Below are 54,040 nucleotides of genomic sequence, written 5' to 3' on the forward strand. Positions count from 1 at the left end.
TCCACCCCGAAGGGCTTCATCGTTCGACTTGCATGTGTTAAGCACGCCGCCAGCGTTCGTCCTGAGCCAGGATCAAACTCTCCGTGAATGTTTCCCCGTAATCGGGGTGACACCACGAGAGCGGAACAGTCGGAGGAATAATCCGACCGTTCACAGCGTCCTCGCTGTGCGCCTGCCAGTCAGTGACCGGCAGGACTTTTCAAAGGAACCTCGTCCCAGCTGATGCCGGAGACGGGGTATCAACAAATTTTGGCGTTGATTTTTGGCACGCTGTTGAGTTCTCAAGGAACGGACGCTTCCTTTGTACTCACCCGCAGAACATTCTCTGGGGCTTTCCTCCGGGCGCTTCCCTTCGGTATTTCGTGTTTCCAACCCTACCAGATCCGTTTTCCGTTCCGTTTCCGGTTCGGATTTCATTTCCGGTGGCCGTTGGAGGGCCTTTGCCTTTCGGCGTGTCCACCACATTAACCGAATCTCCCGGCAACTCATAATCGAGATTCACGGGTTCGAATTCCGGCATGCGGGCACGCCGAAAAGACCCCGTCGAGGGAGATCGTAATGAGTGGTTTGGCCGCTTCCGGTGGTTGGCTCAGAGCCAGATCCGGCTTCAGCGGCTCGGGCCACATTACGGATCCCGTAGGGGCGCGTCAAGTTGAGCGGCGGCGCGGCGTGTGGGCCCGATAAGGGCTCACCGTCGGGTCGTTGGCCACCCAGAAGCGCCAGGGGTGGACGCCGCCCTCGCCGGACACTCCGGTGCGTGGACCGTTGCGTACCTGGTCAGCGGGGACGGGGGTGCCGTGCAGGACTCTCAGCGGGGAGTCCGTGCCGGCGCAGGCGTCGGTGCCGTCCAGGGATCGGTCCACGGCGAGGGCCGTGGCCATGCGGGCCGGGCCTTTGGCCAGTTCCTTGTCGTGTCGGGCCGATAGTCGACGTTCGCGGGCCAGTTCGGCGCCTTCGGTGATCTCGCCGGCGCGGAGCAGCACGGCGCTCGCTCGGCCCTCTTCGCCGCAGACCAGGTTCATGCAGTGCCACATGCCGTAGGTGAAGTAGACGTACACGTGTCCGGGGCGCCCGAACATCACGCTGTTGCGGGCGGTCCGGCCTCTGAAGGCGTGGGAGCCGGGGTCGTTCGCACCGTCGTAGGCCTCGACCTCGGTGATGCGGAGCTCGATCGGCCCGTCGGGGGTGTGCCGGACCAGCGTGCGTCCCAAGAGGTCGGGGGCTACTTCCAGTACGGGTCGGTCGAAGAACTCACGTGCGAGGGGCGTACGGTCAGGGGCCGCGATCATGCCCTCCGAGGGTAGTGGAGCGGGTGGGACAGGGCTCGGCGGAACCGGGCGCGGGTGTCCCGCGTTTGTAGTCAGCAGTATCAGCAGTGGTCGTACACGTTCGTACACGGAGGAGATCGGGTCATGGGGTTCAAGCGGCTGTTGGCGAGTCTGGGTGCGGGCGGGGCGTCCGTGGAGACGGTGCTCACCGAGGTCAATGTCGTACCCGGTGGTGTCGTTCAGGGTGAGGTACGGATCCAGGGCGGCTCCGTCGACCAGGAGATCGAGGGGCTTTCCGTCGGCCTGCAGGCGCGGGTCGAGGTCGAGGGGAACGACCAGGAGACGAAGCAGGACATCGAGTTCACCAAGGTGCGGCTCGGGGGTGCGTTCGAGCTGAAGGCGCAGGCCGTGCACGCCGTGCCGTTCGGGCTCGAGATTCCGTGGGAGACGCCCGTCACGACGATCGACGGGCAGCAGCTGCGCGGCATGAACATCGGGGTGACGACCGAGCTGGAGATCGCCCGGGCCATCGACTCGAGCGACCTCGACCCGATCAATGTGCACCCGCTGCCGTCCCAGCAGGCGCTGCTCGACGCGTTCATCCGGCTCGGCTTCCGGTTCAAGAGCGCGGACATGGAGCGCGGGCACATCCGGGGCACCCGGCAGAAGCTGCCGTTCTACCAGGAGATCGAGTTCCACCCGCCGCAGCAGTACCGGGGGCTCAACCAGGTCGAGCTGAGCTTCGTGGCCGACGACCGGGAGATGGACGTCGTACTGGAGATGGACAAGAAGCCGGGGCTGTTCAGCGAGGGCAGCGACACGTTCCGCTCGTTCGTGGTCGGGCACCACGACTTCCAGGGCACGGACTGGGCCGCGTACCTCAACCAGTGGCTGTCCGAGGTCGGCAGCAAGAGGAACTGGTTCTAGGGTTTCAGGAGCAGGGCCGACAGGCTCTGTGGGACCAGTGTTTCCGTAGAGAATCAGGAGGTGTCGTTGTGACCGAGCAGCCCCAGAGGGCGTCGCTTCCTCATGACTTTCATCCGCAGGTGCCGTCGTTCACCGTCGTGAGCCAGGACTTCGAGCCGGGCGGGACGCTGGACGACGCGCAGGTGTACGCGGCCGGGAACACGTCGCCGCACCTGCGCTGGGAGGGCTTCCCGGCGGAGACCAAGAGCTTCGCCGTGTCGTGCTTCGACCCGGACGCGCCGACCGGCAGCGGGTTCTGGCACTGGAGCGTGTTCGACATCCCGGCCTCGGTGACCGAGTTGCCGGTGGGCGCCGGCAGCGGCAAGTTCGAGGGGCTTCCCGAGGGCGCCGTGCAGGTGCGCAACGACTATGGGACGAAGGAATTCGGGGGCGCCGCGCCGCCTCCCGGGGACCCCGCCCACCGTTATGTGTTCACCGTGTACGCGGTGGATCAGGAGAAGCTCGGCCCGGATTCGGATGCTTCTCCCGCTTTCGTCGGGTTCAACCTGCGGTTCCACACGATTGCCCGGGCCCAGGTCATCGCCGAATACGGGGCGCCCGCCGAGGGCTGAGCCACAGTCCAGCGTTCACTGAACGTTTGCCCGCCTCTGGTCATGGAATTGATCAGAGGCGGGCATTTTTGCGTGGGGCTGCAGTTATTGCGTTGTCCATCTCGGCGTGCACGGCCAGAGTTGACGCACGGACGCCGAGTGGTGATCCGCTGCGTACGGGAGGTGGGCAGGGTGCGGGACACACTGGTGCTGAACGCGAGCTTCGAGCCGCTCTCCACTGTGACGCTCAATCGAGCCGTCGTGCTGGTGCTGCAGGACAAGGCCGTCGTCGAGCAGGTCCACCCCGAGCTGCGCATGCGCGGGGCCGAGATCGACATCCCGGTGCCCCGGGTGATCAGGCTGTGCAGGTACGTCCGGGTGCCGTTCCGAAGACGCGCGCCGTGGTCCAGGCGGGGTGTGCTCGTCCGGGATCAGCACCGGTGCGCGTACTGCGGCAAGCGGGCGACGACCGTCGACCACGTGGTGCCGAGGTCGCACGGCGGCGCCGATTCCTGGCTGAACACGGTGGCGTCCTGCGCCGACGACAATCACCGCAAGGCGAACCGGACGCCCGAGCAGGCAGGGATGCCGCTGCTGCGGCAGCCGTTCGAGCCGACGCCCGCCGATGCGATGCTGCTGTCGCTCGGTGCCGGCGGGCGGGCCGGGCTGCCGGAGTGGCTGGCGCGGACCGCCGCGTAGGGGCATGACCAGGGCGAGGGCCCGCCGACCTCCTGGTCGGCGGGCCCTCGTCGTGCACGGCGGGGAGCTAGTCGATCGGCGGCTGTTCGCGGCGCGGCTGGGGCGGCGTCGGCATCACCGGCGGCGTCTTCGCGTCGCTGCCGCCGGGCGTGGCGCCGAAGTTGCCGAAGGCGCCCGAGAGGCCCTTGAGGGCGTCGCCGATCTCGCTGGGGACGATCCAGAGCTTGTTGGCGTCGCCCTCGGCGATCTTCGGGAGCATCTGCAGGTACTGGTACGAGAGCAGCTTCTGGTCCGGGTCTCCGGCGTGGATGGACTCGAAGACCGTACGGATGGCCTGGGCCTCGCCCTCGGCGCGCAGGGCCGCGGCCTTGGCCTCACCCTCGGCCTTGAGGATCGCGGACTGCTTCTCACCTTCGGCGGTCAGGATCTGCGACTGCCGGATGCCTTCGGCGGTGAGGATCGCGGCGCGCTTGTCACGGTCGGCGCGCATCTGCTTCTCCATCGAGTCCTGGATGGAGGTGGGCGGCTCGATCGCCTTGAGCTCGACGCGGTTGACGCGGATGCCCCACTTGCCGGTTGCCTCGTCGAGGACGCCGCGCAGCGCCGCGTTGATCTCCTCGCGGGAGGTCAGGGTCCGCTCCAGGTCCATGCCACCGATGATGTTGCGCAGGGTGGTGACGGTGAGCTGCTCGATGGCCTGGATGTAGCTGGCGACCTCGTACGTCGCGGCCCGCGCGTCCGTCACCTGGTAGTAGATGACGGTGTCGATGTTGACCACCAGGTTGTCCTGGGTGATCACCGGCTGCGGCGGGAACGGCACGACCTGCTCGCGGAGGTCGATGCGGTTGCGGATCGAGTCGATGAACGGGACGACGATGTTCAGGCCCGCGTTCAACGTGCGTGTGTAGCGGCCGAAGCGCTCGACGATGGCGGCGCTGGCCTGCGGGATGACCTGGATGGTCTTGATCAGCGCGATGAAGACCAACACCACCAGAATGATCAGGACGATGATGATCGCTGACATCGAGTCTCCCGTGCCCCTCGTACCGTTCGTACCGTCGTGGTTCCGGCGCGCCCGCGCCGGAAGATCATGAGGTCTTGCGCGTCGAGTGTGTCAGAACTGCCCACGTGGCGGGGCTGGTTCGGGCCACATGTCGGTTCACATGACGATCGCCGTGGCCCCCTCGATGTCGACCACGTCGACCTGGCGGCCCGGCTCGAACGCCGCGTCCGCGTCGAGGGTGCGGGCGGACCAGATCTCGCCGCCCAGCTTGATCCGGCCGCCCTCCTGTCCGTCGACGCGCTCGACGACGACGGCCTGCTTGCCCTTCAACGCCTCGATGCCCGTCGCCAGTTCGGGTTTCTGGGCGCGGTGCCGGTTGGCCACGGGGCGTACGACCGCGATGAGCGCGCACGAGACGACCGCGAAGACGATCACTTGGAGGACCACACCGCCGCCCATGCCAGCCGTGACGGCGCCCGCGACGGCGCCGACGGCCAGCATCCCCAGTTCGGGCATGGCGGTGATGACGAGCGGGATTCCGAGTGCGGCCGCCCCGATCAGCCACCACACCCATGCGTCGATGTCTGCCACACGGCCATGGTAGATCGGCAACTGCCGCGCGGACAGGGGCCGTCCGGTCCGCGCGGGGGCGCGAAGAGGCTCAGCTCAGGGGCAGGCCGGTGGCAGTCCAGCGGCCGTTGCTCTCCTCGACGACCAGCGGGAGGCCGAAGCACTTGGAGAGGTTGCGGGAGGTGAGTTCGAGCTCGATGGGGCCCGCGGCGAGGATCCGGCCCTGGCGGATCATCAGGACGTGCGTGAAGCCGGGGGCGATCTCCTCGACGTGGTGCGTGACCATGATCATCGAGGGGGCGATCGGGTCGCGGGCGAGGCGGCCGAGGCGGCGCACCAGGTCCTCGCGGCCGCCGAGGTCGAGGCCCGCGGCGGGCTCGTCGAGGAGGAGCAGCTCGGGGTCGGTCATCAGGGCCCGGGCGATCAGCGTGCGCTTGCGCTCTCCTTCGGAGAGCGTCCCGAACTTGCGGTCCAGGTACTCGTTCATGCCGAGGCGGTCGAGGAACGCGCGGGCGCGCTGCTCGTCCACGTCCTCGTACTCCTCCTGCCAGCCGGCCGTCATGCCGTACGCGGCGGTGAGCACGGTCTGCAGGACGGTCTGGCGCTTGGGCAGCTTGTCGGCGAGCGCGATGCCGGCGACGCCGATGCGCGGGCGCAGCTCGAAGACGTCCGTACCGGGCTTGCCGAGGGTCTCGCCGAGGATCGTGGCGCTGCCGCTGCTCGGGTAGAGGTAGCTCGAGGCGACGTTCAGGAGGGTGGTCTTGCCCGCGCCGTTGGGTCCGAGGATGACCCAGCGCTCCCCCTCCTTCACCGACCAGGAGACCTGGTCCACCAGAGCCCGGCCCTCGCGGACCACGGATACGTCCTCCAGCTCCAGTACATCGCTCATGAGCGCGTTGTCTCCCATTGCAGTCTCGTCTGTTCGCCGCGTCCGTCGTGCCTTCGCACAGTTCCTGCTCGGCACGGCCCCCAAGGAAAACTTACGCCACCGCCCCAGTGGTCCATTCCATCGGTCTGGCTTTTGGCGGCTTTGCGGGCTTCTAAGGTGGGGCGCATGCTCACTGAACCACGCTCCGGACGCCTCGCGGCCTGGGGAAATGCCCTTCTTGGCGGATTTGTCGGGCCCGATGACGCGGCTCTCGCGATTGTCGGCGAGGACGCCTCTCACCGGGTGGCGGGCCTTCCGGGCGAGGACGGGCCCGTCGGTCTGACGCTGGCGCTCGGCCGGCTGCGGGCGCTGGGCGTCGGTGGCCTGCGGGTGGCGCTGCCCGCGCCGGGCCATCCGCTGGGGCTCAGCGGGCCGCCGGAGTTCAACGCGCGGGCCCTGGAGGCCGAGGAGGCGGTGGTCTGTCACGGCGCCGCGCTCGGGCTGGTTCCCGAGGTGTACGAGGTCGGTCCCGAGGGCGATGTGCACGCCGAGGTGATGTGGCACTGCCTGCCCGTGCGGGAGGCGCCGCCGGCGGATGTGCCCTCGCTCTCCGAGGCCGAGCGGGAGCTGGCGGAGGCGCTGCGGGACGCGACCGAGGTGCTGACGCGGCTCGACGTCGCCGGGTCGGGCCCTGTGTCCGAGGCCGCGGTGGACGCGTACCGGGCGCGGGCCGAGCGCGGGCGTGAGGCGTTGGCGCCGGGGTATCCCGGGCGGGCCGTGCGGGTGCTCGAGCTGGCGCAGCGGGTGGGGCTGCTGATCTCCGTGGCGTACGAGAGCGGGCACGGGGGTGCGGTGAGTGCCTCGGAGATGGGGGCGCGGGCGCTGGCGCTGCGCCCGGTGGAGCGGACGGCGCGGCGCGCGCAGGTGGCCGCGTACAACGCGTTCGTGGAGGAGCGGGAGCGCGGCTGAGAGCAGGGCTCAGGGCAAGGGCGAGAACAGGGAGAGGCCCCCACGGACCGGGTCCGTGGGGGCCTCTCTGTGCCTCGGGGGCAGCGAACCTCAGTTGTTGGCCGCGGTGTTGCCGAAGGCCGGGTTCAGCAGGCCGATCACGTTGACGGAGTTGCCGTCGACGTTCACCGGGACGTGGACCGGAACGCCGACGTTGTTGCCCGAGCCGACGCCCGGGGAGTTCGCGGCCACGCCGTCGGCGTTCGAGTCGGCGAAGGCGGCACCGGCGGAGGCACCCGCGGCGATACCGGCGACGGCGACGGCCACGGCGGCCTTCTTGGCGATGTTCATGAGAAGCGTTCCTCCAGATATTGCGGTCCGACCCCAGCCGCGGGGTCGCACGCTGAGAAACGCGCGGGGCGCGCGACAGACACGGGGCGACCCCCGGATCCGCTCGATTGGATCAATAGGCCGACGAATCGACCAGTCGCGCTATCGAACGGGAGAGCCACTCCGGACGAGACGGGAGAGCCGCCCCGGAAAGGCGGACCGGCCCCGCGGGGAACACCCCGGGGGCCGGCGAAGCCTGAGCACGCGTCAGCCGTTGAAGCCGTCGTTCGCGAACGCCGGGTTGAGGGCGCCGATCACCGTGGCGGTGTTGCCCACGGCGTTCACCGGAACGTGGATCGGGACCTGGACCAGGTTGCCCGAGCCGACGCCCGGGGACTTCACGGCGTGGCCGTGGGCCTGCGCACCGTCGGTGGCAGAGGCGAGGCCCGCACCGGCGGCGACAAGGCCACCGGCCACGAGGGTGACGGCCGCGGCCTTCTTCAGGTTCTTCACTTCTGGATCCTCCTAGCGGTCGCCGCGACACGACCGCCGCAGCACGCATTGGAGAACGCGGCCCAGCCCGAAGGGATGCGCCATTCGGGGGACATCTACACGACGGTATGAATTCCAGAACGGAGTATGACGCTCCATATTGCCGCCGCTTCGGTGTGCCCGCGCGGCCCCTCAGCCCGTGACGCCGTGCCGTACGGCCCACAGGGCGGCCTGGGTGCGGTCCGCCAGGTCGAGCTTCATCAGGATGTTCGAGACATGGGTCTTCACCGTCTTCTCGGAGAGGACGAGGGCGCGGGCGATCTCACGGTTCGAGCGGCCGTCGGCGATCAGGCCGAGCACCTCGCGCTCGCGCTCCGTGAGGGAACCGCCTCTCCCCTGCCCGTTGTTGCCGTCCTCCTGGGCGAGCAGGGCGCCCGCCACCTCGGGCTGCAGCAGGATGTGGCCCGCGTGGACGGAACGGATGGCGCCGGCCAGGGCGTCGGGGTCCACGTCCTTGTACACGTAACCGGCGGCGCCCGCGCGCAGGGCGGGGACGACGGTGCGCTGCTCGGTGAAGCTGGTGACGATCAACACCTTGGCGGGGTTGTCGAGTTCGCGGAGCCGGCGCAGCGCGTCGACCCCGTCCATGACCGGCATCTTGACGTCCATGAGGACGACGTCGGGCTTCAGTTCCTCGGCGCGGGCGACTCCTTCGGCGCCGTCCGCGGCCTCGCCGACGACCTCGATGTCGCCCTGCACCTCCAGGAACGTGCGCAGGCCCCGGCGGACGACCTGGTGATCGTCGACCAGCAGTACCTTGATCGGGTCAGCCACCGGGGACCTCCATCTCGATCGTGGTGCCCTTGCCGGGCTCCGAATCCACTGTGAGCCGGCCGCCGACACCGCCGGAGCGGTCGCGCATGGAGACGAGGCCCAGGTGGCGGCCCGCGCTGCGGATCGCCTTGGGGTCGAAGCCCACGCCGTCGTCGGTGACGCGCAGCACGGCGCCCTGGCCGTGCTTGTCGAGCGTGACCCGCACCTTCTCCGCTCCGGAGTGGCGCAGCGCGTTGTGCAGCGCCTCCTGGGCGACGCGCAGCAGCGCCTCCTCCTGGGCGGCGGGCAGCGCCTTTATGCCGCTGGTGGTGAACGTGACGTGCGCCGAGTGGGCGCGGTCGAGCACCTGGGCCTGCGTGCGCAACGTGGCCACCAGGCCGTCCTCGTCGAGCGCCGCGGGGCGCAACTCGACGACCGCCGCGCGCAGTTCGTCCGCCGCCTCCGCCGCGAGCGCCGCCACGTGCCCCAACTCTCCCTTGGCGCGGTCCGGGTCACGGTCCATCAGGGTCGCTGCGGCCTGTGCGGTCAGGCGCAGGGAGAACAGCTTCTGGCTCACCGCGTCGTGCAACTCATGGGCGATACGGGAGCGTTCCTCGGCGATGGTGAGCTCGCGGCTGCGCTCGTAGAGGCGGGCGTTCGTGAGCGCGATGGCGGCGTGCTGGGCGAGGATCCCGAGCAGTTCCTCGTCGTCCTGCGTGAAGCCGCAACCGCCTTCCGGCTTCGGGCAGTTCTTGTTCGCCAGGAAGAGTGCGCCGATGGTCTCCTCGCCGTCCTTGATCGGCAGGCCGAGGAAGTCGGACATGTCCGGGTGGGCGGAGGGCCAGCCCTCGAAGCGGGGGTCCTCCCGGACGTCGGCGAGGCGCTCGGTCTTCGCGTCGCGCAGCATCGCGGCGAGGATGCCGTGCTGGCGCGGCAGCGGGCCGATGGCCTTCCACTGCTCGTCGCTGACGCCGTCGACGACGAACTGGGCGAAGCCCCCGTGGTCGTCCGGCACACCGAGCGCCGCGTACTCGGCGTCGAGCAGCTCGCGGGCCGAGGCGACGATCGTCTTGAGGACGTCGCGCACCTCGAGATGCCTGCTCATGGCGAGGAGCGCGGCGCTCACCGCGGCCAAGCCTGTACGTGGACCCTGACTCATGACCTCACCGTACCGGCGGGGTGTGACAGCCGGATCGGACCGAGGGCGCCCTCCGCCTAGGTCGGTCGGCGTAGGGCGAAGGGCCCTGCGTTGTTGCTGCTCGCGTACGAGGCGCCGAGGGCCGCCGCGTTCCTACGTTGAGGACACGACGCACAACGGATGACGTACTCAAGGGGACGGTTGTCATGACGGTAGCGATCATCACGGGGGCCTCGCGGGGATTCGGGAGGGCGCTGGCGACGGCGCTGGCCGAGCGGGGCTGGGATCTGGTCCTGGACGCGCGCTCCGCCGGGCCGCTGGAGGACGTCGCGGAGCGGCTGCGCAAGCACGGTGGGGCGGTGACGGCCGTGCCGGGCGATGTCGCGGACGGCGGCCACCGGGTGGAACTGATCGCCGCGGCGTGGGAGTTGGGCGGGCTCGATCTGCTGGTGAACAACGCGAGCGTGCTGGGCGCGGAGCCGCTGGTGCGGCTCGACCGGCATTCGCTGGACGACTTCAGGTCGGCGCTCGAGGTCAATGTGGTGGCACCGCTCGGCCTGCTCCAGGAGGCGCTGCCGCTGCTGCGCGAGGCGCCGGCCGGGACGGTGATCAGCATGAGTTCGGACGCGGCCACGGAGGCGTACCCCACCTGGGGCGGCTACGGGTCGACGAAGGCGGCGCTCGACCAGCTGGTGGCCGTGCTCGGGGTGGAGGAGCCGGGGCTGCGGGTGTGGGCGGTCGATCCGGGCGGGATGCGCACGGACATGCTGGCGGCGGCCGAGCCGGACGAGGATCTGAGCGAGGTGCCGCGCCCCGAGGACGTGGTCCCCGCCTTCCTGCGCCTCCTGGACCGGCGGCCCGCCAGCGGGCGCTACTCGGCCCCGTCCCTCCTGGAGGCGTGATGACGTTGGCGTTGCGGGTGCCCGAGGAGCTGTCGGCGCGGGTCCCGGCCGAGCAGCGGGGGCCCGGCCGGGACAGATCGTCCGTACGTCTCCTGGTGTCGCGCGGCACCGTCGCCACCCATCACCGCTTCCCCGAGCTGCCGTCCGTGCTGCGGGCCGGGGACCTGCTCGTCGTCAACACCTCCCCTACATTGGCGGCCGCCGTGGACGGGCGGGTCGGGCACGCGCGCGTGGTCGTGCACTTCTCGACGCGCGGCGACGACGGGCGCTGGGCGGTGGAGCTGCGGGAGCCGGACGCGCGGGGCACCACGGGGCCGCGCCCCGGCGGTCCCGCCGGGTCCGTGGTCGCGCTCCCCGGAGGCGTACGCCTCGTATATGAGGAGCCCCTGGCGGCCGGGAGCGAGCGGCTGTGGTGGGTGCGGGCGACCGGGGACGTGCGGGCGCTGCTCGGCCGGCGCGGGCGGCCCATCCGCTACTCCTACACGGAGCGGGACCAGCCGCTGGCCGCCTACCAGACAGTGTTCGCCCTGCCGTACGCCGCCGGGGCGGGCAGCGCGGAGATGCCCAGTGCGGCGCGGCCCTTCACGGAGTCGGTCGTGTCGCGGCTCGTGAGCCGTGGTGTGCAGTTCGCGCCGATCACGCTGCATACGGGGGTGGCGTCCGCCGAGTCGCACGAACCTCCTTATGCGGAGCGTTTCGAGGTGCCCGAGGCGTCGGCCCGCCTGATCAACGCCGCGCGGGCCGCGGGGCAGAACGTCATCGCCGTGGGGACCACCGCGGTGCGGGCCGTCGAGTCCGCCGTGGACGCCGAGGGGGTCGTGCGGGCGGCGCGCGGCTGGACGGATCTCGTCGTGACGCCCGAGCGCGGCGTGCGGGTGGTGGACGGCCTCCTCACCGGGCTGCACGAGCCGGAGGCCTCCCATCTCCTGATGCTGGAGGCGGTGGCGGGGCGGGCCGCGGTGGACCGTGCGTACGAGGAGGCGCTGCGGGGGCGCTACCTGTGGCACGAGTTCGGCGACGTGCACCTCATCCTTCCGGAGGAGAACCCTCACGCTGTGCGTTGCAGTGGCAACTGCCGGTGAGTTCGGGAGGGGGTGCGTGTGACGCCACCCATAGGGCCCACGTCACGTACGAAGGTCCGTAGTGGATGAGTAAGCGACTTAGGTCCCGTTGCAGCGCTGGGGCAGGAAGTCGGACATCGGCTTCCTGTCCCTTTTCGTGCCCCCGTGGCGCACTACCCGGCTTCGTAGATCACACCTTTGCCTCGGCATTTTGCGGCCGCTAAGAATGTCCATCGTTGTTCGGCGCCGCGGGGTCCTACCCGTGGGGTTCGTGTCCTAAACACGACCGTCCGGTCCCCCGGTCGGCGAGCGACTTCCGTTCTTAGAGAGGTCCCCATCTCCATGTCCAAGCACGCCAACGCCGGCCATAGTCAGCTGACCCGCACCCACAAGTTCTCGCTCGCCGGTGTCGCCGCTCTCGGTGCCGCCGCCCTCGCGGTGACGCTGGTGCCGGGTCACGACACTCAGGCTTCGGCGAAGGACGAGACGGTCGCCGCCGCCCCGGTCGCCTTCACCACCGAGGCCGGCGCGAAGCAGATCAAGGACGTCCACGCCAGCGTCACCGACCAGCAGGCCGCCGCCAGCGAGAAGGCCAAGCAGGCCGAGGCCAAGGCGAAGGCCCGCCAGGAGGCCGAGGCGAAGAAGAAGGCCGAGGCCGAGAAGAAGGCCCAGGCCGAGGCCCAGGCGAAGGCCAAGGCCGCTGCCGAGGCGAAGGCGAAGAAGGAGCGCGAGGCCCAGGAGGCCGCCGCGCGTGCCGCCGCCCGCAAGCCGGTCTACGCCAACAACCTGGACGGCTGGATCAAGGAATCCCTCGCCATCATGAAGGACAAGGGCATTCCGGGCTCGTACGACGGCCTGCACCGCAACATCATGCGTGAGTCGGGCGGCGACCCGAACGCGGTGAACGGCACGGACATCAACGCCATCAACGGCACGCCCTCCAAGGGCCTGCTGCAGGTCATCCAGCCGACCTTCGACGCGTACCACGTCGACGGCACCGCCAACAGCCTGACCGACCCGGTCGCCAACATCGTGGCCGCGGCCAACTACGCGGCCGACAAGTACGGCTCCATCGACAACGTGGACAGCGCGTACTGATGCCTGTAGTCGGGACCTCCAGGTCCAGCACTCGCTGAACCCCCACGGCACGAAGGGCGGCACCATATGGTGCCGCCCTTCGTGTTTCTTACGTACGGAGTACGTAAGCCGGTCACTTGCGCATGACCTCCGGCTCGTGGCGCCGCAGCAGGCGCGCGACCGCGAAGCCGCAGGCGATGCCGAGCAGGATCAGGACCGTGAGGTTGAGGCCCCACTGCCCGACCGAGTGCTCCCACAGCGGGTCCAGGTCGTTCGGCTTCTGCGGGTCCCACGGCGGCATCAGGTGGCCGAGGTCCAGGGTGGCTCCCGCGGCGCCGACCGCCCAGCGGGACGGCATCAGCCAGGCGAACTGTTCGAGGCCCACGGTGCCGTAGATCTGGAAGAGCACGCCGGTGAACACGACCTGGACGATCGCGAACATGACGAGCAGCGGCATCGTCTTCTCGGAGGTCTTCACCAGCGAGGAGATGACGAGCCCGAACATCATCGACGTGAAGCCGAGCGCGATGATCGAGATGCACAGCTCGGCGGCCGGCGGCAGCACCAGACCTTCCTTCGGAAGGTCACGCGTCGAGAAGCCGATGGCGCAGATGATGACGCCCTGGATGGCCGTGATGAACCCGAGGACGATGACCTTGGACATCAGGTACGCGGAGCGGGACAGGCCGGTGGCCCGTTCGCGCTCGTAGATGACCCGCTCCTTGATCAGCTCACGGACCGAGTTGGCCGCCGCCGAGAAGCACATGCCGACCGCGATGATCAGCATGATCGTGCCGGCGTCCCCGTTGAACTTGGACGGTGGCTTGGGCGGGCCGAGGCCGAAGTCGGCCGGGATGACCACCGAGACGATGCCGAGGACCGCGGGCAGGATCACCATCAGGCCCATGAAGCCCTTGTCCGAGGCGATCACCGAGCAGTAGCGCCGGATCAGCGTGATCAGCTGGGAGCCCCAGGGCTGCGTCTTGGGCGCCTTGATCGCGGCGGGCGGTGCCACCGGGTCCGACTGCGCGGCGACGGCGTCGATGTCCGCCGCGTACATCTGGTAGTGCTGCGAGCCCTTCCAGCGGCCCGCCCAGTCGTAGTCGCGGTAGTTCTCGAACGCCGAGAACACGTCGGCCCATGTCTTGTAGCCGAAGAAGTTGAGGGCCTCCTCCGGCGGGCCGAAGTAGGCGACCGCGCCGCCCGGCGCCATCACGAGCAGCTTGTCGCAGAGCGCCAGCTCGGCCACGGAGTGGGTGACCACGAGGACCGTGCGCCCGTCGTCGGACAGTCCGCGCAGGAGCTGCATGACATCGCGGTCCATGCCCGGGTCGAGGCCGGAGGTCGGCTCGTCCAGGAAGATCAGCGAGGGCTTGGTCAGCAGCTCCAGGGCCACGGAGACGCGCTTGCGCTGGCCACCGGAGAGGGAGGTGACCTTCTTCTCCTTGTGGATGTCCAGCTTGAGCTCGCGCAGCACCTCGTCGATGCGCTGCTGGCGCTCCTGCTCGCTGGTGTCCGCGGGGAAGCGCAGCTTGGCGGCGTACTTGAGCGCCTTCTTGACGGTCAGCTCCTTGTGCAGGATGTCGTCCTGCGGGACCAGACCGATGCGCTGGCGCAGCTCGGCGAACTGCTTGTAGAGGTTCCGGTTGTCGTAGAGGACGTCGCCCTTGTCGGCGGGGCGGTAGCCCGTAAGCGCCTTCAGGAGCGTCGACTTGCCGGAGCCCGACGGGCCGATGACCGCGATCAGCGACTTCTCGGGAACGCCGAACGAGACGTCCTTGAGGATCTGCTTGCCGCCGTCGACGGTCACCGTCAGATGGCGCGCCGAGAACGAGACGTCACCGGTGTCGACGAACTCCTCGAGCCGGTCGCCGACCAGGCGGAACGTGGAGTGGCCCACGCCCACGATGTCGGTGGGGCCGAGCAGTGCCGTGCCGCCCTTGGGGATCGGCTGGCCGTTCACGTACGTGCCGTTGTGCGAGCCGAGGTCGTGGATCTCGAAGCGGCCGTCCGGCGACGCGTGGAACTCGGCGTGCAGCCGGGAGACCTGGAGGTCGGAGACGACCAGCTCGTTCTCCAGGGAGCGGCCGATGCGCATGACGCGGCCGAGTGCCAGCTGGTGGAACGTGGTGGGGCTGCGGTCGCCGTACACGGGCGGGGCCCCCGCGACCCCGCCGGCGCCCTGCTGCTGCGGCACCTTCTGCGCCTGGGGCCGCTGCTGCCACTCCTGCTGTGGCTCCTGGCGCTGCTGGGGCGCCTGCTGGGACCAGCTCGGCTGCTGCTGGTACTGCTGCGGAGGCGGCTGCTGCGCGAGGCCGGCGGCCTGCTGCTGCGCCTGGTGCGGCGAGGCGACGGCGGCGGGGCGGGCGCTGCCCTGCGCGGTCAGGCACGGGCCGTCGGTGGAGTTGCCCAGGTGCACGGACGAGCCGGGGCCGATCTCCATCTGGTGGATCCGCTGCCCCTGCACGAAGGTGCCGTTGGTCGAGCCGTGGTCCTCGATGACCCAACTGCGGCCGCCCCAGCTGATCGTGGCGTGACGCCAGGACACCCGGGCGTCGTCGAGCACGATGTCGCCCTGCGGATCGCGTCCGAGGGTGTACGGCCTGGACGCGTCGAGCGTCCAGGTCCTGCCATTCAATTCCAGTACGAGTTCAGGCACTCCATGCCCCACTGAGTTGTCCCCCGAGTTTTGCCCCGTCATGGGGAGTCTAGGGATGTCGAACATCGTGAGGAACTATTTCAGGAAGCCCTCCGTGACCGAAAGGCGGGCCTTGCGCCGAGCGCGTTCGCACCTCCCGTACGCCCCTTGGCTCGCGCCCCGTTGACGGTACGGATGCGGCCCCGGAGAGTGGTAGTCGCCCACAACTCCCCGTGGATCATGAGCAACTGGGGCCTTGGGGACAGGGCGGGGCGGATCGGGGGGTCCTTGATGGCCTTGGCGGAGAGCGGCCAAGGGGCGAAGCGGCGCGCGGGGTTGCCCGTCGGCGATGTCCTGCTGTCCGCCGTGGCCGCGGTGAGCTGGGCGTTCATCGCCATGGCCGGAGTCGCGGCGCTCGGCCTGCACTTGCTGGAGGCCGACACGGTCGCCTCGCTCGGGCCGATGACGGCCGCGCTCGTGGCGCTCGCGGCGGGCGGGAAGGTGACGCCGTCCGGGGACGTCTCGGCCTTCGGGCTCGAGGGCGCGCAGGCGGACACCTCGATCAATGTCTGGCCGCTCGGCGTGGGCCTGGTGGGCGCGCTCGCCCTGAGCTGGTTCTTCCTGCGCTCCCTGCGGGCGGCGGGAGTCGAGGTGTCGCCGGGCGAACTCCTGGCGCGCACGGGTGCCGTGGTGGCGCTCTTCGTGGCGATGATGGGCGGCCTCGCCTGGGCCGGTCACGACATCATCACGATCGACGGCTCGCAGCTGGGGCTCGACGACATCACGGGCGGCGGGAAGGGGATCCCCGAGGGCATCGCGGACAAACTGCCCGGCGGGGTCGGCGGGTTGCTGCCCGACAAGGTCGGCGATCTGGTCGACGCGAAGGCGTCCGTCGGGTTCACCGTGGAGACGGTCCCCTCGCTGCTCGGCGGCGCGGCGTTCGCGGTGGGAGTCCTGGTGATCGCCCTGCTCGCGTCGCGGCGCACTCCGCTGCCGCGCGCGCTCGCCCCGCTGCACCGGACCGTCCGCCCGGCCGCTTCGGCGCTCGTCGCGGTGCTGCTGATGGCGGTCGTCGCAGGTCTGGCGGCCGCGGCGTACGCGATGATCGGCGACGACCACCCGAAGCGGATCGCGGGCGCCGCGCTGCTGGGGGCGCCCAACGGGGTGTGGCTCGGCATCCCCCTCGGCCTCTTCGTGCCCTGGGACGGCAAGGCGACGGGCGAGCTGGCGAAGCTGCTGCCGGATCCGCTGGACGAGCTGCTCAGGGCGTCGGCGAACGAGCCGGTGACGCTGGGGCGGCTCGCCGAACTCGACAGCAGGGTGTGGCTGTTGGGCGTCGCCGCTGCCCTGATGATGCTGCTCGCCGGGGTGCTGACGGCGGTGCGCTCGCCCGTGACGCGGGGCGTGTGGGGGTTCGCGGGGCGGTGCGCGGTGCGGCTGGGGGGCGTGACGGCGCTCGCGCTGCCGTTCCTCGTGTGGCTCACCGATGTGTCGGCGGGGGCCTCGCTCTCGGTGCTCGGCTTCGACGCGTTCGGGGCGGGCATCGAGCTGCACGGGCGGATCGGGACGGCGGTGCTGCTCGGGGCGGCGTGGGGGGCGGGGGCGGGGGCGCTCGGCGCGGTGCTGGCGTATGCGACCGGCAGGGTTCGGCCGGCGCCGCGCTCGGACAGTGGGCCGTCCGGTTCGGCGGGGCCGTATCAGCCGAGTCGGCCGTATCGGCCGGCCAATCCGGATACGAATCCGTATCTGCGGCCGTACGACCCGTGATGCTCGTCCGTGGACCAGTCGCGGGGCTCTGCCCCGGGCCCCGCTGCTCAATCGCCGGCGGGGCTTGATTGGCCGGGCCGCCGCTCAAGGGGTGGGCTTGATTGCGGTGGCCGTACACGCGCCCGATAACGTAGGGGCCATCATGAGCGCTTCGCAGCCCCAGCCCACCGCTGATGCCCCTCCCGTGGACGTTCCGGCGGACGTCCCCACTCTTCTGGTCAAGATCTTCGGCAAGGACCGGCCCGGTATCACCGCCGGGCTCTTCGACACCCTCGCCGCCTACTCCGTCGATGTCGTCGACATCGAGCAGGTCGTCACGCGCGGCCGCATCGTCCTGTGCGCCCTGGTGACCCAGCCGCCGGCCGGGCTCGAAGGGGACCTGCGGTCGACCGTCCACAGCTGGGCGGAGTCGATGAAGATGCAGGCGGAGATCATTTCCGGCATCGGCGACAACCGTCCGCGCGGCACGGGCCGCTCCCACGTCACCGTCCTCGGTCACCCGCTCACCGCCGAGTCGGCCGCGTCGATAGCGGCCGCCATCACCGGCACCGGCGGCAACATCGACCGCATCTTCCGGCTCGCGAAGTACCCCGTGACGGCGGTCGAGTTCGCGGTGTCCGGCACCGCGACCGAGGAGCTGCGCACGGCGCTCGCCATAGAGGCCGCGAAGCTGGGCGTCGACGTGGCGGTCGTCTCCGCCGGGCTGCACCGGCGCGCGCAGCGGCTCGTCGTGATGGACGTCGACTCGACGCTCATCCAGGACGAGGTGATCGAGCTGTTCGCGGCGCACGCGGGCTGCGAGGACAAGGTCGCCGAGGTGACAGCGTCGGCGATGCGCGGCGAGCTCGACTTCGAGCAGTCGCTGCACGCGCGCGTGGCTCTCCTCGCGGGCCTCGACGCATCGGTCGTGGAGAAGGTGCGCAGCGAGGTCCGGCTGACGCCGGGGGCCAGGACCCTCATCCGTACGCTCAAGCGGCTCGGCTACCAGGTGGGAGTCGTCTCGGGTGGGTTCACGCAGGTCACGGACGACCTGAAGGAGCGCCTCGGGCTCGACTTCGCGCAGGCGAACACACTGGAGATCGTCGACGGGAAGCTGACCGGCCGGGTCACGGGCGAGATCGTGGACCGCGCGGGCAAGGCGCGTCTGCTGCGGCGGTTCGCCACCGAGGCGGGCGTGCCGCTGGAGCAGACCGTGGCGATCGGCGACGGCGCGAACGACCTGGACATGCTGAACGCGGCCGGGCTCGGCGTCGCCTTCAACGCCAAGCCGGTCGTGCGCGAGGCCGCGCACACCGCGGTGAACGTGCCGTTCCTCGACACGGTGCTCTATCTGCTGGGCATCACGCGTGAAGAGGTCGAGGCCGCCGACACCCTGGAGCCGTAGGACAGCGTGCGTGGGGCCCGGTACCGGTGATCGGTACCGGGCCCCACGTCGTACGTATGACGGGAACGGGCGGTGGCGGTTACTCGCTCGGCGCCCAGTAGTCGACGAGCGTGGCGGTGCCGGGCTCCAGGCTCTTCCACGGTCCGGTGAACGTGAGCACGGAGAACGCCGCGGTCGGGAAGCCACGTCGGTTCAGCCGCTGCCGGGCGTCGCCCTCGGCGTCCGCGGCGAGGATCTCGGACAGGGCCTGCACACCGGGGTTGTGGCCGATCAGCACGGCGTCGTGCACATCGTCGGGCGTCTCGTTCAGCACGGCGATCAGTTCGCCGGGCGACGCCTCGTAGATCCGCTCCTCGTACACGGTCTTCGGTCGCTCCGGCAGTTCCTGCACGGCGAGCTTCCAGGTCTCACGGGTACGCGTGGCGGTCGAGCACAGGGCCAGGTCGAAGGTGATGCCTGCGTCGGCCAGCTTGCGGCCGGCGACGGGGGCATCCCTGCGGCCCCGCTCGGCGAGCGGCCGCTCATGATCGGAGACCTGCGGCCAGTCCGCCTTGGCATGCCGGAAAAGGACAATCCTGCGGGGTTCTGCGACGCTCATGCGTCCCAGCTTCGCATGAAACCCTCGGCCGGGCGCAGGGAGTTGACGGGGTCGCCCGGCACGAGTGAACGGCGCCCGGAACCCTAGGGCAGCACCAGATCCCTGGCGTGGGCCAGGATCTGCACGATGCTCGGGTCGCCGGAGGCGGCCTGGGCGTCGGACGGGTTGAGGATCAGCAGGAGCAGGGCCACGAAGGCCACGGCCGGGAGCACGATGGCCCACCACGGCAGCCGGATGTCGACGCGACCCGTGGCTGCCGCGTGGGGCCGGGTGTGCGTGGGGGCTGACGTCGACATGGCTGCTGCCTCCGAGGGCCGTGGTCCGTATGCGCTTCGTCCGCTGTGCCGACGATCTCGGCGACACTTCGAAGGTACGCAGCCGGGGGCCCCGGTCCCATCCGGTGATCCACCCACTTCACCCTGACACTGGCCCCCTAGGGGATGGTGGAGTTAACCCCACCCCGCCCCCGCGGGCCCGTCCTACGGTGCGGCGATGGACGCGATGATGCCGACGACGACCGTGACGGCCAGCATCGCGCCGAGCACGAGGAGGAGCTTCTTCTGGCCGTTCTGGGGGTTCGGCTCGAGCACAGGCGACATGCGCCAAGTGTCGCACCTGTCCCCGCCCCTCAGGACGCCGGGGCCGCCTTGGGCGCCGTGTCCGCCTCGTCCTCGACGGTGCGGTTGCGGCCCGCGAACACGCCCACCACGATCTGCGGCACCATCAGCGCGGCCATGAGCGCGATCGGAGCGCCCCAGCCGCCGCTGTGCTGGTAGAGGACGCCGACGAGCAGCGGCCCGGGGATCGAGATCAGGTAGCCGGTGGACTGCGCGAAGGCGGACAGCTTGGCGACGCCCGCGCCCGTGCGGGCACGCATCCCGACCATGGTCAGCGCGAGCGGGAAGGCGCAGTTGGAGATGCCGAGCAGCAGCGCCCACGCCCAGGCGCCGGAGGCCGGGGCGAAGTACAGGCCCGCGTAGCCGGCGAGACCGCACAGGCCGAGGGCGACGACCATCGGGCCCTGGCTGGGCAGCCGGGCGGCCATCCGCGGGATGACGAAGCCGAGCGGGATGCCCATCGCCATGGTGACGGCGAGCAGCACGCCCGCGGTGGACGCGGAGACCCCGGCGTCGCGGAAGATCTGCGCCATCCAGCCCATCGTGATGTACGCGGCCGTGGCCTGGAGCCCGAAGAAGACGGCGAGCGCCCACGCGGTACGGCTGCGAGCGATGCGCAGGCCGGTGCCCTCCGCGGCCGTCGTGGTCTCGGCGGCGGGCGCCGCGGCGGCCGCCAGGGTGGTGGTGTCCTTCTTGCGGACGAGCGGCAGCCAGGCCAGGGCCGCCGCGACGGCGAGCACCGCCCAGATCGCGAGCCCGGCCTGCCAGCTTCCGCCGAGCGCCGAGGTCACCGGCACCGTCGCGGCGGCCGCGGTGGACGTGCCGAGCGCGAGGGCCATCGAGTACAGGCCGGTCATGGTGCCGACCTTGTCGGGGAACCAGCGCTTGACGATGACCGGCATCAGTACGTTGCTGACCGCGATGCCCATCAGGCCGAGCGCGCTGGCCACGAGGAAGCCCGCGGTGCCGCCGGTGAACGGGCGGACGACGAGGCCCGCGGCGATGGCGAACATGCCGGCGCAGACGACGGCGCTCGGCCCGAAGCGCTTGGCGAGCCGGGGCGCCATCACGCCGAAGATCGCGAAGCAGAGCGGCGGCACGGAGGTGAGCAGTCCGGCGACGCTGCCGCTCATCCCGAGCCCGTCGCGGACCTCTTCGAGGAGGGCGCCCAGGCTGGTGATGGCGGGCCGCAGGTTCACCGCGGCGAGCACGATGCCGACCATGACCAGCCGGACCACCCACGCGCGCTGGGCGGGCTGCTCGGTCCGCAGGGGGGTCTCGGGGTCGGCGCCCGGTGGTGCCATCGTCGGGGTTTCCTCACTAGCCATGAGGCCATCTTAGAATCATGGGATGATTGGCTGTCCAATCGGTTCTCCCCCGCACAACCCCGGCCCCGTCACGCCCCCGCCCGCACGAAGGAACGTCATGCCGCTGACCTCTCCCCAGCGCTCGGCCCTGTCCGAGCAGGTCATCTCCGCCCTGCGCGCCCAGATCTCCTCGGGCGAGTGGCCGGTGGGCTCCCGGATCCCGACGGAGCCCGAGCTCGTGGAGCAGCTGGGTGTGGCCAGGAACACGGTGCGGGAGGCGGTCCGGGCGCTCGCGCACAACGGCCTGCTGGACATCCGGCAGGGCTCGGGCACATACGTCGTGGCGACGAGCGAGCTGGCGGGTGTCATGCAGCGGCGGTTCGCGGAGGCGGCCCCGCAGGACATCGCCGAGCTGCGCGCCACGCTGGAGTCGAGCGCGGCGAAGTTCGCTGCGGAGCGGCGCACCGAGCGCGACCTGAAGCAGCTCGACGCGCTGCTGGTGCGGCGCGAGGAGGCCTGGGCCTCCGGGGACACCGAGGCGTTCGTGTCGGCGGACGCGACGTTCCACCTGGCCGTGGTGGCCGCGTCCCACAACGACGTGCTGACGGCGATGTACGCGGACCTCGGCGAGGTCATGCGGGACTGGCTGCGCGAGGACGTGGGCGAGCACCTCACCGCGGAGAACCACATGGACCACGCGACGCTCGTCGACGCGATCCGGGCGGGCGACGCCGAGGCCGCCGCCAAAGAGGCCGCGCGCTATCCGTTCGACTGCCGCCCCGGCCGGCTCACGACGCCGGCCTGTGGTGACTGACCCAGGCGGTCCGCACGTTCTTCCAGCACCGGCCGTCCATCCGCAACGTCTCGGCCGGGAACACCGCCTTCGGGCGTGAATCGGTGTCGATGTCCCACCACTTCGCGCACTCGATGTGCAGGGCGACGCGGTCGACCGTCGGGTACGGGTTGTGGCAGATGGCGCTCACGAGGTCGCGGTCGATCTCGATCCGGCAGTCCGCGCCGAACCGCTCCCGCTTCTTGTCGGCCACGCGCGCGTGGCCGCCCTTCTCTGCCGTCGCCCCCTGCGCGGGGGCACATGCGGCGAGGTACGGCAGCGATATGAGCAGGACGACGGCGGCGGTGAAACGGGGGTGCACACGCACGTAGGGACCTCCTCGCACCAGCGTGCGTGGAGGTCCCTACGGCCCGCCCGGCCGGTGGGCCGAACGAGTGAGCCAAATGTCAGGCGCCGATGGCGTGCAGACCGCCGTCGACGTGCACGATCTCGCCCGTCGTCTTCGGGAACCAGTCGGAGAGCAGCGCGACGATGCCGCGGCCGGCCGGCTCCGGGTCCTCGAGCTTCCACTCCAGCGGGGAGCGGGAGTCCCAGACCGAGGCCAGCTCGCTGAAGCCGGGGATCGACTTCGCGGCCATCGAGCCGATCGGGCCCGCCGAGATCAGGTTGCAGCGGATGTTCTGCTTGCCCAGGTCGCGCGCCATGTAGCGGCTGGTGGCCTCCAGGGCGGCCTTGGCCGGGCCCATCCAGTCGTACTGCGGCCAGGCGAACTGCGCGTCGAAGGTGAGGCCGACGACGGAACCGCCCTCGGTCATCAGCGGCAGCAGCGACATGGTCAGCGACTTCAGGGAGAAGGCGGAGACGTGCATGGCCGTCGAGACGGACTCGAACGGCGTGTTCAGGAAGTTGCCGCCGAGGGCGTCCTGCGGCGCGAAGCCGATGGAGTGCACGATGCCGTCGAGACGGTCACCGAGCTGCTCACGGACCTGACCCTCCAGGCGGGCGAGGTGCTCGTCGTTCGAGACGTCGAGCTCCAGGACCTTGACCTTGTCGGGCTCCGGCAGCTTCTTGGCGATGCGCTCGGTGAGCGTCGGCCGCGGCCAGGCGGTGAGGATGATCTCCGCACCCTGCTCCTGGGCCAGCTTCGCGGTGTGGAAGGCGATGGAGGACTCCATCAGCACACCGGTGATGAGGATCTTCTTGCCCTCGAGGATTCCAGCCATGGTTCAGTGACCCATTCCCAGTCCGCCGTCAACCGGGATGACGGCTCCAGTGATGTACGCGGCGTCGTCGGAGGTCAGGAACTTCACCACTCCGGCGATCTCCTCGACCTGCGCGTACCGGCCGAGCGGCACCTGCGACACGATGCCCTGGCGCTGCTCGTCGGTGAGCGCCTGGGTCATGTCGGTGTCCACGAAACCGGGGGCGACGACGTTGAAGGTGATGTTGCGCGAACCGAGCTCACGGGCGAGCGAGCGCGCGAAGCCGACCAGGCCCGCCTTCGAGGCGGCGTAGTTCGCCTGCCCCGCCGAACCGAGCAGACCGACGACGGAGGAGATCAGCACGACGCGGCCCTTCTTGGCGCGCAGCATGCCGCGGTTGGCGCGCTTCACGACCCGGAAGGTGCCGGTGAGGTTGGTGTCGAGGACGGACGTGAAGTCCTCCTCGGACATGCGCATGAGGAGCTGGTCCTTGGTGACGCCGGCGTTGGCGACGAGGACCTCGACGTTGCCGTGCTTCTCCTCGATCTCCTTGTACGCGGCATCCACCTGCTGGGCGTCCGTGATGTCGCAGCGGACGGCGAGGGCGCCGGCGTCGACGAGCTCCTTGGGGGGCTCTCCGGAGCGGTAGGTGAAGGCCACCTTGTCGCCCTGCTCCAGGAAGGCCTGGGCGATGGCGAGGCCGATGCCCCGGTTTCCCCCGGTGACGAGAACCGAGCGGCTCAACGGATCACCCTTTCGTTCGGCGGTCAGGTACCTGTTGAACCTATCCGGCCGCGACACCGGGTGCCGAATCCGGGGGCGACAGGGCGAGGGGGTGCTCTCTGTGGGGTTCCCACAGACAGCACGTGTCGTGGTTCACTCACACGCACTGTGCCGCTCGCGCCGCGACCGAAGGGGAAGCCGCCCATGGCCCATGAGATCGATCAGTCGTTCCTCGCGCTGCCCCTACGGGCACTTGCCGACGCCGCCCTCGCGCGCGCACGCGCGTTGGGAGCGGAGCACGCGGACTTCCGTCTGGAGCGGGTGCGCGGTGCGTCGGTGCGGCTGCGGGACGCCCGGCCGTCCGGGGCGTCGGACAGCACTGACCTGGGATACGCCGTGCGCGTCGTACATGGCGGGACCTGGGGGTTCGCCTCCGGTGTCGACCTGACGATGGACGGCGCGGCGCGGGTCGCCTCGCAGGCCGTGGCGATGGCGAAGCTCAGCGCGCAGGTCATCAAGGCCGCCGGGTCCGACGAGCGGGTCGAGCTGGCGGACGAGCCGGTGCACGCGGAGAAGACCTGGGTCTCCTCGTACGAGATCGACCCGTTCGGCGTGCCGGAGGAGGAGCGGGCCGGGCTGCTCGCCGACTGGAGCGCGCGGCTGCTCTCGGCGGACGGGGTGTCCCATGTGGACGCCTCGTTGTACTGCGTCCATGAGAACAAGTTCTACGCGGACACGGCGGGCACCGTCACGACGCAGCAGCGCGTGCGGCTGCACCCGGAGCTGACGGCGGTCGCCGTGGACGACTCCAGCGGCGAGTTCGACTCCATGCGCACCATCGCGCCGCCGGTGGGGCGCGGCTGGGAGTACCTCACCGGGACCGGCTGGGACTGGGAGGCCGAGCTCGCCGAGATCCCCGACCTGCTCGCGGAGAAGATGCGCGCGCCGAGCGTCAAGGCGGGCGCGTACGACCTGGTCGTGGATCCGTCCAACCTCTGGCTGACCATCCACGAGTCGATCGGGCACGCCACGGAGCTGGACCGCGCGCTCGGCTACGAGGCGGCGTACGCGGGCACCTCCTTCGCCACCTTCGACCAGCTCGGGAAGCTCAAGTACGGCTCCGAGATCATGAACGTGACCGGTGACCGCACGGCCGAGCACGGGCTCGCCACCATCGGGTACGACGACGAGGGCGTGGCCGGGCAGTCCTGGGACCTGGTGAAGGACGGCACGCTAGCCGGCTATCAACTCGACCGGCGGATCGCGAAGTTGACCGGCTTCGAGCGCTCCAACGGCTGCGCGTACGCGGACTCCCCCGGGCATGTCCCCGTCCAGCGCATGGCGAACGTGTCGCTGCAGCCGGATCCGGGCGGACTCGCCACGGAGGACCTGATCGCCGGGGTCGACCGGGGTCTGTACCTGGTCGGCGACCGGTCGTGGTCGATCGACATGCAGCGCTACAACTTCCAGTTCACGGCGCAGCGCGCGTACGCGATCCGGGGCGGGAAGCTCGCCGGGCAGGTGCGGGACTTCGCGTACCAGGCGACGACCACGGACTTCTGGGGCTCGATGGCGGCGGTCGGCGGCCCGCAGACGTACGTCCTGGGTGGCGCCTTCAACTGCGGGAAGGCCCAGCCGGGCCAGGTCGCGTCCGTCTCGCACGGCTGCCCGAGCGCGCTCTTCAAGGGCGTCAACATTCTGAACACCACGCAGGAGGCCGGTCGATGAGCCCGCGTACCAGCAAGCCGTACGAGATCGTCGAGCGCGCCCTTGAGCTGTCGCGGGCCGACGGCTGCGTGGTCATCGCCGACGAGACGTCCACCGCCAATCTGCGCTGGGCGGGCAACGCGCTCACCACGAACGGCGTGACGCGCGGGCGCACCCTCACCGTCGTCGCGACGGTCGACGGCAAGGAGGGCACGGCGTCCGGCGTGGTGTCCCGGTCGGCCGTGACCGCGGACGACCTGGAGCCGCTGGTGCGCGCCGCGGAGGAGGCCGCCGCCAAGGCCGGGCCCGCCGAGGACGCGCAGCCGCTGATCGGCGACGTACCGCACTCCCCCGACTTCACCGAGGCGCCCGCCGAGACCTCGTCCGCCGTGTTCGCGGAGTTCGCACCCGCGCTGGGCGAGGCGTTCGCACGCGCGCGTGCCGGTGGACGCGAGCTGTACGGGTTCGCCAACCACGAGCTGACCAGCAGCTATCTCGGTACGTCCGCGGGCCTGCGGCTGCGGCACGACCAGCCCAACGGGACCCTGGAGCTGAACGCCAAGTCGCACGGGCGCACGCGGTCGGCGTGGGCGGGGCGCTCCACGCGGGACTTCAAGGACGTCGACCCGGCCGCGATGGACGCGGACCTGGCGACCCGGCTCGGGTGGGCGGAGCGGCGGATCGACCTGCCCGCCGGGCGCTACGAGACGCTGCTGCCGCCGACCGCCGTGGCGGATCTGCTGATCTACCAGATGTGGTCGTCCGGTGCGCGGGACGCGACCGAGGGCCGCACCGTGTTCTCCAAGCCCGGCGGCGGTACGCGGGTGGGCGAGCGGCTCAGCGAGCTGCCGCTGACCCTGCGCAGCGACCCGCACGAGCCGGGGCTCGAATCGGCGCCGTTCGTCCTCGCGCACTCCTCCAGCGACGCGTCGTCGGTGTTCGACAACGGGCTGCCCGTCGGCGCCACCGACTGGATCCGCGAGGGGAAGCTCGCGCACCTCACGACGACCCGGCACAGCGCCGCGCTCACCGGGCACCCCGTCGCCCCCGCGATCGACAACCTGATCCTCGACGGGGGCGGCGAGAAGTCCCTGGACGAGATGGTCGCCGGGACCGAGCGGGGCCTGCTGCTCACCTGCCTCTGGTACATCCGCGAGGTCGACCCGGCGACGCTGCTGCTCACGGGCCTCACCCGGGACGGCGTGTACCTCGTGGAGAACGGCGAGGTCGTCGGCGAGGTGAACAACTTCCGGTTCAACGAGTCGCCGGTCGGCCTGCTCGCGCGGGCCACGGAGGCAGGCCGGACGGAAAAGACGCTGCCGAGGGAGTGGGGCGACTGGTTCACTCGTGCCGCGATGCCCGCGCTGCGGGTGCCGGACTTCAACATGAGCTCGGTCAGCCAGGGCGTCTGAGGACAATGCCGTACGGCGCTGTCGGTGGGCGCCCATAGACTGGCAGGGTTCCAGCAGACCTGGGGGTCCGGGGGCACCCCCCGGGAAAACGCAGCAAGGAGAACCAGAACCGTGACCGACATCGTCGACGACCTGAAGTGGCGTGGCCTGTGGGCCCAGTCCACTGACGAGGACGCACTGCGCAAGGCGCTCGCGGACGGTCCGGTCACGTTCTATTGCGGCTTCGACCCGACCGCGGCCTCCCTGCACGTGGGTCACCTGGTGCAGGTCCTCACGATGCGCCGGCTCCAGCAGGCGGGCCTGCGCCCGCTCGCCCTGGTGGGCGGGGCCACGGGCCAGATCGGCGACCCGCGCCCGACGGCGGAGCGCACGCTGAACGACCCGGAGACGATCAGGCTCTGGGTCGACCGCCTCCGCTCCCAGATCGAGCCGTTCCTCGACTTCGAGGGCGAGAACGCGGCGACGATGGTGAACAACCTGGACTGGACCGCGGGCATGTCCGCGATCGAGTTCCTCCGGGACATCGGCAAGCACTTCCGGGTCAACAAGATGCTGACCAAGGACTCCGTGGCCCGCCGCCTGGAGTCCCAGGAGGGCATCAGCTACACGGAGTTCAGCTACCAGCTCCTCCAGGGCATGGACTTCCTGGAGCTGTACCGCCGCTACGGCTGCACGCTCCAGCAGGGCGGCTCCGACCAGTGGGGCAACCTCACGGCCGGGCTCGACCTGATCCACCGCCTGGAGCCGGAGGCGGAGGCGCACTGCATCGCGACGCCGCTGATGGTGAAGGCGGACGGCACCAAGTTCGGCAAGTCCGAGGGCGGCGCCATCTGGCTCGACCCGGAGATGACGACGCCGTACGCGTTCTACCAGTTCTGGCTGAACACGGACGACCGGGACATCTCCAAGTACATGCGGATCCTGTCCTTCAAGTCCCGCGAGGAGCTGGAGGAGCTGGAGCGGCAGACCGAGGAGCGGCCGCAGGCCCGTGCCGCGCAGCGCGCCCTTGCCGAGGAGCTGACGACGCTGGTGCACGGCGCCGACTGGACGGCCGCCGTGATCAACGCGTCGAAGGCGCTGTTCGGCCAGGGCGACGGGAGCCTGGCGGACCTGGACGAGGCCACGCTCGCCGCGGCCCTGTCCGAGCTGCCGAAGGCCGAGGTCGCCGAGCTCGGCCCGGTCGTGGACCTGTTCGCCGAGGTCGGCCTGGTCGCCAGCAAGTCGGCCGCGCGCCGCACGGTGAAGGAGGGCGGCGCGTACGTGAACAACGTCAAGGTCGCCGCCGAGGACTTCGTGCCGGGCGCGGACGAGCTGCTGCACGGCCGGTGGCTGGTGCTGCGGCGCGGCAAGAAGAACCTCGCGGCCGTGGAGGTCAAGGGCGCGTAGGGCTCTCGCCCCGCGCACCCGGAAGCGCCCCGCACACCCGGAAGGCCCGGCCCGCCCCTCAGGCGGCGCCGGGCCTTCACCCGTTTCCGGGTTCTGGGCACCCGTTTCCGGGGTCTAGGCCTTGCTCTTGTTTCCGCGCAGCGCCACCCACAAGCGGTCGCCCACGCCCACCACGACCACCGCTCCGATCAGCTGCAGCAGATGGCGGATCCAGTCGATGCCCTTGGTGTCGTTGACGCCCATGCCCGTGGCCGCCCAGTTGCCCAGAACGCTGCCGATGATGCCGAAGACCACCGTCAGCCAGAGCGGGATCTGCTGCTTTCCCGGCAGGATCGCCTTCGCGATCAGGCCGAGCACCAGACCCACGATGATCGCCCACAACCAGCTCATGTCGTCGCCTCCTCGCACGGTGCGGGGGCGCTCAGCGGCCGCCCACGCGATCAGTCTCGCCGCGTACGCCATACGGCGCATGTCGGACAGCTCCGTACGTGGTACGGCGCAGGCCACGCTCCCAGGTCGGGCCCGCCCCCGGTCTCGTAGCCGACGCATACCGGGCGTACCGTGGACGCAGTCCGGACCGGGGAGCGTCCGGCGAGCAGGCGGGTGGTGGAGTGTGATGCGGAAGCGCAAGGACAGCGGTGGGGCAGAGGTTTTCCGGATCACGGGAGCCCGGCAGGGCCTCGCCGACGATGTCCGCGGCCGGCAGCGCCGGTACATCATCTCGATGTCGGTCCGCACCGTTTCGGTGATCCTGACGGCCGTGCTGTGGAACGTGGAGCGGCACGTCGCCATCGTGACGCTGGTGCTCGGCGCACTCCTCCCCTACGTCGCCGTGGTCTTCGCCAACGCGGGCCGGGAGAACGCGCCCTCGCTGCCGTCGACCTTCGTGCCCGCGCCCTCGCGCCCCATGATCTCGCCGGTACCGGCCGCCGACCCCGCGGAATCCGCCCCGGAGGACCGGGCCTGAGCGACGGCCGCGCCCTGCGTGCAAGCGGTCGACAAAGCTCAAGAAAAGCTCAGATCAATCATGTTGTTCCGGTGCCGGGCGGCGGGTCCCCCGTGACATACTGCGTGAGCGCTCCGCATCCCCCGTCGGAGCGACGGACCGACGCCGGGCAGCTCCCCCCGTGGCTGCTCGGCGTCGCCATTTGCGGGGCGTTTAAGGTTGACGCGTGAACCTCGCGAACCTCTCCGGACCGTCGCCCGAAACTCCCCAGTGCTCGGCCAAGGGCTGTCGCGCCGACGCCGTGTGGGTGCTCGCGTGGAACAACCCGAAGCTGCACACGCCGGAGCGCCGCAAGACGTGGCTGGCGTGCGACGAGCACCGCGAGCACCTGACCAAGTTCCTCGGCGTGCGCGGGTTCCTGAAGGACGTCGTCGCGCTGGCGGAGTGGGAAGCGCCGGACACCGAGGGCTGAGCCCCCGCCCCCCTCAGCCGCCGATCGCCGACATCGGGCGGTCCGGCTGCAGGAACGAGGGGTCGTCGAGGCCCGAGCCCGCCTTCTTGCCCCACATGGCGCGCTTCCAGATGGCGGCCAGCTCCTCGTCCGGCATCTCGGAGCGCAGGGCCGCCCGCAGATCCGTCTCCTCCGTGGCGAACAGGCACGTGCGGACCTGGCCGTCCGCCGTGAGCCGCGTGCGGTCGCAGGCCGAGCAGAACGGGCGGGTCACCGAGGCGATGACGCCGACGCGGTGCGGTCCCCCGTCCACGATCCAGCGCTCGGCGGGCGCGGAGCCGCGCTCGCCCTCCCCTTCCTCGGTGAGCTCGAAGCGCGTACGCAGCGAGCTCAGGATGTCGCCCGCGGTGATCATGCCTTCGCGCTTCCAGCCGTGCTGGGCGTCGAGCGGCATCTGCTCGATGAAGCGCAGCTCGTAGTCGTTCTCCACAGCCCAGGCGAGGAGGTCCGGGGCCTCGTCCTCGTTCAGCCCCGGCATCAGGACGGAGTTGACCTTCACCGGGGTCAGGCCCGCGTCGCGCGCCGCTTCCAGGCCGTCGATGACGTCCTGGTGCCGGTTGCGCCGGGTCAGGGTCTTGAAGACGTCGGGGCGGAGGGTGTCCAGCGAGACGTTGACCCGGTCGAGGCCCGCTTCCTTGAGCGCGCCCGCCGTGCGCTTGAGCCCGATCCCGTTCGTCGTCAGGGACATCTTCGGGCGGTTCTCCAGGGCGGCGACCCGCTCGACGATGCCGACGAGGCCCGGCCGCAGCAGGGGCTCGCCGCCGGTGAAGCGGACGTCGGTGATGCCGAGGTCGGTGACCGCGATGCGGATGAGGCGGACGATCTCGTCGTCCGTGAGCAGGTCCGGCTTGGCCAGCCACTGCAGGCCCTCCTCGGGCATGCAGTAGGTGCACCGCAGATTGCACCGGTCGGTCAGCGAGACCCGCAGGTCGGTTGCCACTCGGCCGTATGTGTCGATGAGCACGTGGGCCCCCTCCCTCGGCGTGTTCTTACCTACTGATCCCGAGCCTACGTGACGGCTCTGACAGCGGCAGGCCTGCGAACAGACGAGTGTGCCGTGCCCCGCGTCGTAGGGACCTACGACGCGGGGCACGGCACGACCAAGGACGGAGCAGGTCAGTGCGCTCCGGTGCCCGTCAGGGAGCGGACCTCGAGCTCCGCGTACTTGCCCTTGTCGGCCTTCTCCTTGGCGACGTACGTGCCGATGACGCCCAGCAGGAAGCCGACCGGGATCGAGATGATGCCCGGGTTCTCCAGCGGGAACCAGTGGAAGTCGACGCCCTTGAACATGGAGGTCTTCGGGTTGCCCGAGACGACGGGCGAGAAGAGGACCAGGAAGACCGCCGTGAACAGGCCGCCGTAGATCGACCACAGCGCGCCGTTGGTGTTGAAGCGCTTCCAGAACAGCGAGTACAGGATCGTCGGCAGGTTGGCGGAGGCCGCGACCGCGAAGGCCAGGGCGACCAGGCCCGCCACGTTCAGGTCGCGGGCGAGCGCGCCCAGCGCGATCGAGACGATGCCGATGAAGACGGTGGCCCAGCGGGCCGCCTTCATCTCGTCCTTCTCGGAGGCCTTGCCCTTCTTGATCACGTTCGCGTAGATGTCGTGCGCGAACGAGGAGGACGAGGCGAGCGTGAGGCCCGCGACGACCGCGAGGATCGTGGCGAAGGCGACCGCCGAGATCGAGGCGAGCAGGATCGCGCCCCAGCTGGAGTCGACGCCGCCCAGATGGAGTGCCAGCAGGGGCGCCGCCGTGTTGCCCGCCGGGTTGGAGGCGATGATCTCCTCCGGCTTGATGAGCGCGGCCGCGCCGAAGCCGAGCGCGATCGTCATCAGGTAGAAGGCGCCGATGATGCCGATGGCCCAGTTGACCGACTTACGGGCCGCCTTGGCGGTCGGCACCGTGTAGAAGCGGATCAGGATGTGCGGCAGGCCCGCCGTGCCGAGCACGAGCGCGATGCCGAGCGAGATGAAGTCGATCTTCGACGTGGAGGTCAGGCCGTACTTCAGGCCGGGCTCCAGGAACGCCGAGCCCTTGCCGCTGTTCTCCGCGGCCGTGCCCAGCAGGTCCGAGATGTTGAAGTCGAACTTCAGCAGCACGAGGAAGGTCAGCAGGATGGCGCCGATGATCAGCAGCACCGCCTTGACCATCTGCACCCACGTGGTGCCCTTCATGCCGCCGATGGTGACGTACACGATCATCAGGACGCCGACGAGCGCGACGATGCCGATCTTGCCCGCGTCCGAGGTGATGCCGAGCAGCAGCGAGACGAGCACACCCGCGCCCGCCATCTGCGCGAGCAGGTAGAAGATCGAGACGACGATCGTCGAGGTGCCGGCCGCCGTGCGCACCGGGCGCTGGCGCATCCGGTAGGCGAGCACATCGCCCATCGTGTAGCGGCCGGAGTTGCGCAGCGGTTCGGCGACCAGGAGCAGGGCGACGAGCCAGGCGACCAGGAAGCCGATCGAGTAGAGGAAGCCGTCGTAGCCGGCGAGCGCGATGGCGCCCGCGATGCCGAGGAACGACGCGGCGGACATGTAGTCGCCGGAGACCGCGAGGCCGTTCTGGAAGGCGGTGAACTGGCGGCCGCCCGCGTAGAAGTCGGACGCGCTCTTCGTCTGGCGGCCGGCCCAGACGGTGATGACGAGGGTCGCGATGACGAACACCGCGAACAGGCTGATGATCAGCGGCCGGTGCTCGCTGGCCTCGGCGGCCAGGGGGACCTGGGACAGGTGGGGGTTCACGCGCCGCCCTCCAGACGGGACTTGATGGCCTCGGCCTTCGGGTCGAGCTTGGTGGCGGCGTGCCGCGAGTACCACCAGGCGATGAGGAACGTGGTCAGGAACTGGGCGAGCCCGAGCACGAAGGCGACGTTGATGTTGCCGAACACCTTGGTGCCCATGAAGTCGCCCGCGTAGTTCGACAGCAGCACGTACACGAGGTACCAGGCGATGAACGCGATGGTCAGCGGGAAGGCGAACGAGCGGTGCGCGCGGCGCAGTTCACCGAACTCCGCGCCCTCCTGCACCTCGATGAACTTCTCGGTGGAGGGCAGCGCGGGCCCGTCGTGCGGGCTGCCCTGCTGCGGTGGTGGGGCGTCGGTGGCCACGGACTCTCCTCGCAATGGGGTGCTGTCTTAACCTCAACGTGATCTGGATCACGCGGGCCGGGTCGCGATGGTAGAGCTCCCCGACCCCCTGCACAACGGCACGGGAGCACGGTCGACGCGGTTCAACTCGCCTTGTTTCTTTCGGAACTTCTTTCGGAACTCGTTGATGACCTGCGGCGACCAGAGATACGTTCACACCGCACCACGCGTCATGTACCTGCCCGACACACACGCGTGCACCGGGCATTTCCATAAACGACGGATGATGTGGAGACCCCATGGCTCATCTGCCTTCCAGACGCCTGCCGTCCCGGCGGCGCCGCCTGGCCCTCGCCCTGCCGATCGGTATCGCCCTGACGGCTTCCTTCGGCTTCCTGCCGTCCGCGACGGCGGCCCCCGCCGCCGACTCGCCCTCGGTGACGGCCGGTTCGGCCTCCTCACTCGCGTACGTGGTGAACACGCGCGGCACCGATGCCCGCACGATCTCCTCGGTGAGCAAGGCGATATCCGCGGCGGACGGCTCCATAGTCGCCACGTACGCGAAGATCGGCGTCTTCGTCGTGCACTCCTCGAACCCCGACTTCGGCAAGCAGCTGCGCGCGGCGAAGGGCGTGGCCACGGCGGGCGCGACCCGCACCGCGCCGTTCACCCCGTCCGGCACCACGGAGGAGGGCGCGGTCCAGAAGCTCTCCAAGGCGGAGGCCAAGTCCCTCGCGACGAAGGCGTCCTCCGCGCAGGAGCCGCTCGAGGCCGACCAGTGGGACCTGCGGGCGATGGGCGCCGACAAGGCCGCGAAGATCAACCCGGGCAGCAAGAAGGTCACGGTCGGCGTCATCGACACCGGTGTGGACGACACGCACCCCGACCTCGCCCCGAACTTCTCCGCGTCGCAGTCCGCGAACTGCGTCGGCGGCAAGGCGGACACCTCGCCGGGCGCCTGGCGGCCCGCGAACCCGGACCACTACCACGGCACGCACGTCGCCGGTGAGATCGCCGCCGCGCGCAACGGGATCGGCGTCGCCGGTGTCGCGCCGGGCGTGAAGGTCGCGGGCATCAAGGTGGCCGACCCGGTCAGCGAGCTGTTCTACCCGGAGAGCGTCGTCTGCGCCTTCGTGTTCGCCGCGGACCACGGCATCGAGGTCACCAACAACAGCTACTACGTGGACCCGTGGCTCTACAACTGCATGGACGACCCCGACCAGCGGGCCATCGTCGACGCGGTGAACCGGTCCCAGCTGTACGCCCAGAAGAAGGGCACGCTGAACCTGGCGTCGGCGGGCAACTCCAACCACGACCTGGACTCCGACGCGATCCTGGACGACTCCAGCCCGGACGACTCCACGCCGGTGAACCGCACGATCGACCCGCACAGCTGCTTCGACATCCCGACCCAGCTGCCGGGCGTCGTCACGGTGAGCGCGACGGGCGTGACCAAGGCCAAGTCGTACTACTCGACGTACGGCAACGGTGTCATCGACATCGCAGCGCCGGGCGGCGACAAGTACAAGAAGCCGACCGACACGCCGTCGAAGGACGGCCGCATCCTGTCCACGCTGCCGGGCAACCAGTACGGCTGGCTGCAGGGTACGTCGATGGCCTCGCCGCACGCCGCGGGCGTCGCCGCGCTCCTCAAGTCGACGCACCCGAAGGCCGGTCCGGCGCAGCTGCAGTCCCTGATGAAGGCGCAGGCCGACAAGGAGCCGTGCCCGACCGCCTACGACGGGGACGGCGACGGCAAGGTCGACGCGGTCTGCGAGGGCCCCGAGCGGCGCAACGGCTTCTACGGATACGGGATCGTCGACGCGCTGAAGGCCGTCAAGTAACCCGCTCCGCGGAAGATGCCTGAACAGGGGCCGGGTGGCGCACGCCACCCGGCCCCTGTGTGCGCCGACCGTGTGCCGGGGCCAAGTGCTGCGCGATAGTGCGGACATGACACATGCGCCCCATGCACCCGTCGACGCCAGGGCCGCGTGGGCGGCGCTCGGCGGCGACCCCGCCCTGCTCGCCCGCGTCTCGTACCGCACGCGCGCGGGTGCGCTGCCCGCCCGCCTCCCCGTCGTCGATCTGGCCCGGGCCTGCGTCGGCTGCTGCTCGCTGGCCGCCGCCGAACTGGCCGCCACGCGCGCGAGGCATCCCGTCGGCGCCATCCGGGTGCGGGTCGACGACGGAGCGGTGGCCACCGCGTTCACCAGCGAGCGGCATCTGCTGATCGACGGGCGCGCGCCCGTCAACTTCGCGCCGTTGTCGCGCTTCTGGCGGACGCGGGACGGCTGGCTGCGCACCCACGCGAACTACCCGCACCACAGGGCGCGGCTGTGCGCGGCCCTCGGGGTCGCCGCGGACGCGGGCGCGGACGAGGTGGCGGCGCTGCTCGCGGAGCGCTCCGCGCACGAGGTCGAGGAGACCGTGTACGCGGCGGGCGGCCTGGCCGTCGCGCTGCGCACGCCCGACCAGTGGGCGACGCATCCGCAGGGCGCCCTTGTCGCCGAGGAGCCGCTCCTGACGCTCGACCGGGTCGACTCGGCGCCGGGCCGTGCGCTGTCGCGCGGGGTGCTCTCGCCCGCGGCCGGTATCCGGGTCCTCGACCTCACGCGGGTCATCGCGGGTCCTGTCGCCACGCGCACCCTGGCGCTGCTCGGCGCGGACGTGCTGCGGGTGGACGCGCCGCAGCTGCCCGAGGCGGCGGACGCGCACGCCGACACCGGTTTCGGCAAGCGCTCGACCCGGCTCGACCTGACGGACGCGGTGGACCGGCGCACGTTCGACGAGCTGCTCGCGGGCGCGGACGTGGTGGTCACGGGGTACCGGCCCGGCGCGCTCGACCGGTTCGGGCTCGCTCCGGAGGCGCTCGCCGCGCGCCGGCCGGGGCTCGTGGTGGCGGCGCTGTCGGCCTGGGGCGGGTACGGGCCGTGGAGCGGGCGGCGCGGCTTCGACAGCCTCGTCCAGGTGGCGGCGGGCATCGCGGCGGCAGAGGGTTCCCCCGAGCGGCCCGGGGCGCTGCCCGCGCAGGCGCTGGACCACGGCACGGGCTATCTGCTCGCGGCGGCGGTGCTGCGCGCGCTCACCGAGCAGACGGCGCAGGGCGGTACGCGGGTGGTGCGGCTCGCGCTCGCGCAGACGGCGGCCTGGCTGGTCCAAGGGGCGCAGCCGAGGGGCTACGGCGAGCGTGCGGAGCCGTACGAGGCGCAGGATCCGGCCGCCTGGCTGACCGAGGCGGACAGCCCGGTCGGGCGCCTGCGGCACGCCCTGCCGCCCCTGTCGTTCGGCGGGGGCCCCGCGAATTGGGCGCGTCCCCCGGGCTGTTGGGGCACGGACGAGGCCGCGTGGCTGCCGGCCGGATGAACCGCGGGGCCACGAATGCGCGTCCTACGTAGGCGTGAACCGATCCAGCGCAGCACCGGACCCGTCGCCACGTCGTCCGGATCCCCGTGCCCCACTTGTTGGTCTGCGCTTGCCGGAGTCCGCGCCACCTGGTGAAGATCCAGTGGTGAGTTCCATACCGCCGCCCACCGAGGCGCCCGTCTCCGTCGGGGCCGACGTCACCCTGCGCAGACCCGGCGCGGGACGTGCCGTCGCCGTGCTCGTGCTCGTCGCCGTGGCCGCGCTGATCCCGCTGCTCGGGCCGCGCGCCGCGCTCGAGGGCACCGGTGAGGCCGCGGCGCCCGGCGTCGGCGTGATCGCGCTGCTGCGCACGGTCCTGTTCGGGGCGTTGTGCGTCCAGGCGGGCGAGGTGTTCGCCGGATTCCTCGCGCGCAGGGTGGACCCGCTGCGGGAGCCGCCCCGCACCTGGTCGGCGTACGCGCCGTGGGCCGGGTTCGCGGCCGCGCTCGGGCTCGCCTCCGTGGTGGCCTCGGGGAATCTGATCCCGAGCGGTGTCGACGCCCTGGACCTCGGCGGCCTGGGCGGGACGCGGGACGGGACGCTCGCGCTCGTCGAGGTCAACGGCTTCCTGCTCGCGGGCCTGTGCGCCCGCTGGCGGCGTCCGGCGACGGCGCTGCTCCCGCTGGCCGCCGTGGCGGTCGCGGAGGCGCTGCGGGCGCATCCGGCGGCCGAGGACAGCGCGCTGCTCGGCTCGGGACTCACCCTGATCCATCTGAGCTGCGCCGCCCTGTGGGTGGGCGGACTGCTGTACGTGCTGCGCACCACGTACGCCTGGCGGACGAGCGCCCCCGAAGCGGGCACGGCGCTTCTCGGCCTCTACGCGCGCGTGGCCGCGGTACTGCTCGCGGCCATCACCGCGACGGGCGTGTGCAGCACCCTGCGCCGGATGCCTCCGAGCACGGTCCTCGACCAGCTGACGACGACGGCGTACGGGCGGGTGCTGCTCGCGAAGGTGCTCCTCGTCGCCGTCGTCGCCGCGCTCGCCCTGGCGGCGCGGCTGCGCCTGCGCCGCGCCCCCGACCGCGGGACCGCGTACGTACCCGCGCGAGCGGAGGTCGTGGTCCTGGCGGTCGTGGTGGCGGTGTCGGCCGCGCTGACGGCGCTGCCGGTGCCGATCCGCTGGTGAGCCCCGCGCGCGGGAGGCCGGCCGGTCACGGCAGCAGGCGGTGGCGGACCGCTGCCGCCACCGCGCCCGCCCGGGTGCGCACACCGAGCTTGTCGTAGACACGGCCCAGGTGGGTCTTGACGGTGGCCTCGCTGAGGAACAGGGCGCGGGCGATCTCCCGGTTGCCCAGGCCCTCGGCCAGGCGGGCCAGGACGTCGCGTTCGCGTTCGGTGAGGGCGGGGCCCGGGGCACGCAGCCGGGACACCACCCGGTCGGTGACCGTGCCCGACAGCACGGTGCGTCCGGCGGCCGCGTCCCGGATCGCCGCGAACAGCCGCTCCGGAGGCTCGGCCTTGAGCAGATAGCCGGTGGCCCCCGCGGCGACGGCGCGGGCGATGTCCGCGTCGGTGTCGAACATGGTGAGGACCAGGACGCGCGGGGCCCGCTCGACGTCGGCGCCCGTCAGGCGGCGGGTGGCCTCGACGCCGTCCGTCCCGCCGCCCAGTTGCAGGTCCATGAGGACGACGTCCGGCCGCAGCGCCCCGGCCATCGCCACGGCGGCTTCTCCGGTGTCCGCCTCCCCCACCACCTCCATGCCGTCGGTGCTGGACAGCAGGGCGCGCAGTCCGGCGCGGACGACGGCGTGGTCGTCGCAGAGCAGGATCCGTACGGCGGGGCTCACGCCGTCTCCCTCCCGCCGGCCGCGCCCAGCGGTACGGACATCGTCACCACGGTCCCCTCGCCGGGCGTCGACTCCACGGCCAGCGTGCCGCCCGCCTGCCGGGCCCGGTTCCGCATGCCCGCGAGGCCGTGCCCCCGGGTCCCGGCCCTGCCGCGGCGGGGCGTCCCGGACACGTCGAAGCCGCGTCCGTCGTCGGCGATGTCCACGGTGATCCGGTCCTCCAGGCAGGTCAGGGTGACGACGGCCCGCCGCGCCCGGGCGTGCTCCCGCACATTGGCCAGGGCCTGCTGCGTCACCCGCAGCAGCGCGGTCTCCGCCGGTCCCGGCAGGGGGCCGGGGGCGCCCGGCTCGGCGTCGAGCCGGAACTCGACGACGGGGCCGGGCCCGGCTGTCGGCCGGTCGGGTTCGGCAAGGCCGCGCAGCGCCTGGACGAGGGAGCTGTCGTCCAGGTCGAGCGGGGTGAGGTCCCGGACGAAGCGGCGGACCTCGGCGAGCGCGCGGTCGGCGGTGGCGGCAGCGTCGCGCATGTGGTCGTACGCGGTGTCCGGGGCGCTCTGCCAGTGGCGTTCGGCGGCCTGGAGCAGCATCCGCTGGCTGGACAGGCTCTGGGCGAGGATGTCGTGGATCTCCGCCGACAGGCGCTGGCGCTCGGCCAGGACGCCCGCGTGCCGTTCGGTGGCGGCCAGTTCGCCGCGGGTGCGCACCAGGTCGTCGATGAGCAGGCGCTGGCGGGCGGCCAGCCGCCGGGAGTCGACCAGAACCGCGGTGGCGACCGTGCCGAGTGCCACCGGGGCGAGCACCAGGTTGGGATTGAACCCGCCGGTGGCGACCCGCAGTTCGGTGGCGACGACCAGCACGACGAGGGCGGCGGCCAGCGGCACGGCGAGCCGGACCGGCAGCCGGTGCAGTCCGGTGAAGAGCAGCGGCATGGTGCACCAGGTGGCGCTCGGCTCCAGGGCGAGCAGCACCAGCCAGACGGCGAGGACCGCGCCCAGCCAGAGCAGGTGCCGGGCGCTGGGCCGTCCGCCGTCCGTGGGCGCGGGCGCCCGCACCTGTCCGGTGGCGTAGAGCGCTCCGAAGACGAGGAACAGAGCGAGCACCCATCCCGTGCGTGCGGTGTGCGGGCCGTGGGTCAGCACCCGGGCGATCCCGCCGGCGAGGAGCAGGGCGAACGCGGCGTGCAGGGCCGCGGTCAGCCATCGCGAGCCGGAGTCCGGTCGCGTGTCCGCTCGTTCCACCGCTTCCCCATCGCTCGCCGGTGCCGTCCGACCACGTATATCCGCCGCTCCCACGGGGGACATCATCCGATCGGCTGACATCGGCACGGCCCGGCGGGGCCCCCTGGCGCAGCCGCACGTCCGAAGAGGCGGGGCGCGGCGGCCGTGAGACTTCCGGTACACGGCCCCTACGGAGATCGGGTACCGCCATGCCGAAGAACCTCACCGCCAACCGCGCCGCGCTCTCCCACCGCGTCGGCTACGCGCTGCGCAACCCGGGGCGGGTGCCACGCCATCTGCGCCGCGCGGCCCGCGACGCCTGGCTGCGCCGCCGCTCGCCGGACCACGTCGCGTACTACCGGGAGGTGATGCGCTCCGACACGCGGCGCGATCCCGACGCGGCGGTGGGCGGGCGCAGCCGGGAGCGCTGGCTGGCGCTCGGGGCGATGCAGTTCGACTACCTGCGGGGGCACGGGCTGCGCCCTGAGCACCGGATGCTGGAGATCGGCTGCGGCAACCTGCGGGCGGGCCGGCTGTTCATCGACTACCTCGAACCCGGCCACTACTACGGCGTCGACATCTCGCCCGACATCCTCTTCGCCGCCCAGGACACGCTCCGGGAGCAGGGCCTCCAGGACCGGCTGCCGACGCTGACACCGGTGCGCGACCTGCGTCTGGAGTTCCTCCCCGAGGGCCGGTTCGACGTGGTGCACGCGCACAGCGTGTTCTCGCACTCCCCGCTGCCGGTGATCGAGGAGTGCTTCGCCCACGTCGGGCGGCTCCTGGCGCCGGGCGGCTGGTTCGACTTCACCTTCGACCGCACCGAGGGCGAGGAGCATCACGTGCTGCGGGAGGACTTCTACTACCGCACCGGGACGCTGATCGACCTGGCCGCCGAGCACGGTCTCGCGGCGCGCTTCATGGACGACTGGGAGGAGTTGAAGCACGGCCAGTCCAAGATCCGCGTCACCGTCCCCTCCCCGCGGCCCGCCGGGGACGCGTCCTAGTTGGTGACCATCACCTTGAGGGCGGTGCGCTCGTCCATCGCCTTGTAGCCGCCGGGCACGCCCTCGATGTCGACCGTCATGTCGAAGACGGGCGACGGGTCGATGGTCCCGTCCAGGACGTCGGGCAGCAGTTCGGGGATGTACGTGCGGACGGGGGCGACGCCGCCGCGCAGCGCGATGTTGTGGTCGAACATGACGCGCAGGTCGACGCCGGTGCCGCTGCCGTGCGGGACGCCGACGAAGCCGATGGCGCCGCCGTCGCGGGTGATGTGCACGGCGGTGTTCATGGACTGCTCGGTGCCGACCGCCTCGATCACGGCGTGCGCGCCCTGGCCGCCGGTGAGTTCGCGGACCGCCGCGACCGCCGCCTCGCCGCGCTCCGCGACGACGTCCGTGGCGCCGAAGCGGCGTGCGAGGTCGGTGCGCGACTGGTGGCGGCCGAGCGCGATGATCCGCTCGGCGCCGAGCCGGTGGGCCGCGAGGACGCCGCACAGGCCGACGGCGCCGTCCCCGACGACCGCGACGGTGGAGCCCTCCCGCACGCCCGCGCCGAGCGCCGCGTGGTGGCCGGTGCCCAGCACGTCGGACAGCGTCAGGAGGGCGGAGAGCAGCCGGTCGTCCGAGGCCGCGTCGGCCGGCAGCGCGACGAGCGTGCCGTCGGCGTACGGGACGCGCACGGCCTCGCCCTGGCCCCCGTCGTGGCCGACCTCGCCCCAGAATCCGCCGTGCTCGCACGACGTGGTCAGACCCTCGCGGCAGTAGTCGCACACCCCGTCGGACCACATGAAGGGCGCGACGACCAGGTCGCCGCGCTTGAAGACGGACACCTCGGAGCCGGTGTCCTCGACGATGCCCAGGAACTCGTGCCCGATGCGCTGCCCGGCCTGTCGCGCGGCCTCGCCGCGGTAGGCCCAGAGGTCGCTGCCGCAGATGCAGGCGCGCAGGACGCGCACCACGGCGTCCGTGGGGCGCACGACAGCGGCGTCGGGAACGTCCTCCACGCGCAGGTCGAACGGGGCGTGGATGGTGGTGGCGCGCATGGGAGGTGTTCCTTTGTGCGGGTCCCGCCGTCGATGCAGGTCATCGATGCAGGTCAGTGAGCGACGCGCCGGGTTTCGACGCGCCTTTCACGGTACGCCGAAGGGCCTGCGGCCCGCTCCCCGAGCACGCCCCGGGCGAGCAGGTACTGCGCCGCCACGTAGGTGCCCATGACCCAGAAGTCGGGGCGCGGCAGGGCCGGCCAGTCGGCGATGCCGGTGGCGATGAGCGAGTCCGAGAGCAGGAACAGCGCCCCGCCCACGCCCGCCGCCGTCCCGAGCCGCGAGGAGGCGAACGCCATGCAGGTCAGCAGCACGCTGTACGCGGCGACCGGCCCGCGCATGTCCGGCGGCAGATCGGGCCACAGGGCGACGACTGTCACGACGAGCGCGACGGCGTACGCGGCCGCGAGCAGCGCACCACGCGCGCGTGCCGTCCCTTGCCGCTTGAACAGCACCAGGTAGCAGACGTGCCCGACGGCGAAGGCGCCCATCCCGGCGAGGAACACGAGGTCCTGGTCGAACAGCAGCGCCACGTCGCCGCACCAGCCGAGGAGCAGTGCGGCGCACAGCAGCCGGGGGCCGCGGCAGGCGATCACGTAGGCCGCGAGCAGCGGCATGAGCAGGGGCTTGAGGACGACGTGCGCGCCGTCCGCGCCGAGGAGCAGCGCCACCAGGTCCGCGGCGCAGGCCGCGAGGAACAGCGCGCGCCACACCGGTGCGGACGGCCTCACGCGGCGCCCTCCGTGACCTTCTGCGGGGCGTTCGGGGCGCCGGTGGGCTCAGGCTGCCACCCCGGGCCCCGGAAGACCCTCCCGGCCCGCTCGCGCCAACTGGCGGCGGCCCTCAGGTCCTTGGCGATGGCCGCGTACTCGTGGGTGGCGACGCGCAGCGGGTTGTACGTGTTGATGTTCTTGGTGAGTCCGAACTCGGGGCGGTCGACCTCCGCGACCCACGACCCGAAGAGCCGGTCCCAGAGGATGAGGATCCCGCCGAAGTTCCGGTCCAGGTAACCGCCTTGGGAGGCGTGGTGGACGCGGTGGTGGGAGGGCGTGTTGAAGACGAACTCGAAGGGCCGCCACATCTTGTCGATGCGCTCGGTGTGGATCCAGAACTGGTAGACGAGGTTGACCGACGAGCAGAACGCGAGCGCCGCGGGGTGCACGCCGAGCGCGATGAGCGGCAGGTAGAACGGCCAGACGGTCAGGCTCGTCCAGGGCTGGCGCAGCGCCGTGGTGAGGTTGAACCGGCGGCTGGAGTGGTGCACCACGTGGCACGCCCACAGGATGCGGATCACGTGGTGCCCGCGGTGCGACCAGTAGTAGAAGAAGTCCTGCCCGAGCAGCATCAGCGGGATCGTCCACCACAGGACGGGCACGCGCAGGGGCGTCAGTTCGTAGACCGCCGTGTAGATCGCGACGATCGGGATCTTCCACAGGAAGTCGAAGACCAGGCTTCCGAGCCCCATGGTGACGCTGGTCGCCGCGTCCTTGGTCTCGTAGCCGGCGGCATCCTCGTCGGGGTGGATCCGGACGCTGATGATCTCCACGATCGTGAGCAGCACGAAGGCGGGGATCGACCACAGCACGGCATCGGGCAGGTTCGGGGACGGCATGCGTGCACCGTAAGCGGCCCGACCTGCCCCCGGCTATAGGTAGTTACCGACAAGTATTACTGCCGGTAAGGGGTCAGACTCCGGCGGCTCCCAACAAAGATCCCGCCGCGTACGTGACGGCCATCGCGAGCGCTCCCCCGCCCACGTTGCGCCAGACCGCGGGCCGCACCGCCGCGCTGCCCGTCCGTGCGCTGCTGTAGCCGGTGAAGGCCAGCGCCACCAGGACGGAGCCGACCGTGACGGGCAGCCGCCAGCCGGAGGGCGGCAGGACGATGGCGAGCAGCGGCAGCAGGGCGCCCGCCGTGAAGGCGAGGAAGCTGGCCCAGGCGGCGTGCCACGGGTTGGTGAGGTCGTCGGGGTCGATGCCGAGCTCCACGCGCGCGTGGGCGCGCAGCGCGTCCCGCTCGGTGAGCTGAACGGCCGCCTGCCCGGCCACGTCGTGACTGAGCCCGTACCCCTCCAACAGCCCAGTGAGTTCGGCGAGTTCCGCCTCCGGCTGCTCCTTCAGCTCGCGCTTCTCCATGGCGATGGCGGCCTTCTCGGAGTCGCGCTGCGTGGACACGGAGACGTACTCGCCGGCCGCCATGGACATCGATCCGGCGAGCAGTCCCGCGAGCCCGGCCGTGAGCAGCGCGGAGCGGTCGTCGGTGGCTCCCGCGACGCCGACGACGAGGCCCGCGGTGGAGACCACGCCGTCGTTGGCGCCGAGCACGGCGGCACGCAGCCAGTTGAGCCGCGAGCCGAGCGCGCCGCCGTGGGACTCGTCATGGGTGGGTTGCGCTCCGGTTTCCGTCACGCGGTGAGCATGACATCCGGCGTGTCACCACACCCGTACCGACGCCCCCGGTGCGAACACCGGGCTGGTCGCGTCGGCGGGCGGCTCCTTGAGCGGCTCGTCGATCTCCGCGACCGTGGGGCCCACGCGGGCCGCGACCGTGTCGAGGAGGCCGAGGTCGAAGCCGTAGACGCGGGCCGCGTTGCCGCCGACCATCGCGGCGATCTCGTCCTTCGGGAGCCCCGCGTAGGCGATGCGCAGGCCCTCGCGCGTGTACGGGTGCGTGCCCTCGTCATGCGGGTAGTCGCTGCCCCACATGATCTTGTCGAGGCCGATCCGGTCGCGCAGGGGCACTTCGTGGGGGCGCATGAAACTCGCGCCCACGTAGCAGTTCTCGCGCCACACCGTAGAGGGGCCCTTGCCCATCGAATCGGCGAGCCCCGCACCGAACTTGGCCTCGGCCGTGTTCGCCTTCGTGGCCGCCCTGACCAGGCGCGCGTGGTAGTAGTCCAGCATGTCCAGGACGCCGGGGATCCAGCCCGAGCCCTGCTCCGTGAGGACGAGCCGCAGGTCCGGGTGCTTGCGGAAGGCGCCGCCGAACACGAGGTGCCACAGGGCGCGGTGCGAGAACCACGTCGTCTCGACCATGAACACCGCGCGGGCGGCCGGTTCGTCGCCGAGCGGCGGGGACGCGGAGCCCGCGTGGTGGTTGACCGGGACGCCGAGTTCGGCGCAGGTCCGCCAGATCGGGTCGTACGTCGAGGAGTACAGCTCCGGGAGGCCGGAGCCCGGCGGCGTACCGGGCAGCAACAGGCCGCCCTTCAGGCCCGCTTCGGCCGCCCAGCGGATCTCCTTGACGGCCTCGTCGACGTCGTTGAGGAGGATCTGGAAGACGCCCGCCCTGCGGCCGGGGGCGGCGGCGCAGAAGTCCGCCAGCCACCGGTTGTGGGCGCGCAGGCCCGCCCAGCGCTGTTCGAACTCCTCGCGCGTCGGCGCGGGCGCCATGAGCGACGCCGACGGGAAGAACGGCGGGATGGTGTTCGGGAAGACGACCTCGGCGACGATGCCGTCCTGTTCCAGCTCCCTGACGCGCCGATCCGAGTTCCAGTTCCGGTCGGCGGTGTCGGCGAGCAGGTCCGCGTAGGGGTTCACGTAGCCGGCGGCCCACGCGTCGAACGCGTCGTGGTGCCGCGCCTCCAAGTACGGCTTGTAGTCGAGGAGATCGGCGCCCGCGTGGCAGTCCGCCGAGATGACGGTGTAGCGCTCGTCCTGTGTGGTCATGGCGTCACCCCGATGTTCGGGAAGTCGTTCTCCGTCAGCCAGTGCCGCCCCACCTCGCGCGAGCGCGCCCAGGACGCCTCCACGGCGCTCTGGTCGGCATCCTGGCCCAGTTCTGCCGGGGTCGGGCCGATGCGGGCCGCGAGCGGCGCCAGCTTCGCGGTGTCGAAGCCGAACACCTCGGCGGCGGACAGGCCGAGCATCCGCCGGGTCTCGGAGACGGGGATGTCGTGGAAGGTCTTCTTCAACCACGCGCGCGTGTCCGGCCAGGTCCCTTCGGGGTGCGGGAAGTCGCTGCCCCACAGGATGTTGTCGACGCCGATCTCGTAGCGCTGGGCGAGTTCGCGGCGCTTGGTGTTGGTGGCGCACACGAAGACCTGCCGGTCCAGGTACTCCGCCGGGGAGCGCTTCAGCTCGGCGAACGGGGACAGCTTCTTGCCGCCGTGCGCGCCCAGGTAGAGGCGGTCCATGAACCACAGCAGGTTCGGCAGCCACCAGCAACCGGACTCGGCGACGCCGAACTTCAGGCCCGGGTGCCGCTCGAAGGCGCCCGACCAGAGCAGGAACCACAGCGGCCGCGCAGGCCACCACGTCACTTCGCTCACGTAGATGCCCAGATGGTCGCCGTACTCGTGGCGCGGCGCCGCCCCCGAGTGCGTCACCACGGGCATCTCGCACTCGGCCGCCGCCGCCCACACGGGGTCGTAGCGGCGCGCGTGGTACGGGTCCTGGTCGACCCACATGGACGGGATCATCAGGGCGCCGAGCCCCGACGCCTTGGCGCGGTGGATCTCCGCGACGACCTTGTCGGGGTCGGCGGTGACCGGCAACAGGGCGACACCGCAGTGCCGTTCGGGATGCTGCGACACGAACTCGGCGAGCCACCGGTTGTGGGCCTGCGCGCCCGCCATGCCGAGCTCGGGGTCCTGGTCGCCGGAGAGCCCGAGCCCGACGCCGAAGGGCGCCGCCGTCTGGCTGTCCACGGCGTCCGCGTCGGGGAAGACGACCTCGGCGGCCACCCCGTCGCCGTCGAGCTCCTTGAGGCGCTGCGCGGAGTCCCAGCCGCCGCGCAGGCCCTCTTCGTTGTCCTCGAACCACTTGGCGGCGAACGCGTCGTTGCGGATGCCGAGCCGGGTGGCCTCCTCGCGGCGCTTGTCCCGCTCGCCGAGGAAGTCGTCGAACTCGCGGTGGAAGCGGCTGTCCAGGTAGGGCCGGTACTCCTCGGTGGGCAGCCCGGCGTGGCAGTCGGAGGAGATGATCAGGTAGGGGTCCTGGTTGCTCATGGTGCATCCCTCCTCAGTCGAGAATGAAGCTCTCCAGGTACGACGGGTTCGCCCGGTCCAGCATCGACTGCGACCGCGCCCGGATCTGCTGGTCGCTGTGCTCGCTCGGCGGGAGGATCCAGAACCGGTCCGCCGCGATGCCCTCGGCGACGAAGTCGGCGACCTCCTCGACGGGCGTGAACGCGATCTCGTTCCCGGCCTCCTTCATGGCGGCCTCCCACTGGTCGAGGCTGCGGTACGGCGTCTTGCGAGGACGCTCCTTCGCGAACCGCTCGGGCCGGTTGCGGTGCGACTCCCACAGCCCTGTGCGCAGCATGTGGGGCCCCGGGAACAGCACGGAGGCCCCCACGCGCGCGTGCTCCGCCCTCAGATGCGCGTACAGCGACTCGGTCATGGTCACGACCGCCGCCTTCGTCACCGCGTACACGGACGCGGTCGGCAGCGGCGCGATCCCGCCGTCGCCGGAGGACGTGTTGACGATGTGACCCGGCGCGCCGCCCTCGATCATGCGCGGCACGAAGGCCTGGATGCCGTGGAAGACACCCCACACATTGACGTTGAACGCCCACTTCCAGTCGTTCGGTTCGTGCTGCCACATGCGGCCCTCGGCGCCCGAGCCGACGCCCGCGTTGTTGCACAGCACATGGCAGGCGCCGAACGTCGCGTACGTGTCCGCGGCCAGGTCCATGACCTGCTCGCGCTCGCCGACGTCGACCACGCGCGCGTGCACGGTCGCGCCGGTGCGCCGCAGCTCCTCGGCGGCGCTCTCCAGCGCCCCCTTCTCGACGTCGGCGAGGACGACCTTCAGCCCGTCCGCCGCGAACCGCCGCGCCATGGCAAGCCCGATCCCGCTCGCCGCGCCCGTGACGACGGCGACCTGTCCCGCACGCAACTCCATGTCAGGCGCTCCCCTCGGGCGGTCCGTCGTGGATCTGCTGCGGGTCGTCGTAGCGCTGATGGATGTACGGGAGCAGGGCCTGCGCGCTGACCCGCTCGACGACCTTGCCCTTCTGGTCGGTGGTCTTCTCGCCGATGGTGATCTCCACCAGGGAGCGCACCGGGAGGTCGGCGACCGGGTCGAACATGGACTCCCTGAGGATGACGTCCCCGGTGATCCGCTCCAGCTTCCTGACCTTCTCGTTGCGCAGGCAGTGCACGAGGACCGGCTCCGCGTCGAAGCCCGAACCGTCCACTCCGGGAAGGAACTTGAAGTAGAAGTCCGTCTTCTGGGAGGGCTCCTGGATCGGCAGGCTCTCACTGACGGCGCCGCGCACCTCCACGAACGCGATGCCGTGCCGCGCGAGCGCCGCCGTCACGACGAGCCCGTCGCGCTCCACGGTGACCTCGCCGAGCTTCTTCGGTTCGCCGAAGACCTCGCGCCCGCCGATCAGCGCCCGCTCGTGCGTCATCGGCATGACGAGCGGATACCAGCCCTCCACTCCCCCGTGCTCGGCCGCGACGGCCACCGAGCCCGCGCCCAGCGGATAGCCCGGCAGGTCGACCTGGCTGATGTTGGCCCGCACCAGGGGCCGCCCGGTGGGCTTCAGGGGCGGCGGCAGCACCGCGGCCACCGCGTCCGGATCGGACTCCCACACCGCGACCACTCCGGTCGACCAGATGTCGGGAAGCTTGCTGCTCGCCGAGCGCGAAGCGGCGATCTCCGCCTCACTGCGCGCTCCGTACCGTACGCGTGCCATGTCGTACCACCCTTCGAACGAGACGTGATGGGGGTCGTTCGGTCGTGCGGTCAGTCGTGCGGTCGTTCCGCGAGGCGCCTGTAACACAGTTACACCGGAGGCGATGAAGGGTAAAGACATGTGCACCGGACGGGGACGGGGAGGCGAGAAGTGACCGCACGCGCACCGCTCACCCGCGAAGAGGTCGTCGCCGTCGCCGCCGATCTCGTCAAGCAGCACGGCCCGCAGGCGCTCACCATGCGCAAGCTCGCGGCCGAACTGGGCACGGCCGTCACGTCGATCTACTGGCACGTCGGCAACCGCGAGTCCCTGCTCGACGCCCTCGTGGAGCGCACGGTCGCGGACCTCGGCGGCTTCCGGCCGAGCGGCGCCACGCCACAGGACCGCGTCATCTCGGTCGCCCGCACGCTGCGCCGCCGGCTGCGCGCCCACCCGCACCTGATCGCGATGGTCCACGAACGCGGCCTCACCGAGCGGATGTTCCTGCCCGCGCAGCAGGCCCTGGTGCACGAGGTGCACGCCGCCGGGCTGCGCGGGGCGCCCGCCGCCGAGGCCGTGCGCGCCGTCCTCTTCCAGGTCGTCGGCCACGTCCTCGTCGAGCGGAACCGGGAGCGGGCCCCGGCCCAGCACCCGCGCGAGGAGGAACTGTGGGGCGCGCGCACCGCGGAGGAGGACCGGGTCCTCGCCCGCGCGCTCGCCGCGCCCGCCGACCCGGAGCGGATCTTCACGACGTCCGTCCGCGCCCTGGTGAAATCGCTCCTGGACCCGCCCACTTGAGACGCGAAGTGATCCGCGACACGGCGCGCGGGGAAGGCGCCGACCGGAGTGTCAGTCACGGCCCGTATCCTCTGGGACCATGCTCGAAGACCATCCGACCGCAGCGTCCGCAGCCTCCTGGCCGGCCGCGTATCCGAAGGGATACGCGGTCGTCGACGTGGAGACCACCGGCCTGTCCCGGGACGACCGGATCATCTCCGCCGCCGTCTACCGCCTGGATGCGCGGGGCGATGTCGAGGACCACTGGTACACGCTGGTCAACCCGCAGCGCGACCCCGGCCCCGTGTGGATCCACGGCCTGACGACGGACGTGCTGACGGCCGCCCCGCTGTTCCCGGACATCGCCGAGGAGTTCGCGGCGCGCCTCGACGACCGCGTCCTGGTCGCGCACAACGCCGTGTTCGACTGGTCGATGATCGCTCGCGAGTACGCGCGCGCGGAGCGCACCGCCCCGGTCCGTCAGCGCCTGTGCACCATCGCGCTCTCCAAGGAGCTGGGCCTGCCGCTGCCCAACCACAAGCTGGAGTCCCTCGCGGCACACTTCGGCGTCGTCCAGGAGCACGCGCACAACGCGCTGGACGACGCGCGCGTGCTCGCGGAGGCGTTCCGCCCGAGCCTGCGCACGGCGGCGGCGGGAAATGTGCGGCTGCCGCTCCTCGAATGCCGCCCGCTCACCGAGTGGTCGGAGCCGTCGGTGCCGCGCCAGCCCGGCTCCTCCTCCTACCGGGGAGGCGGCGGTGGCACCTGGCGCGCCTCCCGCAAGCGCCCCGCCTGCCCGTACCCGAACCCCGGCCGCTACGAGCCGGGCCTGCCGCTCAAGCAGGGCATGCGGGTGGCGTTCTCCGGTGACACGTCGGTCGACCGCGAGCTCCTGGAGGACCGGGCGGTCGACGCGGGCCTCCATGTGGCGACGAGCCTGTCGCGGCTCACCAGCCTCCTGGTGACCAATGACCCGGACTCGTACACGTCGAAGGTCGTGAAGGCGAAGCAGTTCGGGACGCCGGTGCTGGACGAGGCGGCGTTCGGGCAGCTGTTGCAGGACGTGGCCCCGGCGGACGCCAAGTAGGGCGGGCGCGGACTCCCCGTACGAGGGGCAGACGGGTGAACGCGGGGCGACTCGCCCCGCCACCGCTCGCCCCGGCCCCGCCCGGACACCCACCCTGTGGCGCATGGCACGTTGTGAGGTCTGCGGAAACGACTACGGCATGTCCTTCGAGGTGCACGCGCAGGGCGCGGTGCACGTCTTCGACTGCTTCAGCTGCGCCATTCACCGCATGGCGCCGATCTGCGAGCACTGCCGCTGCCGCATCATCGGGCAGGGCGTCGAGGTCGACGGGCACTGGTTCTGCGGGGCGCACTGCTCCCGCGCGGAGGGGAAGGTGGGCATCGTCGACAACGTCTGAACCCTTCGGCACACGCCCGCCGCAATCGGGCGCACCCCACTGAAAGCACCCCATGCCCGCCGCTGTACGGTCATGGGGTGTACCGCTTCCTGTTGACCCGGCAGTGGGTGATCCTCACCCTGGTCGCCCTCGTCCTCATCCCCACGATGATCCGGCTGGGCATCTGGCAGATGGACCGCTACCACGAGCGCGACGCCAGGAACCAGCTGGTCACGAACGCGCTCAACGCGAAGCCCGTCCCCGTGGAGGACCTGGCGTCCCCCGGACACATCGTCAACAGCCACGAGCGGTACCGCTCGGTGACCGCCAAGGGCCGCTTCGACACCGACGACGAGGTCGTGGTGCGCCGCCGCGTCAACTCGAACGAAGAGGTCGGCTACCACATCCTGACCCCGTTCGTCCTCAAGGACGGCAAGGTCCTGCTGGTCAACCGCGGCTGGATCCCGGCGCCCGGAGCCCAGACCTCCTACCCGAAGGTCCCCGCCCCGCCGCGCGGCGAGACCACCGTCACCGGCCGGCTGATGCCGAACGAGACGACCGAGGCCAGCGGCATCAAGGACCTCAAGGACCTGCCCGAGCGGCAGATCATGCTGATCAACAGCAAGGAGCAGGCCGAGCGCCTGGGCAGGACGGTCCTCGGCGGCTACGTCGCCCAGACCGCGCCCGAGCCGAAGGGCGGAACCCCCGAGCTGGTCGGAGCCCCCGGCAAGGAGGACTCCGCGCTGAACTACGCGTACGCGATCCAGTGGTGGCTGTTCGCCGCCGCGGTGCCCGTGGGCTGGGTGGTGCTGGTGCGGCGCGAGCTGCGGGAGCGGCGCCGCAAGGAAGAAGAGGCGGCCACGGCCGGGGCCGAGGCGCCCGCCGCCGTCGGCTGACCGGCGCACGTCCGAAAACTCCCATGCAGCACCCCGCCTCTCACGGGGAACCCATGGCGTGTGCGCCCACATATCGAGGACTACGCCCTCATCGGTGACCACCAGACCGCCGCGCTCGTCGGCAGGGACGGGTCGATCGACTGGCTGTGCCTGCCCCGGTTCGACTCCCCCGCCTGCTTCGCCGCGCTCCTGGGAAGCGAGGAGAACGGCCACTGGCGGATCGCCCCCACGGGAGCGAAGGACTGCACCACGCGCGCGTACCGCCCCGGCTCCCTCGTGCTCGACACCGAGTGGGAGACCCCGGACGGCAGCGTCCGCGTCACCGACTTCATGCCGCAGCGCGACCGGGCCCCGGACGTCGTCCGGATCGTCGAGGGCCTCAGCGGACGCGTCACGATGCGCGGCACCCTGCGGCTGCGCTTCGACTACGGCTCCGTCGTGCCGTGGATGCGCCGCGCCGACGGGCACCGGGTCGCCGTCGCGGGCCCGGACTCGGCGTGGCTGCGCAGCGAACCGGCCGTCCACACGTGGGGCGAGGACTTCGGCACCCACTCGGAGTTCACGGTCGAGGCGGGCGAGACGGTCGCCTTCGTCCTGACCTGGCACCCCTCGCACGAGCAGCGCCCGCCGCTGATCGACCCGCACGAGTCGCTGCGGCACAGCCTGGAGGACTGGCGGGCGTGGACGGACCACTGCGCGTACGAAGGCCCGCACAAGGAGGCCGTCCTCCGCTCCCTGCTCACCCTCAAGACCCTCATCTTCGCGCCGACCGGCGGCATCGTGGCCGCCCCCACCACCTCGCTGCCCGAGGAGATCGGCGGCGTACGGAACTGGGACTACCGGTACTGCTGGCTGCGCGACTCGACCCTGACGCTCGGCGCGCTGCTCTCGGCAGGCTATCTCGACGAGGCCGAGGCCTGGCGCGACTGGCTGCTGCGGGCCGCCGCGGGCGACCCGGCCGACCTGCAGATCATGTACGGCCTCGCGGGCGAGCGGCGCCTTCCCGAGCAGGAGCTCGACTGGCTGGGCGGCTACCGCGACTCCCGTCCCGTGCGCGCGGGCAACGACGCCGCGCACCAGCTCCAGCTGGACGTGTACGGCGAGGTCGTCGACTCCCTCGCGCTCGCCCGCCGCGCGGGCCTGAAGGCCGGGTCGCACGCCTGGCGGCTCCAGTTGGCGCTGCTCGACTTCCTCCAGGAGGCATGGCGCGAGCCCGACGAAGGGCTGTGGGAGGTGCGCGGGCCCCGCCGGCACTTCGTGCACTCGAAGGTGATGGTGTGGGTCGCCGCCGACCGCACCGTGCGCTCCATGGAGGACGACCCGAGCCTGCCGGGCGACATCGACCGGCTGCGCAAGCTGCGCGACGACGTGCACCAGGAGGTGTGCGAGCGCGGCTACGACGCGGAGCGCGGCACGTTCACCCAGTTCTACGGCTCGTCCGAACTGGACGCCGCCCTGTTGCTCATTCCCCGCGTCGGCTTCCTGCCGCCGGACGACCCGCGCGTGATCGGCACGGTCGACGCGGTCCGGGACGAGCTGTCGTACGAGGGTCTCCTGCGCCGCTACAGCGCCGACGGGACCGGCGTGGACGGGCTGCCCGGCCAGGAGGGCGCCTTCCTGGTGTGCTCGTTCCTGGTGTGCTCGTTCTGGCTCGCGGACGCGCTGCACATGACGGGGCGCACGAAGGAGGCGCGCGAGCTGTTCGAACGGCTCGTGTCGCTGCGCAACGACGTGGGGCTGCTCGCCGAGGAGTACGACCCCGTGGCGGGCCGGCAGCTCGGCAACTTCCCGCAGGCGTTCAGCCACATCGGCCTCGTCGGCACGGCGCTGACCCTGTTCGGCACGGCGGACTCCGGAGGGGGAGGATAGGGCCATGGATCTTGGACTGAAGAACCGTGTGTACGTAGTCACCGGCGCGACGCGGGGCCTCGGCAACGCGGCCGCGCGCGAGCTGGTCGCCGACGGCGCGAAGGTCGTCATCAGCGGGCGCGACGAGCAGAAGGCCAAGGAGGCGGCGGCCGAGCTCGGGCCGAACGCGTACGGCGTCGCCGCCGACAACTCGGACCCGGACGTCGCCGAGCGCCTCATCGGGGCGGCCCGCGAGCAGTTCGGCTCCTTCGACGGGATTCTCGTGAGCGTCGGCGGGCCCGCGCCCGGCTTCGTCGCCGACAACACGGACGAGCAGTGGACGGCGGCGTTCGAGTCCGTGTTCCTCGGGGCGGTGCGGCTCGCGCGGGCCGCCGCCGAGCAGCTGGAGGAGGGCGGCGTCATCGGGTTCGTGCTCTCCGGCTCCGTGCACGAGCCGATCCCAGGACTGACCATCTCGAACGGTCTGCGGCCCGGGCTCGCCGGTTTCGCGAAGTCGCTCGCGAACGAGCTGGGGCCGCGCGGCATCCGCGTGGTCGGGCTGCTCCCGGCGCGCATCGACACGGATCGCGTGCGCGAGCTGGACGGCCTCGCGGCGGACCCGGAGGCGGCGCGGACGGCACAGGAGTCCCGTATCCCGCTGCGCCGGTACGGCACCCCGCAGGAGTTCGGGCGGGCCGCCGCGTTCTTCCTGTCCCCCGCCGCGTCCTACCTCACGGGTGTGATGCTGCCGGTCGACGGGGGATTCCGGCACGGGTTCTGACGGCCGGCGGCAGGGCTCAACTGACCCGTTCCGCGCGGTGCTTGACCGCCCTCAGCCGGACCTCCGTCGGAAGTTCCGCAAGGCCCGCGGAGTCCCTCGCCTGCTTCAGGGAGTCCTGGCTCAGCAGGCGGAGGGCCTCACCGGGGACCGCGTGCGGCTCCAGGGTGAGGGTCGCGCGGGCCTGCGGAGTGGAGCGGCGGCCACTCAACCGGACACCGGCCCGGTCGACCCCGTCCAGGGACTCCGCACCGCTCGCGAGGACGTTCTCCAGGGCGCGGCCCCGCAGCAGTGCCCCCTCGCCGTCGCCGCTGTCGACCAGCACCTCGGCGAGCCTGCGGCGCCGCAGCTGGGCCACCAGCCACCACAGGGCGAGCAGCACGACGACGCCGAGCACGGCGATCACCGTCGGCCAGAACCAGCCCTCGTCGTGCCAGCGCGCCCGGTCCGCATCGCTGACCAGCACATCGTCCTTGCCGTCGTGGATCCACCACG

54 protein-coding genes, 1 rRNA gene and 2 pseudogenes (1 of these 57 cut by a window edge) are annotated in these 54,040 nt (G+C 71.3%); 25 read left to right on the forward strand and 32 right to left on the reverse strand.

Annotated elements, in window-relative coordinates:
* Both ACZ7L4_RS13170 and ACZ7L4_RS13175 read right to left on the reverse strand, forming a co-directional pair.
* Positions 1-88, reverse strand: a 16S ribosomal RNA gene (locus ACZ7L4_RS13170); the annotation flags it as partial.
* Between the two features lie 559 nt (positions 89-647).
* Positions 648-1,289: a DNA-3-methyladenine glycosylase gene (locus ACZ7L4_RS13175; RefSeq protein WP_472102049.1), complete on the reverse strand. Its 642-nt coding sequence runs from the start codon at positions 1,287-1,289 to the stop codon at positions 648-650.
* Between the two features lie 123 nt (positions 1,290-1,412).
* Between ACZ7L4_RS13175 and ACZ7L4_RS13180 the strand changes: the two genes are divergently transcribed.
* From ACZ7L4_RS13180 to ACZ7L4_RS13190, 3 genes are all read left to right on the forward strand, one after another.
* Complete coding sequence (locus ACZ7L4_RS13180; protein ID WP_472102051.1) at positions 1,413-2,195, forward strand: sporulation protein; 783 nt, start codon at positions 1,413-1,415, stop codon at positions 2,193-2,195.
* Positions 2,196-2,263: 68 nt separating this feature from the next.
* On the forward strand, positions 2,264-2,806 hold the full coding sequence (locus tag ACZ7L4_RS13185; RefSeq protein WP_460245779.1) for a YbhB/YbcL family Raf kinase inhibitor-like protein: 543 nt from the start codon (positions 2,264-2,266) through the stop codon (positions 2,804-2,806).
* 171 nt (positions 2,807-2,977) lie between these two features.
* The gene (locus ACZ7L4_RS13190) at positions 2,978-3,484 is read left to right on the forward strand and encodes an HNH endonuclease (protein WP_450814831.1); all 507 of its coding nucleotides are present in this window, start codon (positions 2,978-2,980) and stop codon (positions 3,482-3,484) included.
* A 67-nt stretch (positions 3,485-3,551) separates the two neighbouring features.
* Here the strand turns inward: ACZ7L4_RS13190 and ACZ7L4_RS13195 are convergent, their stop codons facing one another.
* The 3 genes and pseudogenes from ACZ7L4_RS13195 to ACZ7L4_RS13205 form a co-directional block, all read right to left on the reverse strand.
* Positions 3,552-4,508: an SPFH domain-containing protein gene (locus ACZ7L4_RS13195; protein WP_450814833.1), complete on the reverse strand. Its 957-nt coding sequence runs from the start codon at positions 4,506-4,508 to the stop codon at positions 3,552-3,554.
* Between the two features lie 135 nt (positions 4,509-4,643).
* The gene (locus tag ACZ7L4_RS13200; protein ID WP_472102053.1) at positions 4,644-5,078 is read right to left on the reverse strand and encodes an NfeD family protein; all 435 of its coding nucleotides are present in this window, start codon (positions 5,076-5,078) and stop codon (positions 4,644-4,646) included.
* A gap of 337 nt (positions 5,079-5,415) precedes the next feature.
* Positions 5,416-5,964 (reverse strand): annotated as a pseudogene (locus ACZ7L4_RS13205) (ABC transporter ATP-binding protein); the annotation flags it as partial.
* A gap of 147 nt (positions 5,965-6,111) precedes the next feature.
* Between ACZ7L4_RS13205 and ACZ7L4_RS13210 the strand changes: the two are divergent.
* Entirely contained in the window at positions 6,112-6,894 is a 783-nt protein-coding gene (locus tag ACZ7L4_RS13210; RefSeq protein ID WP_450814837.1) for a hypothetical protein, read from the forward strand.
* 90 nt (positions 6,895-6,984) lie between these two features.
* Here the strand turns inward: ACZ7L4_RS13210 and ACZ7L4_RS13215 are convergent, their stop codons facing one another.
* The 4 genes from ACZ7L4_RS13215 to ACZ7L4_RS13230 all read right to left on the reverse strand — a co-directional run bounded on the left by ACZ7L4_RS13215 (position 6,985) and on the right by ACZ7L4_RS13230 (position 9,667).
* Positions 6,985-7,224 carry a chaplin gene (locus tag ACZ7L4_RS13215; protein ID WP_385766661.1) on the reverse strand — a complete coding sequence of 80 codons (240 nt, stop codon included), beginning with the start codon at positions 7,222-7,224 and terminating at the stop codon, positions 6,985-6,987.
* Between the two features lie 246 nt (positions 7,225-7,470).
* A complete protein-coding gene (locus tag ACZ7L4_RS13220) occupies positions 7,471-7,716 on the reverse strand; it encodes a chaplin (protein WP_472102055.1) in 246 nt (81 codons plus the stop codon).
* Between the two features lie 171 nt (positions 7,717-7,887).
* Entirely contained in the window at positions 7,888-8,529 is a 642-nt protein-coding gene (locus ACZ7L4_RS13225) for a response regulator (protein WP_385766667.1), read from the reverse strand.
* On the reverse strand, positions 8,522-9,667 hold the full coding sequence (locus tag ACZ7L4_RS13230) for a GAF domain-containing sensor histidine kinase (RefSeq protein ID WP_472102057.1): 1,146 nt from the start codon (positions 9,665-9,667) through the stop codon (positions 8,522-8,524). Before ACZ7L4_RS13230 ends, ACZ7L4_RS13225 begins: the two co-directional genes overlap by 8 nt.
* A 185-nt stretch (positions 9,668-9,852) precedes the next feature.
* On the opposite strand from ACZ7L4_RS13230, the gene ACZ7L4_RS13235 reads away from it, so the two are divergent.
* From ACZ7L4_RS13235 to ACZ7L4_RS13245, 3 genes are all read left to right on the forward strand, one after another.
* Positions 9,853-10,548 (forward strand): SDR family NAD(P)-dependent oxidoreductase, encoded by a 696-nt coding sequence (locus ACZ7L4_RS13235; protein ID WP_472102059.1) that lies wholly within the window; start codon positions 9,853-9,855, stop codon positions 10,546-10,548.
* Positions 10,548-11,630, forward strand: coding sequence for an S-adenosylmethionine:tRNA ribosyltransferase-isomerase (locus ACZ7L4_RS13240; protein WP_472102061.1), 1,083 nt, complete (start codon positions 10,548-10,550; stop codon positions 11,628-11,630). The genes ACZ7L4_RS13235 and ACZ7L4_RS13240 overlap by 1 nt, the downstream gene beginning before the upstream one ends.
* Positions 11,631-11,951: 321 nt before the next feature.
* Complete coding sequence (locus ACZ7L4_RS13245; RefSeq protein WP_450814844.1) at positions 11,952-12,707, forward strand: transglycosylase SLT domain-containing protein; 756 nt, start codon at positions 11,952-11,954, stop codon at positions 12,705-12,707.
* Between the two features lie 112 nt (positions 12,708-12,819).
* Here ACZ7L4_RS13245 and ACZ7L4_RS13250 read toward each other — a convergent pair whose 3' ends face one another.
* Positions 12,820-15,345, reverse strand: coding sequence for an ABC transporter ATP-binding protein/permease (locus ACZ7L4_RS13250; protein ID WP_472102064.1), 2,526 nt, complete (start codon positions 15,343-15,345; stop codon positions 12,820-12,822).
* 270 nt (positions 15,346-15,615) lie between these two features.
* On the opposite strand from ACZ7L4_RS13250, the pseudogene ACZ7L4_RS13255 reads away from it, so the two are divergent.
* Positions 15,616-17,076, forward strand: a pseudogene (locus ACZ7L4_RS13255) (streptophobe family protein); the annotation flags it as partial.
* Between the two features lie 157 nt (positions 17,077-17,233).
* Positions 17,234-18,475: a phosphoserine phosphatase SerB gene (gene serB / locus ACZ7L4_RS13260; RefSeq protein ID WP_472102066.1), complete on the forward strand. Its 1,242-nt coding sequence runs from the start codon at positions 17,234-17,236 to the stop codon at positions 18,473-18,475.
* Between the two features lie 79 nt (positions 18,476-18,554).
* Here serB and ACZ7L4_RS13265 read toward each other — a convergent pair whose 3' ends face one another.
* From ACZ7L4_RS13265 to ACZ7L4_RS13280, 4 genes are all read right to left on the reverse strand, one after another.
* Complete coding sequence (locus ACZ7L4_RS13265; RefSeq protein ID WP_399239551.1) at positions 18,555-19,073, reverse strand: SixA phosphatase family protein; 519 nt, start codon at positions 19,071-19,073, stop codon at positions 18,555-18,557.
* An 83-nt stretch (positions 19,074-19,156) separates the two neighbouring features.
* On the reverse strand, positions 19,157-19,369 hold the full coding sequence (locus ACZ7L4_RS13270; protein WP_472102068.1) for a hypothetical protein: 213 nt from the start codon (positions 19,367-19,369) through the stop codon (positions 19,157-19,159).
* Between the two features lie 183 nt (positions 19,370-19,552).
* A complete protein-coding gene (locus tag ACZ7L4_RS13275) occupies positions 19,553-19,663 on the reverse strand; it encodes an SGM_5486 family transporter-associated protein (RefSeq protein ID WP_266725572.1) in 111 nt (36 codons plus the stop codon).
* A gap of 38 nt (positions 19,664-19,701) precedes the next feature.
* Positions 19,702-21,018, reverse strand: a complete 1,317-nt coding sequence (locus ACZ7L4_RS13280) for a CynX/NimT family MFS transporter (RefSeq protein WP_472102070.1) — start codon at positions 21,016-21,018, stop codon at positions 19,702-19,704.
* 97 nt (positions 21,019-21,115) lie between these two features.
* Between ACZ7L4_RS13280 and ACZ7L4_RS13285 the strand changes: the two genes are divergently transcribed.
* Positions 21,116-21,811 (forward strand): FadR/GntR family transcriptional regulator, encoded by a 696-nt coding sequence (locus ACZ7L4_RS13285; protein ID WP_472102072.1) that lies wholly within the window; start codon positions 21,116-21,118, stop codon positions 21,809-21,811.
* Here ACZ7L4_RS13285 and ACZ7L4_RS13290 read toward each other — a convergent pair.
* The 3 genes from ACZ7L4_RS13290 to fabG all read right to left on the reverse strand — a co-directional run bounded on the left by ACZ7L4_RS13290 (position 21,786) and on the right by fabG (position 23,736).
* Positions 21,786-22,157: a hypothetical protein gene (locus ACZ7L4_RS13290; RefSeq protein WP_472102074.1), complete on the reverse strand. Its 372-nt coding sequence runs from the start codon at positions 22,155-22,157 to the stop codon at positions 21,786-21,788. The two genes, ACZ7L4_RS13285 and ACZ7L4_RS13290, sit on opposite strands and share 26 nt — an antisense overlap.
* A gap of 79 nt (positions 22,158-22,236) precedes the next feature.
* Positions 22,237-23,013, reverse strand: a complete 777-nt coding sequence (fabI, locus tag ACZ7L4_RS13295; RefSeq protein WP_450814855.1) for an enoyl-ACP reductase FabI — start codon at positions 23,011-23,013, stop codon at positions 22,237-22,239.
* Between the two features lie 3 nt (positions 23,014-23,016).
* Positions 23,017-23,736 (reverse strand): 3-oxoacyl-[acyl-carrier-protein] reductase, encoded by a 720-nt coding sequence (gene fabG, locus ACZ7L4_RS13300; RefSeq protein ID WP_450814856.1) that lies wholly within the window; start codon positions 23,734-23,736, stop codon positions 23,017-23,019.
* A 183-nt stretch (positions 23,737-23,919) separates the two neighbouring features.
* Here fabG and ACZ7L4_RS13305 point away from each other — a divergent pair, with 183 nt between their 5' ends.
* The 3 genes from ACZ7L4_RS13305 to tyrS all read left to right on the forward strand — a co-directional run bounded on the left by ACZ7L4_RS13305 (position 23,920) and on the right by tyrS (position 28,220).
* Positions 23,920-25,443, forward strand: a complete 1,524-nt coding sequence (locus ACZ7L4_RS13305) for a TldD/PmbA family protein (protein ID WP_472102076.1) — start codon at positions 23,920-23,922, stop codon at positions 25,441-25,443.
* Entirely contained in the window at positions 25,440-26,834 is a 1,395-nt protein-coding gene (locus tag ACZ7L4_RS13310) for a metallopeptidase TldD-related protein (protein WP_472102078.1), read from the forward strand. The genes ACZ7L4_RS13305 and ACZ7L4_RS13310 overlap by 4 nt, the downstream gene beginning before the upstream one ends.
* Positions 26,835-26,945: 111 nt before the next feature.
* Positions 26,946-28,220 (forward strand): tyrosine--tRNA ligase, encoded by a 1,275-nt coding sequence (tyrS, locus tag ACZ7L4_RS13315; protein WP_472102080.1) that lies wholly within the window; start codon positions 26,946-26,948, stop codon positions 28,218-28,220.
* A 114-nt stretch (positions 28,221-28,334) separates the two neighbouring features.
* Here tyrS and ACZ7L4_RS13320 read toward each other — a convergent pair whose 3' ends face one another.
* Positions 28,335-28,610, reverse strand: coding sequence for a GlsB/YeaQ/YmgE family stress response membrane protein (locus ACZ7L4_RS13320; protein ID WP_385766708.1), 276 nt, complete (start codon positions 28,608-28,610; stop codon positions 28,335-28,337).
* A gap of 226 nt (positions 28,611-28,836) precedes the next feature.
* On the opposite strand from ACZ7L4_RS13320, the gene ACZ7L4_RS13325 reads away from it, so the two are divergent.
* Positions 28,837-29,187, forward strand: coding sequence for a DUF3099 domain-containing protein (locus tag ACZ7L4_RS13325; protein WP_422430196.1), 351 nt, complete (start codon positions 28,837-28,839; stop codon positions 29,185-29,187).
* Positions 29,188-29,392: 205 nt separating this feature from the next.
* Positions 29,393-29,638, forward strand: coding sequence for a hypothetical protein (locus ACZ7L4_RS13330; protein ID WP_385766714.1), 246 nt, complete (start codon positions 29,393-29,395; stop codon positions 29,636-29,638).
* A gap of 13 nt (positions 29,639-29,651) precedes the next feature.
* Here the strand turns inward: ACZ7L4_RS13330 and moaA are convergent, their stop codons facing one another.
* From moaA to ACZ7L4_RS13345, 3 genes are all read right to left on the reverse strand, one after another.
* Positions 29,652-30,641, reverse strand: a complete 990-nt coding sequence (moaA, locus tag ACZ7L4_RS13335) for a GTP 3',8-cyclase MoaA (RefSeq protein ID WP_472102082.1) — start codon at positions 30,639-30,641, stop codon at positions 29,652-29,654.
* 152 nt (positions 30,642-30,793) lie between these two features.
* The gene (locus ACZ7L4_RS13340; RefSeq protein ID WP_472102084.1) at positions 30,794-32,422 is read right to left on the reverse strand and encodes a solute symporter family protein; all 1,629 of its coding nucleotides are present in this window, start codon (positions 32,420-32,422) and stop codon (positions 30,794-30,796) included.
* Positions 32,419-32,787 (reverse strand): DUF485 domain-containing protein, encoded by a 369-nt coding sequence (locus tag ACZ7L4_RS13345; protein ID WP_399239577.1) that lies wholly within the window; start codon positions 32,785-32,787, stop codon positions 32,419-32,421. The genes ACZ7L4_RS13340 and ACZ7L4_RS13345 overlap by 4 nt, the downstream gene beginning before the upstream one ends.
* A 278-nt stretch (positions 32,788-33,065) precedes the next feature.
* Here ACZ7L4_RS13345 and ACZ7L4_RS13350 point away from each other — a divergent pair, with 278 nt between their 5' ends.
* The 3 genes from ACZ7L4_RS13350 (at position 33,066) to ACZ7L4_RS13360 (ending at position 37,294) form a co-directional block, all read left to right on the forward strand.
* Positions 33,066-34,610: a S8 family serine peptidase gene (locus ACZ7L4_RS13350; protein WP_472102086.1), complete on the forward strand. Its 1,545-nt coding sequence runs from the start codon at positions 33,066-33,068 to the stop codon at positions 34,608-34,610.
* Between the two features lie 106 nt (positions 34,611-34,716).
* Complete coding sequence (locus ACZ7L4_RS13355) at positions 34,717-36,129, forward strand: CoA transferase (RefSeq protein WP_472102088.1); 1,413 nt, start codon at positions 34,717-34,719, stop codon at positions 36,127-36,129.
* 145 nt (positions 36,130-36,274) lie between these two features.
* Positions 36,275-37,294, forward strand: a complete 1,020-nt coding sequence (locus ACZ7L4_RS13360) for a CopD family protein (protein WP_472102090.1) — start codon at positions 36,275-36,277, stop codon at positions 37,292-37,294.
* Positions 37,295-37,319: 25 nt separating this feature from the next.
* Here ACZ7L4_RS13360 and ACZ7L4_RS13365 read toward each other — a convergent pair whose 3' ends face one another.
* Both ACZ7L4_RS13365 and ACZ7L4_RS13370 read right to left on the reverse strand, forming a co-directional pair.
* Entirely contained in the window at positions 37,320-37,955 is a 636-nt protein-coding gene (locus tag ACZ7L4_RS13365; RefSeq protein WP_472102092.1) for a response regulator, read from the reverse strand.
* The gene (locus ACZ7L4_RS13370; protein ID WP_472102094.1) at positions 37,952-39,193 is read right to left on the reverse strand and encodes a sensor histidine kinase; all 1,242 of its coding nucleotides are present in this window, start codon (positions 39,191-39,193) and stop codon (positions 37,952-37,954) included. Before ACZ7L4_RS13370 ends, ACZ7L4_RS13365 begins: the two co-directional genes overlap by 4 nt.
* 188 nt (positions 39,194-39,381) lie before the next feature.
* Between ACZ7L4_RS13370 and ACZ7L4_RS13375 the strand changes: the two genes are divergently transcribed.
* Positions 39,382-40,179, forward strand: coding sequence for a class I SAM-dependent DNA methyltransferase (locus ACZ7L4_RS13375; protein WP_472102096.1), 798 nt, complete (start codon positions 39,382-39,384; stop codon positions 40,177-40,179).
* Here the strand turns inward: ACZ7L4_RS13375 and ACZ7L4_RS13380 are convergent.
* From ACZ7L4_RS13380 to ACZ7L4_RS13415, 8 genes are all read right to left on the reverse strand, one after another.
* The gene (locus ACZ7L4_RS13380) at positions 40,176-41,219 is read right to left on the reverse strand and encodes a zinc-dependent alcohol dehydrogenase family protein (protein WP_472102098.1); all 1,044 of its coding nucleotides are present in this window, start codon (positions 41,217-41,219) and stop codon (positions 40,176-40,178) included. The genes ACZ7L4_RS13375 and ACZ7L4_RS13380 overlap by 4 nt on opposite strands.
* A 53-nt stretch (positions 41,220-41,272) precedes the next feature.
* On the reverse strand, positions 41,273-41,950 hold the full coding sequence (locus ACZ7L4_RS13385) for a lysoplasmalogenase (RefSeq protein WP_472102100.1): 678 nt from the start codon (positions 41,948-41,950) through the stop codon (positions 41,273-41,275).
* The gene (locus ACZ7L4_RS13390) at positions 41,947-42,831 is read right to left on the reverse strand and encodes a sterol desaturase family protein (RefSeq protein WP_472102102.1); all 885 of its coding nucleotides are present in this window, start codon (positions 42,829-42,831) and stop codon (positions 41,947-41,949) included. Before ACZ7L4_RS13390 ends, ACZ7L4_RS13385 begins: the two co-directional genes overlap by 4 nt.
* Before the next feature lie 73 nt (positions 42,832-42,904).
* The gene (locus ACZ7L4_RS13395; RefSeq protein ID WP_472102104.1) at positions 42,905-43,627 is read right to left on the reverse strand and encodes a VIT1/CCC1 transporter family protein; all 723 of its coding nucleotides are present in this window, start codon (positions 43,625-43,627) and stop codon (positions 42,905-42,907) included.
* A gap of 24 nt (positions 43,628-43,651) precedes the next feature.
* Positions 43,652-44,887, reverse strand: coding sequence for an amidohydrolase family protein (locus ACZ7L4_RS13400; protein ID WP_472102106.1), 1,236 nt, complete (start codon positions 44,885-44,887; stop codon positions 43,652-43,654).
* Positions 44,884-46,167 carry an amidohydrolase family protein gene (locus ACZ7L4_RS13405; RefSeq protein WP_472102108.1) on the reverse strand — a complete coding sequence of 428 codons (1,284 nt, stop codon included), beginning with the start codon at positions 46,165-46,167 and terminating at the stop codon, positions 44,884-44,886. The genes ACZ7L4_RS13400 and ACZ7L4_RS13405 overlap by 4 nt, the downstream gene beginning before the upstream one ends.
* Before the next feature lie 13 nt (positions 46,168-46,180).
* Positions 46,181-47,065 (reverse strand): SDR family NAD(P)-dependent oxidoreductase, encoded by an 885-nt coding sequence (locus ACZ7L4_RS13410; RefSeq protein WP_472102110.1) that lies wholly within the window; start codon positions 47,063-47,065, stop codon positions 46,181-46,183.
* Position 47,066: 1 nt separating this feature from the next.
* Positions 47,067-47,864: an acetoacetate decarboxylase family protein gene (locus ACZ7L4_RS13415; protein WP_472102112.1), complete on the reverse strand. Its 798-nt coding sequence runs from the start codon at positions 47,862-47,864 to the stop codon at positions 47,067-47,069.
* A 150-nt stretch (positions 47,865-48,014) separates the two neighbouring features.
* Between ACZ7L4_RS13415 and ACZ7L4_RS13420 the strand changes: the two genes are divergently transcribed.
* The 6 genes from ACZ7L4_RS13420 (at position 48,015) to ACZ7L4_RS13445 (ending at position 53,548) form a co-directional block, all read left to right on the forward strand.
* Complete coding sequence (locus ACZ7L4_RS13420; protein WP_472102114.1) at positions 48,015-48,641, forward strand: TetR/AcrR family transcriptional regulator; 627 nt, start codon at positions 48,015-48,017, stop codon at positions 48,639-48,641.
* Positions 48,642-48,720: 79 nt separating this feature from the next.
* A complete protein-coding gene (locus ACZ7L4_RS13425; protein ID WP_472102116.1) occupies positions 48,721-49,707 on the forward strand; it encodes a DEDDh family exonuclease in 987 nt (328 codons plus the stop codon).
* A 103-nt stretch (positions 49,708-49,810) separates the two neighbouring features.
* Positions 49,811-50,044, forward strand: a complete 234-nt coding sequence (locus ACZ7L4_RS13430) for a hypothetical protein (RefSeq protein WP_266721084.1) — start codon at positions 49,811-49,813, stop codon at positions 50,042-50,044.
* Positions 50,045-50,121: 77 nt separating this feature from the next.
* The gene (locus tag ACZ7L4_RS13435; protein WP_472102118.1) at positions 50,122-50,919 is read left to right on the forward strand and encodes an SURF1 family cytochrome oxidase biogenesis protein; all 798 of its coding nucleotides are present in this window, start codon (positions 50,122-50,124) and stop codon (positions 50,917-50,919) included.
* Between the two features lie 60 nt (positions 50,920-50,979).
* Positions 50,980-52,788 carry a glycoside hydrolase family 15 protein gene (locus ACZ7L4_RS13440; RefSeq protein WP_472102120.1) on the forward strand — a complete coding sequence of 603 codons (1,809 nt, stop codon included), beginning with the start codon at positions 50,980-50,982 and terminating at the stop codon, positions 52,786-52,788.
* 4 nt (positions 52,789-52,792) lie between these two features.
* Complete coding sequence (locus tag ACZ7L4_RS13445) at positions 52,793-53,548, forward strand: SDR family oxidoreductase (protein WP_450814893.1); 756 nt, start codon at positions 52,793-52,795, stop codon at positions 53,546-53,548.
* Between the two features lie 16 nt (positions 53,549-53,564).
* Here the strand turns inward: ACZ7L4_RS13445 and amaP are convergent, their stop codons facing one another.
* Positions 53,565-54,040: the 3' portion of an alkaline shock response membrane anchor protein AmaP gene (gene amaP / locus ACZ7L4_RS13450; protein WP_472102122.1), read on the reverse strand. 112 nt of this gene lie beyond the right edge of the window; only the last 476 of its 588 coding nucleotides appear in the window; its start codon lies off the right edge, out of view — the gene reads right to left on this strand; it ends in the stop codon at positions 53,565-53,567.

Source organism: Streptomyces sp. NPDC107575, assembly GCF_055657265.1.

What these genes read in the sequence shown, in the direction of transcription:
- ACZ7L4_RS13400 (WP_472102106.1), bottom strand. Translation starts at nt 44,887, where the DNA reads ATGACCACACAGGACGAGCGCTACACCGTCATCTCGGCGGACTGCCAC.
- ACZ7L4_RS13180 (WP_472102051.1), top strand. Translation starts at nt 1,413, where the DNA reads ATGGGGTTCAAGCGGCTGTTGGCGAGTCTGGGTGCGGGCGGGGCGTCC.
- ACZ7L4_RS13380 (WP_472102098.1), bottom strand. Translation starts at nt 41,219, where the DNA reads ATGCGCGCCACCACCATCCACGCCCCGTTCGACCTGCGCGTGGAGGAC.
- ACZ7L4_RS13240 (WP_472102061.1), top strand. Translation starts at nt 10,548, where the DNA reads ATGACGTTGGCGTTGCGGGTGCCCGAGGAGCTGTCGGCGCGGGTCCCG.
- ACZ7L4_RS13410 (WP_472102110.1), bottom strand. Translation starts at nt 47,065, where the DNA reads ATGGAGTTGCGTGCGGGACAGGTCGCCGTCGTCACGGGCGCGGCGAGC.
- ACZ7L4_RS13425 (WP_472102116.1), top strand. Translation starts at nt 48,721, where the DNA reads ATGCTCGAAGACCATCCGACCGCAGCGTCCGCAGCCTCCTGGCCGGCC.
- ACZ7L4_RS13245 (WP_450814844.1), top strand. Translation starts at nt 11,952, where the DNA reads ATGTCCAAGCACGCCAACGCCGGCCATAGTCAGCTGACCCGCACCCAC.
- ACZ7L4_RS13265 (WP_399239551.1), bottom strand. Translation starts at nt 19,073, where the DNA reads ATGAGCGTCGCAGAACCCCGCAGGATTGTCCTTTTCCGGCATGCCAAG.
- ACZ7L4_RS13320 (WP_385766708.1), bottom strand. Translation starts at nt 28,610, where the DNA reads ATGAGCTGGTTGTGGGCGATCATCGTGGGTCTGGTGCTCGGCCTGATC.
- ACZ7L4_RS13215 (WP_385766661.1), bottom strand. Translation starts at nt 7,224, where the DNA reads ATGAACATCGCCAAGAAGGCCGCCGTGGCCGTCGCCGTCGCCGGTATC.
- fabI (WP_450814855.1), bottom strand. Translation starts at nt 23,013, where the DNA reads ATGGCTGGAATCCTCGAGGGCAAGAAGATCCTCATCACCGGTGTGCTG.
- ACZ7L4_RS13375 (WP_472102096.1), top strand. Translation starts at nt 39,382, where the DNA reads ATGCCGAAGAACCTCACCGCCAACCGCGCCGCGCTCTCCCACCGCGTC.
- ACZ7L4_RS13445 (WP_450814893.1), top strand. Translation starts at nt 52,793, where the DNA reads ATGGATCTTGGACTGAAGAACCGTGTGTACGTAGTCACCGGCGCGACG.
- ACZ7L4_RS13310 (WP_472102078.1), top strand. Translation starts at nt 25,440, where the DNA reads ATGAGCCCGCGTACCAGCAAGCCGTACGAGATCGTCGAGCGCGCCCTT.
- ACZ7L4_RS13390 (WP_472102102.1), bottom strand. Translation starts at nt 42,831, where the DNA reads ATGCCGTCCCCGAACCTGCCCGATGCCGTGCTGTGGTCGATCCCCGCC.
- ACZ7L4_RS13285 (WP_472102072.1), top strand. Translation starts at nt 21,116, where the DNA reads ATGCCGCTGACCTCTCCCCAGCGCTCGGCCCTGTCCGAGCAGGTCATC.
- ACZ7L4_RS13355 (WP_472102088.1), top strand. Translation starts at nt 34,717, where the DNA reads ATGACACATGCGCCCCATGCACCCGTCGACGCCAGGGCCGCGTGGGCG.
- ACZ7L4_RS13430 (WP_266721084.1), top strand. Translation starts at nt 49,811, where the DNA reads ATGGCACGTTGTGAGGTCTGCGGAAACGACTACGGCATGTCCTTCGAG.
- ACZ7L4_RS13405 (WP_472102108.1), bottom strand. Translation starts at nt 46,167, where the DNA reads ATGAGCAACCAGGACCCCTACCTGATCATCTCCTCCGACTGCCACGCC.
- ACZ7L4_RS13230 (WP_472102057.1), bottom strand. Translation starts at nt 9,667, where the DNA reads ATGAGTCAGGGTCCACGTACAGGCTTGGCCGCGGTGAGCGCCGCGCTC.
- ACZ7L4_RS13350 (WP_472102086.1), top strand. Translation starts at nt 33,066, where the DNA reads ATGGCTCATCTGCCTTCCAGACGCCTGCCGTCCCGGCGGCGCCGCCTG.
- ACZ7L4_RS13415 (WP_472102112.1), bottom strand. Translation starts at nt 47,864, where the DNA reads ATGGCACGCGTACGGTACGGAGCGCGCAGTGAGGCGGAGATCGCCGCT.
- ACZ7L4_RS13235 (WP_472102059.1), top strand. Translation starts at nt 9,853, where the DNA reads ATGACGGTAGCGATCATCACGGGGGCCTCGCGGGGATTCGGGAGGGCG.
- ACZ7L4_RS13325 (WP_422430196.1), top strand. Translation starts at nt 28,837, where the DNA reads ATGCGGAAGCGCAAGGACAGCGGTGGGGCAGAGGTTTTCCGGATCACG.
- ACZ7L4_RS13175 (WP_472102049.1), bottom strand. Translation starts at nt 1,289, where the DNA reads ATGATCGCGGCCCCTGACCGTACGCCCCTCGCACGTGAGTTCTTCGAC.
- ACZ7L4_RS13280 (WP_472102070.1), bottom strand. Translation starts at nt 21,018, where the DNA reads ATGGCTAGTGAGGAAACCCCGACGATGGCACCACCGGGCGCCGACCCC.
- ACZ7L4_RS13305 (WP_472102076.1), top strand. Translation starts at nt 23,920, where the DNA reads ATGGCCCATGAGATCGATCAGTCGTTCCTCGCGCTGCCCCTACGGGCA.
- ACZ7L4_RS13210 (WP_450814837.1), top strand. Translation starts at nt 6,112, where the DNA reads ATGCTCACTGAACCACGCTCCGGACGCCTCGCGGCCTGGGGAAATGCC.
- serB (WP_472102066.1), top strand. Translation starts at nt 17,234, where the DNA reads ATGAGCGCTTCGCAGCCCCAGCCCACCGCTGATGCCCCTCCCGTGGAC.
- ACZ7L4_RS13195 (WP_450814833.1), bottom strand. Translation starts at nt 4,508, where the DNA reads ATGTCAGCGATCATCATCGTCCTGATCATTCTGGTGGTGTTGGTCTTC.
- ACZ7L4_RS13270 (WP_472102068.1), bottom strand. Translation starts at nt 19,369, where the DNA reads ATGTCGACGTCAGCCCCCACGCACACCCGGCCCCACGCGGCAGCCACG.